The 57671-nt window shown below is 66.8% G+C and carries 55 protein-coding genes and 1 pseudogene (2 of these 56 cut by a window edge); 42 read left to right on the top strand and 14 right to left on the bottom strand.

The window, feature by feature from the left end; translation table 11 throughout:
- A protein-coding gene (locus CEX88_RS02325) for a serine hydrolase (protein ID WP_094292229.1) crosses the window boundary here: on the bottom strand, positions 1 to 375 show its 5' end (the start). Its footprint begins 549 nt before the window's first position; only the first 375 of its 924 coding nucleotides appear in the window; the start codon lies at positions 373 to 375; its stop codon lies beyond the left edge, outside the window.
- A 322-nt stretch (positions 376 to 697) separates the two neighbouring features.
- Here CEX88_RS02325 and rplS point away from each other — a divergent pair, with 322 nt between their 5' ends.
- The 11 genes from rplS (at position 698) to CEX88_RS02270 (ending at position 11703) form a co-directional block, all read left to right on the top strand.
- Positions 698 to 1039: a 50S ribosomal protein L19 gene (rplS, locus tag CEX88_RS02320; RefSeq protein WP_064428397.1), complete on the top strand. Its 342-nt coding sequence runs from the start codon at positions 698 to 700 to the stop codon at positions 1037 to 1039.
- 86 nt (positions 1040 to 1125) lie between these two features.
- Positions 1126 to 1941: a signal peptidase I gene (gene lepB / locus CEX88_RS02315; protein WP_094292228.1), complete on the top strand. Its 816-nt coding sequence runs from the start codon at positions 1126 to 1128 to the stop codon at positions 1939 to 1941.
- 27 nt (positions 1942 to 1968) lie between these two features.
- On the top strand, positions 1969 to 2700 hold the full coding sequence (locus tag CEX88_RS02310; protein WP_094292227.1) for a ribonuclease HII: 732 nt from the start codon (positions 1969 to 1971) through the stop codon (positions 2698 to 2700).
- A 54-nt stretch (positions 2701 to 2754) separates the two neighbouring features.
- Positions 2755 to 3060, top strand: coding sequence for a DUF2469 domain-containing protein (locus tag CEX88_RS02305; RefSeq protein WP_064398671.1), 306 nt, complete (start codon positions 2755 to 2757; stop codon positions 3058 to 3060).
- Between the two features lie 594 nt (positions 3061 to 3654).
- Positions 3655 to 4848 carry an MCE family protein gene (locus CEX88_RS02300; protein ID WP_318284585.1) on the top strand — a complete coding sequence of 398 codons (1194 nt, stop codon included), beginning with the start codon at positions 3655 to 3657 and terminating at the stop codon, positions 4846 to 4848.
- Positions 4845 to 5870: an MCE family protein gene (locus CEX88_RS02295; protein WP_066844806.1), complete on the top strand. Its 1026-nt coding sequence runs from the start codon at positions 4845 to 4847 to the stop codon at positions 5868 to 5870. The genes CEX88_RS02300 and CEX88_RS02295 overlap by 4 nt, the downstream gene beginning before the upstream one ends.
- A complete protein-coding gene (locus CEX88_RS02290; RefSeq protein ID WP_094292312.1) occupies positions 5870 to 6970 on the top strand; it encodes an MCE family protein in 1101 nt (366 codons plus the stop codon). The genes CEX88_RS02295 and CEX88_RS02290 overlap by 1 nt, the downstream gene beginning before the upstream one ends.
- Positions 6967 to 8379: an MCE family protein gene (locus CEX88_RS02285; RefSeq protein ID WP_094292311.1), complete on the top strand. Its 1413-nt coding sequence runs from the start codon at positions 6967 to 6969 to the stop codon at positions 8377 to 8379. Before CEX88_RS02290 ends, CEX88_RS02285 begins: the two co-directional genes overlap by 4 nt.
- Positions 8376 to 9536, top strand: a complete 1161-nt coding sequence (locus tag CEX88_RS02280) for an MCE family protein (protein WP_094292226.1) — start codon at positions 8376 to 8378, stop codon at positions 9534 to 9536. The genes CEX88_RS02285 and CEX88_RS02280 overlap by 4 nt, the downstream gene beginning before the upstream one ends.
- A complete protein-coding gene (locus tag CEX88_RS02275) occupies positions 9536 to 11227 on the top strand; it encodes an MCE family protein (RefSeq protein WP_094292309.1) in 1692 nt (563 codons plus the stop codon). Before CEX88_RS02280 ends, CEX88_RS02275 begins: the two co-directional genes overlap by 1 nt.
- Positions 11227 to 11703 (top strand): Rv2253/PknI dimerization domain-containing protein, encoded by a 477-nt coding sequence (locus CEX88_RS02270; RefSeq protein WP_476638863.1) that lies wholly within the window; start codon positions 11227 to 11229, stop codon positions 11701 to 11703. The genes CEX88_RS02275 and CEX88_RS02270 overlap by 1 nt, the downstream gene beginning before the upstream one ends.
- Here CEX88_RS02270 and CEX88_RS02265 read toward each other — a convergent pair.
- Positions 11681 to 12793, bottom strand: a complete 1113-nt coding sequence (locus CEX88_RS02265) for an NAD(P)H-dependent amine dehydrogenase family protein (protein WP_094292225.1) — start codon at positions 12791 to 12793, stop codon at positions 11681 to 11683. The two genes, CEX88_RS02270 and CEX88_RS02265, sit on opposite strands and share 23 nt — an antisense overlap.
- A 141-nt stretch (positions 12794 to 12934) precedes the next feature.
- Between CEX88_RS02265 and CEX88_RS02260 the strand changes: the two genes are divergently transcribed.
- Genes CEX88_RS02260 through CEX88_RS02245 form a run of 4 tightly spaced genes read left to right on the top strand, consistent with a single transcriptional unit; the run spans position 12935 to position 17191 of the window.
- Positions 12935 to 13903 carry an LLM class flavin-dependent oxidoreductase gene (locus CEX88_RS02260; protein WP_094292224.1) on the top strand — a complete coding sequence of 323 codons (969 nt, stop codon included), beginning with the start codon at positions 12935 to 12937 and terminating at the stop codon, positions 13901 to 13903.
- Positions 13904 to 13918: 15 nt separating this feature from the next.
- Positions 13919 to 14992 (top strand): NAD(P)H-dependent amine dehydrogenase family protein, encoded by a 1074-nt coding sequence (locus CEX88_RS02255; protein ID WP_094292223.1) that lies wholly within the window; start codon positions 13919 to 13921, stop codon positions 14990 to 14992.
- 16 nt (positions 14993 to 15008) lie between these two features.
- A complete protein-coding gene (locus CEX88_RS02250; protein WP_066844792.1) occupies positions 15009 to 15998 on the top strand; it encodes an LLM class flavin-dependent oxidoreductase in 990 nt (329 codons plus the stop codon).
- On the top strand, positions 15995 to 17191 hold the full coding sequence (locus CEX88_RS02245) for a cytochrome P450 (protein WP_094292222.1): 1197 nt from the start codon (positions 15995 to 15997) through the stop codon (positions 17189 to 17191). Before CEX88_RS02250 ends, CEX88_RS02245 begins: the two co-directional genes overlap by 4 nt.
- Here the strand turns inward: CEX88_RS02245 and CEX88_RS02240 are convergent.
- From CEX88_RS02240 to CEX88_RS02225, 4 genes are all read right to left on the bottom strand, one after another.
- Complete coding sequence (locus CEX88_RS02240) at positions 17178 to 18488, bottom strand: TetR/AcrR family transcriptional regulator (protein WP_238381921.1); 1311 nt, start codon at positions 18486 to 18488, stop codon at positions 17178 to 17180. The two genes, CEX88_RS02245 and CEX88_RS02240, sit on opposite strands and share 14 nt — an antisense overlap.
- Positions 18489 to 18626: 138 nt before the next feature.
- Complete coding sequence (locus CEX88_RS02235) at positions 18627 to 19160, bottom strand: nuclear transport factor 2 family protein (protein WP_238381920.1); 534 nt, start codon at positions 19158 to 19160, stop codon at positions 18627 to 18629.
- The gene (locus CEX88_RS02230) at positions 19157 to 19804 is read right to left on the bottom strand and encodes a nitroreductase family protein (RefSeq protein WP_094292220.1); all 648 of its coding nucleotides are present in this window, start codon (positions 19802 to 19804) and stop codon (positions 19157 to 19159) included. The genes CEX88_RS02235 and CEX88_RS02230 overlap by 4 nt, the downstream gene beginning before the upstream one ends.
- A 91-nt stretch (positions 19805 to 19895) precedes the next feature.
- A complete protein-coding gene (locus CEX88_RS02225; RefSeq protein ID WP_094292219.1) occupies positions 19896 to 20825 on the bottom strand; it encodes an SDR family NAD(P)-dependent oxidoreductase in 930 nt (309 codons plus the stop codon).
- A gap of 80 nt (positions 20826 to 20905) precedes the next feature.
- Here CEX88_RS02225 and CEX88_RS02220 point away from each other — a divergent pair, with 80 nt between their 5' ends.
- From CEX88_RS02220 to CEX88_RS02175, 10 genes are all read left to right on the top strand, one after another.
- Positions 20906 to 22609 carry a nitric oxide reductase activation protein NorD gene (locus tag CEX88_RS02220; RefSeq protein WP_094292218.1) on the top strand — a complete coding sequence of 568 codons (1704 nt, stop codon included), beginning with the start codon at positions 20906 to 20908 and terminating at the stop codon, positions 22607 to 22609.
- A gap of 55 nt (positions 22610 to 22664) precedes the next feature.
- Positions 22665 to 23471: a CbbQ/NirQ/NorQ/GpvN family protein gene (locus CEX88_RS02215; RefSeq protein WP_094292217.1), complete on the top strand. Its 807-nt coding sequence runs from the start codon at positions 22665 to 22667 to the stop codon at positions 23469 to 23471.
- 61 nt (positions 23472 to 23532) lie between these two features.
- Positions 23533 to 24645, top strand: coding sequence for an ABC transporter substrate-binding protein (locus tag CEX88_RS02210; protein WP_094292216.1), 1113 nt, complete (start codon positions 23533 to 23535; stop codon positions 24643 to 24645).
- 3 nt (positions 24646 to 24648) lie between these two features.
- Positions 24649 to 25794, top strand: coding sequence for a spirocyclase AveC family protein (locus CEX88_RS02205; protein WP_094292215.1), 1146 nt, complete (start codon positions 24649 to 24651; stop codon positions 25792 to 25794).
- Between the two features lie 58 nt (positions 25795 to 25852).
- On the top strand, positions 25853 to 26740 hold the full coding sequence (locus tag CEX88_RS02200) for an SDR family oxidoreductase (RefSeq protein ID WP_094292306.1): 888 nt from the start codon (positions 25853 to 25855) through the stop codon (positions 26738 to 26740).
- A gap of 19 nt (positions 26741 to 26759) precedes the next feature.
- Positions 26760 to 28211, top strand: a complete 1452-nt coding sequence (locus tag CEX88_RS02195) for an aldehyde dehydrogenase family protein (protein WP_094292307.1) — start codon at positions 26760 to 26762, stop codon at positions 28209 to 28211.
- Between the two features lie 10 nt (positions 28212 to 28221).
- Positions 28222 to 29445, top strand: a complete 1224-nt coding sequence (locus tag CEX88_RS02190) for a cytochrome P450 (protein WP_094292214.1) — start codon at positions 28222 to 28224, stop codon at positions 29443 to 29445.
- A complete protein-coding gene (locus CEX88_RS02185; protein WP_094292213.1) occupies positions 29442 to 30353 on the top strand; it encodes an SDR family NAD(P)-dependent oxidoreductase in 912 nt (303 codons plus the stop codon). Before CEX88_RS02190 ends, CEX88_RS02185 begins: the two co-directional genes overlap by 4 nt.
- Complete coding sequence (locus CEX88_RS02180; RefSeq protein ID WP_068197952.1) at positions 30350 to 31618, top strand: cytochrome P450; 1269 nt, start codon at positions 30350 to 30352, stop codon at positions 31616 to 31618. The genes CEX88_RS02185 and CEX88_RS02180 overlap by 4 nt, the downstream gene beginning before the upstream one ends.
- A 64-nt stretch (positions 31619 to 31682) precedes the next feature.
- A complete protein-coding gene (locus CEX88_RS02175) occupies positions 31683 to 32561 on the top strand; it encodes a mycofactocin-coupled SDR family oxidoreductase (protein ID WP_066844753.1) in 879 nt (292 codons plus the stop codon).
- On the opposite strand, the gene CEX88_RS02170 is transcribed toward CEX88_RS02175, so the two are convergent.
- Positions 32558 to 33214 carry a TetR/AcrR family transcriptional regulator gene (locus tag CEX88_RS02170; protein WP_068197949.1) on the bottom strand — a complete coding sequence of 219 codons (657 nt, stop codon included), beginning with the start codon at positions 33212 to 33214 and terminating at the stop codon, positions 32558 to 32560. The two genes, CEX88_RS02175 and CEX88_RS02170, sit on opposite strands and share 4 nt — an antisense overlap.
- 203 nt (positions 33215 to 33417) lie before the next feature.
- On the opposite strand from CEX88_RS02170, the gene CEX88_RS02165 reads away from it, so the two are divergent.
- The 6 genes from CEX88_RS02165 (at position 33418) to CEX88_RS02140 (ending at position 37854) form a co-directional block, all read left to right on the top strand.
- Positions 33418 to 34206, top strand: coding sequence for a spirocyclase AveC family protein (locus CEX88_RS02165; protein WP_066844746.1), 789 nt, complete (start codon positions 33418 to 33420; stop codon positions 34204 to 34206).
- 119 nt (positions 34207 to 34325) lie between these two features.
- On the top strand, positions 34326 to 34622 hold the full coding sequence (locus tag CEX88_RS02160; RefSeq protein ID WP_202931347.1) for a hypothetical protein: 297 nt from the start codon (positions 34326 to 34328) through the stop codon (positions 34620 to 34622).
- 28 nt (positions 34623 to 34650) lie between these two features.
- On the top strand, positions 34651 to 34995 hold the full coding sequence (locus CEX88_RS02155; protein ID WP_064416897.1) for a heme-binding protein: 345 nt from the start codon (positions 34651 to 34653) through the stop codon (positions 34993 to 34995).
- Between the two features lie 64 nt (positions 34996 to 35059).
- On the top strand, positions 35060 to 35800 hold the full coding sequence (locus CEX88_RS02150) for an HAD-IIA family hydrolase (RefSeq protein ID WP_420799173.1): 741 nt from the start codon (positions 35060 to 35062) through the stop codon (positions 35798 to 35800).
- Positions 35801 to 35833: 33 nt separating this feature from the next.
- Positions 35834 to 37054: a CoA transferase gene (locus CEX88_RS02145; RefSeq protein ID WP_094292212.1), complete on the top strand. Its 1221-nt coding sequence runs from the start codon at positions 35834 to 35836 to the stop codon at positions 37052 to 37054.
- On the top strand, positions 37051 to 37854 hold the full coding sequence (locus CEX88_RS02140) for an acyl-CoA thioesterase (protein WP_094292211.1): 804 nt from the start codon (positions 37051 to 37053) through the stop codon (positions 37852 to 37854). Before CEX88_RS02145 ends, CEX88_RS02140 begins: the two co-directional genes overlap by 4 nt.
- On the opposite strand, the gene CEX88_RS02135 is transcribed toward CEX88_RS02140, so the two are convergent.
- The 4 genes from CEX88_RS02135 to CEX88_RS02120 are packed head-to-tail and all read right to left on the bottom strand — an operon-like array spanning position 37835 to position 43973.
- A complete protein-coding gene (locus tag CEX88_RS02135) occupies positions 37835 to 40330 on the bottom strand; it encodes an AMP-binding protein (protein WP_094292303.1) in 2496 nt (831 codons plus the stop codon). The genes CEX88_RS02140 and CEX88_RS02135 overlap by 20 nt on opposite strands.
- Entirely contained in the window at positions 40330 to 41364 is a 1035-nt protein-coding gene (locus CEX88_RS02130; RefSeq protein WP_094292302.1) for an ABC transporter ATP-binding protein, read from the bottom strand. The genes CEX88_RS02135 and CEX88_RS02130 overlap by 1 nt, the downstream gene beginning before the upstream one ends.
- 11 nt (positions 41365 to 41375) lie before the next feature.
- A complete protein-coding gene (locus CEX88_RS02125) occupies positions 41376 to 42956 on the bottom strand; it encodes an ABC transporter permease (protein WP_094292210.1) in 1581 nt (526 codons plus the stop codon).
- Entirely contained in the window at positions 42957 to 43973 is a 1017-nt protein-coding gene (locus tag CEX88_RS02120) for an iron ABC transporter substrate-binding protein (RefSeq protein ID WP_094292209.1), read from the bottom strand. It lies immediately after the preceding gene.
- A gap of 177 nt (positions 43974 to 44150) precedes the next feature.
- Between CEX88_RS02120 and CEX88_RS02115 the strand changes: the two genes are divergently transcribed.
- Positions 44151 to 44522 carry a heme-binding protein gene (locus tag CEX88_RS02115; protein WP_094292208.1) on the top strand — a complete coding sequence of 124 codons (372 nt, stop codon included), beginning with the start codon at positions 44151 to 44153 and terminating at the stop codon, positions 44520 to 44522.
- Here the strand turns inward: CEX88_RS02115 and CEX88_RS02110 are convergent, their stop codons facing one another.
- Positions 44523 to 45341 (bottom strand): DUF1206 domain-containing protein, encoded by an 819-nt coding sequence (locus CEX88_RS02110; RefSeq protein WP_094292301.1) that lies wholly within the window; start codon positions 45339 to 45341, stop codon positions 44523 to 44525.
- Between the two features lie 137 nt (positions 45342 to 45478).
- Here CEX88_RS02110 and CEX88_RS02105 point away from each other — a divergent pair, with 137 nt between their 5' ends.
- The 7 genes from CEX88_RS02105 (at position 45479) to CEX88_RS02075 (ending at position 52541) form a co-directional block, all read left to right on the top strand.
- Entirely contained in the window at positions 45479 to 45847 is a 369-nt protein-coding gene (locus tag CEX88_RS02105) for a YraN family protein (protein WP_094292207.1), read from the top strand.
- Positions 45848 to 47359, top strand: coding sequence for a YifB family Mg chelatase-like AAA ATPase (locus CEX88_RS02100; RefSeq protein ID WP_094292206.1), 1512 nt, complete (start codon positions 45848 to 45850; stop codon positions 47357 to 47359).
- Entirely contained in the window at positions 47356 to 48483 is a 1128-nt protein-coding gene (gene dprA, locus CEX88_RS02095) for a DNA-processing protein DprA (protein WP_238381919.1), read from the top strand. The genes CEX88_RS02100 and dprA overlap by 4 nt, the downstream gene beginning before the upstream one ends.
- 131 nt (positions 48484 to 48614) lie before the next feature.
- Positions 48615 to 49463, top strand: a complete 849-nt coding sequence (locus CEX88_RS02090) for a siderophore-interacting protein (RefSeq protein ID WP_094292300.1) — start codon at positions 48615 to 48617, stop codon at positions 49461 to 49463.
- A 24-nt stretch (positions 49464 to 49487) separates the two neighbouring features.
- Entirely contained in the window at positions 49488 to 50648 is a 1161-nt protein-coding gene (locus CEX88_RS02085; protein ID WP_094292204.1) for a lactate 2-monooxygenase, read from the top strand.
- Between the two features lie 33 nt (positions 50649 to 50681).
- Entirely contained in the window at positions 50682 to 51584 is a 903-nt protein-coding gene (locus CEX88_RS02080; RefSeq protein ID WP_094292203.1) for a tyrosine recombinase XerC, read from the top strand.
- Between the two features lie 69 nt (positions 51585 to 51653).
- On the top strand, positions 51654 to 52541 hold the full coding sequence (locus CEX88_RS02075) for an alpha/beta fold hydrolase (protein WP_094292202.1): 888 nt from the start codon (positions 51654 to 51656) through the stop codon (positions 52539 to 52541).
- Positions 52542 to 52794: 253 nt separating this feature from the next.
- Here CEX88_RS02075 and CEX88_RS02070 read toward each other — a convergent pair.
- Positions 52795 to 53283, bottom strand: a pseudogene (locus CEX88_RS02070) (M23 family metallopeptidase); the annotation flags it as partial.
- A 285-nt stretch (positions 53284 to 53568) separates the two neighbouring features.
- Between CEX88_RS02070 and rpsB the strand changes: the two are divergent.
- The 3 genes from rpsB to CEX88_RS02055 all read left to right on the top strand — a co-directional run bounded on the left by rpsB (position 53569) and on the right by CEX88_RS02055 (position 56800).
- Positions 53569 to 54432 carry a 30S ribosomal protein S2 gene (gene rpsB / locus CEX88_RS02065; protein WP_094292201.1) on the top strand — a complete coding sequence of 288 codons (864 nt, stop codon included), beginning with the start codon at positions 53569 to 53571 and terminating at the stop codon, positions 54430 to 54432.
- Positions 54433 to 54444: 12 nt separating this feature from the next.
- A complete protein-coding gene (tsf, locus tag CEX88_RS02060; protein ID WP_094292200.1) occupies positions 54445 to 55260 on the top strand; it encodes a translation elongation factor Ts in 816 nt (271 codons plus the stop codon).
- Positions 55261 to 55390: 130 nt separating this feature from the next.
- On the top strand, positions 55391 to 56800 hold the full coding sequence (locus CEX88_RS02055; RefSeq protein ID WP_094292199.1) for an amidase: 1410 nt from the start codon (positions 55391 to 55393) through the stop codon (positions 56798 to 56800).
- Here CEX88_RS02055 and CEX88_RS02050 read toward each other — a convergent pair.
- Positions 56797 to 57671: the 3' portion of a glycerate kinase gene (locus tag CEX88_RS02050; protein WP_094292198.1), read on the bottom strand. Its footprint extends 247 nt past the window's final position; the window shows 875 of its 1122 coding nt (coding positions 248-1122); its start codon lies off the right edge, out of view — the gene reads right to left on this strand; the stop codon is at positions 56797 to 56799. The genes CEX88_RS02055 and CEX88_RS02050 overlap by 4 nt on opposite strands.

The following is a 57671-nucleotide window of genomic DNA, read 5'->3' as shown; positions in this document are numbered from 1 at the left end:
GATTTCGGTCTTCCCCTGCGATTCCTGCAGCAGCAGGTCGTCGGCGATGAACAGCTTGACCACCGACGCGATCGGCATCGCCTCGTTGTTGCCGTTGGACACGAAGGTTCCGGTATTGCGGTCGAGCACGGCGACGGAGAGGTCGGCACCGGTCTCGGCGGCCTGCTCGGTGGCCCGGCGCGTGCGGGCGACGAGCCCGCCGAAGGAGGCGGCGGGCTCATCGGGCCGGGCGTCGGGCAGCGGTCCGGAGCCGCCCTGCGGCGCGATGACGGTCGATGGCGCGTCGTGTGCTTGCGTCTCGTACCCAGCGACGACCACGATCGCGGCGGCGACGATTGCGATCGTCTTGACCAGCAAAGACGGCCGCCGGCTCATGACCCTCCTCAAATGGCCCGGATGAGAAAATTGGGGCCCGCCGCGTTGCTTCGGCCCTGGTGTCAACCCTAATCACCGGCTACCCGGGGCGCCTGTCTAGGTAACGTCGCGAGGCGCGGACCGACGGCCCCGGCGCGATTTCGCTGGATCAGGTCTCATCTGGCACAATTGAGCAGTTGTCTGTGCAGGACCCGGGAACGGCTCGTTCCGCCCGCTGCGAGATACACCCCGATTCGCCCGATCAGATCGGCTCGGCAGGCCATGTCACGGCGTCCACGTGACTGCAGCGCCCGCAGCCGCCAACCGCAAGGAAGTGTCACCGATGAACACGCTGGACTTCGTCGATCAGACATCACTGCGCGACGACATCCCGGACTTCGGTCCCGGCGACACCGTCAACGTGCACGTCAAGGTCATCGAGGGCTCCAAGGAGCGCATCCAGGTCTTCAAGGGTGTGGTCCTGCGTCGCCAGGGTGGCGGTGTCCGGGAGACCTTCACCGTGCGCAAGGAGAGCTACGGCGTCGGCGTCGAGCGGACCTTTCCGGTGCATTCGCCCAACGTCGACCACATCGACGTCGTGACCCGTGGTGACGTACGTCGCGCCAAGCTGTACTACCTGCGTGAGCTGCGCGGCAAGAAAGCCAAGATCAAGGAAAAGCGCTGACGTCCCGGTCGGCTGTCGGCGCCGGGGCTTGATCCTTGGAGCGCGAGCAGCGCGGGGCTGAGCACGGCGCTGGCTACCCTGATGCGGTGACCGGTTCCTCAGAGCCCGACGAATCATCAGCCGAGCACCGGCCCGAGACCGCCGAGCCGGACAGCGAGACGGAAAAGCCCAAGAAAAAGGGCGGTGCGCTCCGAGAATTCGCGATCCTCATCTCGATCGCGCTCGTCATCTATTACGTCATGCTCACGTTCGTCGCCCGGCCGTATCTGATTCCGTCGGAGTCGATGGAACCGACCCTGCACGGCTGCCCTGGCTGCACCGGCGACCGGATCATGGTCGACAAGTTGACCTACCGGTTCTCGTCACCCGAGCCCGGCGACGTCGTCGTGTTCAAGGGCCCGCCGAACTGGAACATCAACTACCGGTCGATCCGCTCGGACAACACCGCGATCCGATGGGTGCAGAACGTGCTCTCGGTCGTCGGATTCGTCCCGCCCGACGAGAACGACCTCGTCAAGCGGATCATCGCGGTGGGCGGCCAGACGGTGGAATGCCGAGCGGCGACCGGGTTGACCGTCGACGGCAAGCGGCTCGACGAGCCGTACCTGGACCCCGAGACCATGCAGGCGGACCCCGCGATCTATCCATGCCTGGGAAATGAGTTCGGGCCGGTCGAAGTGCCTGAAGGCCGGTTGTGGGTCATGGGGGACAACCGCACCCACTCGGCTGATTCCCGCGCGCACTGCACCAACACCCCGGCCGACGCCCAGAAGGGTCTGCTGTGCACGGGCGACCCGACGGCGGGCACCGTCCCGGTGGACAATGTCATCGGAAAGGCGCGGTTCATCGCATGGCCCCCCTCCCGTTGGGGTGGCGTGGGCAGCGAGAACCCGCAGACGTAAACGCCAGACGCACTAGGAGAGCTGTTCTTGCCGGCGACGTGGCCTCCGCGCACTGTGATCCGGAAATCCTCGGGGCTGCGCACCCTGGAATCTGCGCTGTATCGCAGCGGCCTCGGGCCGGTCGCCGGCGTCGACGAGGTCGGCCGCGGCGCGTGTGCGGGCCCCCTCGTCGTCGCCGCCTGTGTTCTCGGTCCGAATCGGTTGGAGAGCCTCTCGGCGCTCGACGATTCGAAGAAGCTCAACGAAAAGGAGCGCGAGCGCCTTTTCCCCCTGATTCGGCGTTACGCCCTGGCTTACCACGTGGTGTTCATCCCCTCCCATGAGGTCGATCGCCGCGGCGTGCATGTGGCCAACATCGAGGGCATGCGCCGCGCGGTCGCGGGCCTGTCCGTGCGACCGGGCTATGTGCTGTCCGACGGTTTCCGCGTCCCCGGGCTGTCGGCGCCGTCGCTTCCGGTGGTCGGCGGCGATGCGGCCGCGGCGTGCATCGCGGCGGCCAGCGTGCTGGCCAAGGTCAGCCGCGACCGTCTGATGGTGAAGATGGAAGCCGAACACCCTGGGTACGGCTTCGCGCTTCACAAGGGCTACAGCACGCCGGCGCACAGCGCGGCGCTGGCCGAGCTGGGGCCCTGTAGCCAACACCGGCACTCGTTCATCAATGTGCGCCGGGTGGCCACGGCGGCAGGAATCAGAGTGGTGACCGAACTGGTTGACTCCCGTCACGTGGGTCCACCGGAGCAATGTGACGAAGCCGGGTAGGGGACAATGGGAGCCAACAAGGGGGCAGCGACCAAGATGAAGGACAGCTGAGCGATGAGTGCCGAGGATCTCGAGAAATACGAAACCGAGATGGAGCTCTCGCTCTACCGCGAATACAAGGACATCGTCGGCCAGTTCAGTTACGTGGTGGAGACCGAGCGCAGGTTCTACCTCGCCAACAGCGTCGAACTGGTGCCGCGCAACTCCGACGGAGAGGTCTATTTCGAGCTGCGGTTGGCCGACGCCTGGGTGTGGGACATGTACCGGCCCGCCCGCTTCGTCAAACAGGTCCGCGTGATCACCTTCAAGGACGTCAATATCGAAGAGGTCGAAAAGCCCGAATTGCGGCTCCCGGAATAGGCGGGGCGCCTCGATCGCGCCGCGTCGATCAACTGACGCTTGCGACAGTAAGTAGTCGCCCGAAATACCAACACGTTTCGCGCCGAATCACAGGGGCCGGCCTTTCCAAGACTGCCCGTCTCTATTCTCGTAATAATTGCCATTTGGCTTCGCGCGGCGTCGGTCGCACGGCACGATTGAGTCGCATCGTCGACGACGCGTTGTATCCGTCGACTTGTCATTGCGCTGAATAATGCCCGCGGTGGGCCTAATCATTGTTCCATGCAAGCCCGACGGTCGGCCTACCTGACAATCTGGTCACGTACGTCACGAGCGCGAGACAGATAACACCGAAGTGTCCCATTTCTGCCTGTTGAAGTGCAGTGAACTGTGTGTCATTCTTGTGCAGCAAACAAATAGTGGCCTTGCCGCTACCGGGGAGAGGATCTGCGACTAAGAAAATCCGCTTGATAACGGGAGCGATTGACCCAAAGATATGTTCCGGCGTAAAGTCCTGCACCGTCCTCGATCGCACACTGGGGGGAAAGCGGGCTTGTCATACCGATCGGCGGGGTGCGGTGCGGAGCGCCTCGGGCATGAGCGCGGGAGCGATCGGTGAAGCGTTATCTGCTGCGCCCGCTCGTCGGATTGGCGTCGATCGCCGCACTCGTGGCGGTGTTCGCTTTGGCGGCGAGCCTATTTCGCGGCGACTTCGCCGATACCGTTCCGGTGACTGTGATCTCGCAGCGCGCCGGCCTGGTGATGAATCCCGATGCCAAGGTCGAAATCCGTGGCGTCCAGGTGGGACGGGTAGAGGCGATCGAAGAACTGCCCAGCGGTGAGGCGGCACTGCATCTGGCGATGGATCCTTCGCGGCTCGATGCGATTCCGGCCAACGCGCTCGTCGACATCGCGTCGCCAACGGTGTTCGGCGCCAAACAAGTCCAATTCGTCTTTCCCGAAGAGCCGTCACCCCAATCGCTGCGCGCCGGTCAGGTGATCGAGGCCCAGCATGTGATGGTCGAGGTGAACACCGTCTTCGAGCAGCTGACCTCGGTGCTGTCCACGATCGAACCGGCGAAACTGAATGCCACGCTCGGTGCGATCGCCCAAGCCGTATCCGGTCGTGGACAGAAGTTCGGCAAGATGCTTTCCGACCTCGACTCCTACCTCGCGACGCTCGAGCCCAGCCTGCCGGCGCTCAACCGCGATCTGGAACTGGCTCCCGGAGTGCTTCGCGCATACGCAGACGCGTCAGGGGATCTCGTGTCGATCGCCGACAACGCGGCGACCATCAGCGAGTCCATCGTCGACAAACAAGACGATCTCGATGCGGCGCTCGTCAGCGTGATCGGGCTCGCCGATGTCGGCAACGAGGTGATCGCGCAGAACCGTCAGGCGCTGACCGACGTCGTGCGGCTGTTGGTCCCGACCACATCATTGACCAACGAATACAACCAGGCGTTGTGGTGTGCGCTGGCCGGCATAGTCGAGTCAGCGCATTTCCCACCGTTGAAAGCGCCGGGCGTCGAGGTGCTGGCCGGCTTCCTGTGGGCGCAGGAGCGGTATCGCTATCCTCTGGATCTGCCCAAGGCAGGCGCCGAGGGCGGTCCGCAGTGCACCGGGCTGCCGAAGCTGCCGTTCGAGACCGCCGCACCGTATGTGGTGGCAGACACCGGTACCAATCCGTGGCGACGCACCTATCCGGGCATCGTCCTCAATGCCGACATCATCAAGCAGATCATGTTCCCCGACACAGAAACCGCTGGGCCGCCCCGTAATACAGCACAGATCGGAATGCCGGGATGAGGCGTTCGCTGCGGCCGACCGTGGTCAAGTTCGGGCTTTTCGCGCTCGTGATGACGTTGCTTACCGCATCGCTGTTCTTCATCTTCGGTCAATACCAAACCGGGAGCACCAAGGATTACACGGCGGTGTTCGCCGACGCCTCCCGGCTGAAAACCGGACAGTCCGTGCGGGTGGCCGGGATGCGGGTCGGCACGGTCAACAGCGTCAAGTTACGCCCCGACAAAACCGTGCTGGTCAGCTTCGACGCCGATCCGAATGTACGCATGACCACGGGCACGCGAGCCGCGGTCCGGTACCTGAACCTGGTCGGCGACCGATATCTGGAGCTGATCGAGGGGCCCGACGGAACACCGATGCCACCCGACTCACAGATTCCGGTGGAACGGACCCAGGGCGCCCTTGATCTCGACCTCCTTCTCGGCGGCCTCAAACCCGTTATCCGGGGACTCAATCCGGAGGATGTGAACGCCTTGTCGGCGTCGCTGATCCAGATCTTCCAGGGGCAGGGCGGCACCCTGCAGTCGCTGCTGAACAACACCTCCGGATTCACCACAGCCCTTGCCGAGCACAACCAGACGATCCAGGCGCTGATCGACAATCTGCGCACCCTGCTTACGACCCTGAATCGCGAGGGGGACAAGTTCTCGGGCACGATCGACCGCCTGGAGAAGCTCGTCACGGAGCTTGCGGCTGAACGCGACCCGATCGGCACAGCGATCGAGTCGCTGAACAACGGCTCGGCGTCCGTGGCCGACCTCCTCAGCGATGCGCGCGCGCCGCTGGCGGGCACCATCGATGAGCTTGCCCGATTGGCGCCCAACCTCGACTTCCAGAAGGACCGGATCGACACGAGCCTGCAGAAGGCGCCCGAGAACTACCGGAAACTGGTCCGTACCGGGTCGTACGGAAGCTTCTTCAACTACTACATCTGCGAACTCAAGTGGCGGGTGACCGACCTGCAGGGCCGCACCGCCGTCTTCCCCTGGCTTAAACAGGAAAACGGGAGGTGTGCCGAGCCCTGATGCTGAAATACCGTGGCAGACAACTCATCCGCGCCGGAATCCTCGGCGTGGTGCTGATCGTCCTCGTCATCGCCGTCGGGCTCGCTCCCGAACGACTGGTGTCATGGGCGACCGCGGTGCGGTATCAGGCGCAGTTCAGCGACGCCGGCGGGCTGGCGGCGGGCAACGACGTCACGATCTCGGGAATCAAGGTGGGGACCGTCTCCACCGTTGCGCTCCAGGGGCGCAACGCGCTGGTGACGATGGTGGTCGACGGCTCGGTGTCGTTGGGGTCGGACACCACCGCACACATCCGGACCGGAACCCTGCTGGGCGAGCGGGTCGTGACCCTGGAATCGAAGGGCGAGGGGTCACTGGACCCGATGGACGTGATCCCCGTGTCGCGCACCGCATCCCCGTATTCGTTGACCGAAGCGGTCAGCGAGCTGACGAGCAACACCGCGGGCACCGACACCGCGTCGTTGAACCAGTCCTTGGATACGTTGGCCGCGACCCTGGACCAGGTGGCGCCGCAGCTGGGCCCGGCGTTCGACGGGCTGACCCGGTTGTCAACGGCGATCAACGACCGTGACGAAACGCTGGGCGATTTGCTCGCAAACGGCGCCGATGTCACCGAGATCCTGTCGGACCGCAGCCAGCAGGTGAGCACGCTGATTCTGAACGCCAACGACCTGGTGTCGGTGTTGTCGGCGCGGCGCTACGCCATCGTCGAACTGCTCGCGCACACATCGGCGTTATCCAAGCAGCTGTCCGGCCTCATCGCCGACAACGAGAAACAGCTCGCCCCCACATTGGAGAAGCTCAACGCCGTCACCGAGATCCTGGAGCGCAACCGCGACAACATCGCCAAAGCGCTTCCCGGGCTGGCGAAGTTCCAGATCACGTTGGGCGAGACGATCGGTAACGGTCCCTACTACCAGGCCTACATACCCAACATCTTCTTCGGTCAGATTTTCCAGCCGTTCTTCGATTATGCGTTCGGGTTCCGGCGCGGGGTCAACGCCGGCCAGCCGCCCGACAATGCCGGGCCGCGCGCCGAGCTTCCGTTCCCGTACAACGGAATTCCGATGCCCCATGAGCAGTGGGGTCCGGGGCGATGAACAACATCTGGGTGAAGCGTTCGCTTGCTGTGGCGCTGGCGGTGGCGCTCGTCGGGGGAGCCGTGGTCCTGTTCCGGCAGACCGTGTTGCGGCCAACGACCATCACCGCCCACTTCACCACCGCGACCGCCATCTACCCCGGTGACGAGGTCCGTATCGCCGGCGTCAAGGTGGGCTCCATCGAATCGATCAAACCGGTCGGCACGCAGGCCGAGATGAGGTTGGTCGTCGACCACGGCATCAGGGTGCCCGCCGGCGCCAAGGCGGTTATCGTCGCGCAGAACCTGGTCTCGGCGCGGTACGTCCAACTGACACCCGCCTACGAGTCGGGGCCGGTGATGGCCGACGGTGCCGTTATCCCGTTGGACCGCACGGCAGTTCCGGTCGAGTGGAACGAGGTCAAAGAGCAGCTGATGCGCCTGGCAACGGACCTTGGCCCCGCCGAGGGTATGTCGACTGGTTCGGTCGGCAGGTTCATCGACAGCGCGGCCGGCGCGCTCGGCGGCAACGGCGACAAACTGCGTCAAACGCTTGCCCAGCTTTCGGGTGTCGGTCGCATACTCGCCGACGGCAGCGGCAACATCGTCGACACCATCAACCACTTGCAGACGTTCGTCACCGCGCTGCGCGACAGCAACGAGCAGATCGTGCAGTTCCAGGACAGGTTCGCGACGTTGACCAGCGTCGTCGACGACAGCCGATCCGATCTCGACGCCGCGCTGAAGAACTTGTCCGACGTCGTGGGCGAGACGACCCGGTTCATCAGGGGCAGCCGAGACCAGACCGCCGAACAGATTCAGCGACTGGCCAGCGTCACCCAGAACCTCGTCGACAATCGCATGGCACTGGAGAACGTACTGCACATCGCGCCGCACTCGATCGCCAACGCGGTCAACATGTTTGACCCGCGTACCGGCGCCGCCAGCGGTGTGTTCGTGCTCAACAACCTGTCGAATCCGGTGTGGGCCATCTGCGGCATGATCGGGGCGCTGCAAAACGTCACCTCGCCCACCACAGGCAAGCTGTGCGCGCAGTACCTCGGGCCCGGCCTGCGCACGGCGAGCATCAACAACGTGCCGTTCCCGTTCAGCCTGTTCCTGACAGCGAACCCGCCGCCGTACATGCTGCGGTATTCCGAACCGGAACTGATGCCCGGGGCGGGCGGGCCGCCCGACGATCAGCCCGAGCCCCCGCCCGCGGTGTCGGCCTACACCGGAATCGGCGACGTGCCGCCGCCTCCCGGATGGGGCGCGCCGCCCGCCCCGCCCGGTCTGCCGCCCGCGGCCGTCGCGCCGGCGTCACCCGGCCCGCCGACCGTGCAGGACATGCTGCTGCCCGCCGAGCGGCCGAGTGCGCAGGCGCCACCGGCGACGGTGGCCCCGGTCCCACACGGTGGAGCCCCCTCATGACGGCTCGTCGGATGGTGGCGGTCGGCCTGAGCATCCTGCTGACGGTCACCGGTTGCTCATTCCAAGGGGTCAACTCGCTACCCCTGCCGGGCGCGGTGGGCCGAGGGCCGGATAGCAACGTCTACCACGTCGAACTTGCGAATATCGGGACCCTCGAGTCGAATTCGCCGGTGATGATCGACGATGTCGTGGTCGGCAGCGTCGGGAAGATGACGCTGCACGGCTGGCACATCGACCTGGAGGTCTCGGTGAAGCCCGAGGTCGTGGTGCCCGGCAACGCTGTGGCCACGGTGGGGCAGACCAGCCTCCTGGGATCGATGCACGTCGCGCTCGACCCGCCGCCCGGCGACGAACCGCGCGGCAGGCTCAGTCCCGGCGCCACCATCGCTCTCGACAGGACGTCGACCTATCCGTCGACGGAACAGACGCTGTCGTCCCTGGCGGCGGTGGTCAACGGCGGGGGACTGGGCCAGATCGGCGACATCATCGCCAATTTCAATACCGCGCTGTCGGGTCGTCAGGGAACGGTGCGCGACTTGATCACCCGGCTGGACACCTTCGTCGGGACCCTGTACCAACAGCGCGACAACATCATCGCGACCATCGACGAGTTGAACAGGTTCTCGCAGCGGTTGGGTGATGAACAACGGCTGCTCACCCGCGCGCTCGACAAGATTCCACCCGCGCTCGACGTCCTGATCCGGGAACGACCCAACTTCACCACCGCACTGAAGCGGTTGGGGCAGTTCAGCGATACGGTTTCCGGCTTGATCAACGACACGCAGGCCGACCTCGTGACGAATCTGCAGAACTTGGAGCCGACCCTGCGCGCGCTCGCCGACGTGGGCGCAGAGATCGACACTGCGCTGGCTGCCTTGCCGACCTTCCCGTTGAGCCAGAACTTGATCGACCGCGGGGTGCGCGGTGATTACGTGAATCTCTTCGTCACGGTGGACTGGACGAACGCGCGGCTCAAGCGTGGATTGCTGCTCGGCACCGCGCTCGGGCAGAACCGTGCATCGTTGATTCCCGCGCCGGGTGACCCCGGATACGACGCGTACTACACCAAATTCCCATTGGGCGTAGGCACCTCGCCGCCCTTCGGCCCGATTCCCAATGCTGCGCCCGCACCGTGGGAACCGGGGGGTGGTGGCTGATGCTGCCGCGGATGGTGCGCATTCAGCTCGTGATCTTCTCGATCGCGTCGATCATCGGCGTGGTCGCAATGGTGTTCGCCTACATGCAGGTGCCCACCCTGCTGGGCATTGGGAAGATCACCGTCACAATGGAGTTGCCGTCCTCCGGTGGGCTCTACCGGTTCGCCAACGTCACCTATCGTGGGGTGCAGATCGGCAAGGTGACCGAGATGGACGTGTCCCGCACCCGGGCCACCGCGACGCTGCGGCTCGACACCTCGCCGAGAATCCCGGCCGATCTGCAGGCCGAAGTGCGCAGCGTGTCAGCCGTCGGCGAGCAGTACGTCGAGCTGCTTCCGCGCACCGAGTCGCCGCCATATCTGGAAGACGGATCGGTGATCGCCATGTCTGACACCACGATTCCGCAGCCGGTGAGCCCGATGCTCGAGCAGGTGAACACCCTGATCGCGAGCATCCCCAAGGGTCGCCTTAGCGAATTGATCGACGAATCGTACAAGGCGTTCAGCGGAGCCGGCTTCGACATGGGTTCGCTGGTGGACTCGTCAGCCACGGTCTCCGAAGCCCTGAACGAGGACCCGTCGCGCTCGGCGAGGTTGGCCGAAGACTCGGTGCCTCTGCTCGATTCGCAGGTCCGCTCGACCGACTCGTTGCGGGTGTGGGCGCGGCGCCTCGCCGGGATCACCGGTCAGGTCGTGGCCAATGACCCGCAGCTCCGCACTCTTCTGGACGAGGGCCCCACCGCCGCGGACGAGGTCGGTGCCCTGCTCGAACAGATCAAGCCGACACTGCCGGTGCTGCTGGCCAACATGACCACCATCGGTCAGGTTGCAGTCACCTACCGTCCCTCGCTGGAGCAGGTGCTCGTGCTGTTACCGCCGTTCGTGGCCAACGTGCAGTCGTCGGCTCCCCATAACAATCCCACGGGTATCGCCCTGGGTGATTTCCGCATTCAGATGGCCGACCCCAACCCGTGCACCGTCGGCTTCCTGCCGCCCTCGCAATGGCGGAGCCCCGACGATCAGACCACGGTCGACACGCCGGACGGGATTTATTGCAAGCTGCCGCAGGATTCGCCGATCATCGTGCGTGGTGCGCGCAATGCGCCGTGCATGGGGGTGCCCGGTAAGCGGGCGCCGACCGTCGAGCAGTGCTACAGCGACAAACCCTATGAACCGCTGGCGATGCGCCAGCACACTCTCGGTGCGTATCCGATCGATCCGAATCTCATCGCACAGGGCGTGCCGCCCGACGACCGGGTCAGGGCCGACGAGAACCTCTTCGCCCCGCTGGAGGGCACGCCGCTGCCGCAGGGCATGGTGCCGCCGATCCCGCCTCCGCCGCTCGCACCCGGAGCGAAGATGCCGTCGCTGCCTCCGAACGCGATCCCGCCCCTTGTTTCGCAACCGGTGGACCAGCAGGGCGCCGCCGATGCACCCGCACCTCAGGCGGGGACCCCACACGGGCCACCGCCGCAGTCAGACGGTTCGCCGCCTCCGGCCGGGGCGGTACCCGCAACGCCGAGTTCGGTCACCACCGGGCGCTCCGCGGAGGGACCATCCGTCGCCATCGCGCACTACGACCCGCAGACCGGCCAGTATGCAACGCCGGACGGAAACGTCGGCCGCCAAACCGATCTCGCGCAGAGCCCGAAGTCGTGGCAGCAGTTGATCTACGAGGGAGGCGAGCAGTGATACGGGCGTTGACGATCGCGGTGACGATCACCGCGGCGGTGCACTCCGCGCCGCTCGCACAGGCGCAGAACGAGGTCGCGATCAACGGCGTGTTCACCGCGTTTTCCGACGGCCGGTGGGCGACAACCAACGACTCGCGCCACGACGAGGCGAGCGTCACCCAGACCTGGACCATCACCTCGACATGCACGACGTATCAGGATTGCACTGGTCGGGTCGAGAGCGATCAGGGTTGGAGCGCGGATCTGGTGTATATGAGCGGCCGGTGGAAGGTGACCAGGACCGTGCCGGACTGGGAACCGTGCATCGACGGTACGGCCTACCCGGGCAAGCAGTCGTGGGTGTTCTGGCTGGGTTATCCGCAGGACCCCAACAAGTACCAGGGGTGGGACAAGACCGAGGGTCCCAGTGGCGCCTGCGGTTTCAACAAGGTGCTCGACATCGAGATGCCGTTCAGGCTGACCCGCGTGGGTTGAATGCGTGCCGCGGGATCGTCAAGGGTAGCTCGACCGAGCTGAGCAGACCGGGTTGTGCGGCAATGACATAGGGCACCGCATTGACGACACGCATGGCCGTGGCGACCATTGCGCCAGCGCCGGAGGTCATGCTTTCGATGGCCGCGTCCTTGCGGTCGCGGACGGTGGCTGCCATCGTGCACTCGATGTCGGGCTGACCGGTGATCACGATCCGATAGCCGAGGGCATTCGGCAGCGTCGGCCACTGCGGAGCCACATCCGCCGCCAATCGGGTGACGTGTTCGATCACGATCGCCTCGCGGCCGTCGACGATGCCGATGGCCTGCATCCGCAGGGCGCCGCACGTCCCCGCCTCGACGGTGCCCATCGCCACCTCGAGCGGCCGCTCGGTCACCGTGCGGTCGAACGTCTCGCGCACCTCCTGCACCTCGACGCCGAGGGCTTCGGCGACCATGCGGATCTGGCCCTGCCATTCGCCGGCGATCGCGCCGGGGAACGAGATCCACGGCTGGTAGTCGAGCGGGCGGCCGAATCCCAAAGCGTCGCTCATGATGTCGGGCACGCCGTAGTCGTCGTAGAGGCCGATCTCGTAGGCGTGGATCTTCTCGATCTGTGAGGACTGGGTGCAAAGCACAAGCGGTAGGTAGTCGGCGACGAAGCCCGGTTCGATGCCCGAGGCGTATAGCGAGACCTGGCCCCCCTTGGCCGCCGCGGCCAGTTGGTCACGCCACTCGGCTGGCTCGTAGGCGTGCGGATTGACCAGGTGGGTGGTGCTCGTCGTCACCACGTTGATGCCGGCGTTGAGCAGCTTGACATAGTCCGGGATGGCGAGCGCGTCACGTTCGGGCCCGCTTGCCGCATAGACGACGCAGTCGGGCCGCAGCCCGATCAACGCATCGGCGTCCGTGGTGGTGGCCACCCCGATCGGCTGTCCGTTGGCGAGTTCGCCCGCGTCCATGCCGTCCTTGTCGGGGGAGTGCACCCACACCCCGACGAGATCCAGGTCGGGTCGCTGCGAAATCGCGCGGATCGCAATCGACCCGATTCCGCCGGTCGACCAGACCACCACGCGGTGTTTGCCTCCGGTCATCGATCCTCCTCGGGGAGCGCGACGGGGCGAGATCCATGTCTCGGGCCAGGTCTGAGAATAGCATTCACTATTAAGCGCAGCCAGAACAAAAATTAGGTTAGAGTCGGTCGTCGTGGATCCTTCGGCCTTCTTGCGGCGCTGATGTTCACGCTTCGTTTCGACATGCGCGCGCCCGCTGCCGGCGCGCCTGCAACCGACCTCTATGCGTGCGCTGTGCAGATGTGCGAATGGGCCGAGACGCGCGGTGCGGTTGTCGCCGTGCTCTCCGAACATCACGGCACCGAGGACGGGCATCTGCCGTCACCGCACCTCCTGGCGTCGGCGATCGCCGCACGAACCACCCGGCTGGCGATCATGTTGGCCGCCGTGCCGATCACCTTCTGGGACACCGTCCGGCTGGCCGAGAACATCGCCGTGCTCGACATCATCAGTCGCGGCCGCGTCTCTTATGCGTTCGGCATCGGGCACCGCGCCGAGGAGTACGAGCACTTCGGTGTGGGCACGAGCCGACGGGGCGCGGTCGCCGACGAGTCGCTGGCGCAGCTGTTGCGACTGTTGACCGGGGAACCGATCGACATCGACGGCCGCCGCGTCCAGGTCACGCCGCCTCCGGCGACTCCCGGCGGGCCGTACCTGCTGATCGCCGGCGGCAGCAGGGCCGCCGCCCGGCGCGCCGCGCGGCACGGGCTCGGTTTCATCTCCCAGGTGGATTCTGAGGGGTTGAAACGGTTCTACGAGAACGAATGTCGTGACAAGGGATTCGAGCCAGGCCTCATGCAGTTCCCCGGCGAGGGGGCGGCGACGGCCGTCTTTGTCGCCGACGATGTGGACGCGGCATGGCAGGAGTTGGGACCGTACCTGCTGCATGACGCGGTGATGGCCGCCTCCTACCGGCACGGCGACGATTCGGTGGCGAGCATCTCAAGGGCACAGAGCGTGTCCGAACTGCGGGAACCGGGCGGCCCGTATCGCATCTTCACACCCGAGGAGGCCGCCGCGTACGTCCAAGACGGCAGGCCGCTTCCGCTGCTTCCACTGTGCGGCGGTTTACCGCCTGAGCTGGCTTGGCCGTATCTCGAACGCGCCGCGACGGCGGCCGCATCTACTTGACCGACAGGAGAATCCGTGACAACACCGCTGAGGACCGTCGTCTGGTCGACAGGAGGCGTCGGATCGATTGCCATCGACGCGATCCGGGGCAGGCCCGACCTCGAGCTGGTCGGGGTGTGGGTGCACTCCGAGGAGAAGATCGGCAAGGACGCTGGGGCCTTGGCCGGCGGTGATCCGATCGGGGTGGCAGCCACCAATGACGCAGACGAGTTGGTCGCGCTGCAACCGGACTGCGTGGTGTACGCCGCGAGCGGACCGGAACGCGATGCGGGAGCGGTGCCCGATTACCTGAAACTCCTCGACGCCGGGATCAATGTCGTGTCGACGTCGTCGACCACCCTGATCTATCCGCCTGCCTACTACTCACCGGAGTGGCGCGACCAGATGGAAGAGGCTGCGAAGAGAGGCGGCGCGTCCTTCTACGCCTCGGGGATCTTTCCCGGCTTCGGCTCCGATCAGCTCGCGCTGGTGCTGGCCACGCAGTCGAAGCGGATCCGCTGCGTGACCGTCACCGAGGTCGCGCTCAATGACCACTACCCGGTGGCCGATGTGATGATGAACGGCATGGGCTTCGGACGCCCGCTCGATTTCGAACCGCTGCTGAAGACTCCGGGATTCATCGAAATGGCCTGGCGGGCACCGATCCACCTGATCGCGGCGGGTCTCGGCGTCGAGGTCGAGGAGGTCCGCGGCAGCCTCGACCGCCGCGTGACCGACAGGGACATCGAGGTGGCGTTCGGCACGATCGAGGCCGGGACGTGTGGCGCGGTGAGCACCAGGGCCGCGGGTGTGGTCAACGGCCGGGAAGCCATCGTCGTCCAGCACATCATCCGGATGGCACGCGACGTGGCGCCGGACTGGCCGACCTCGGAGTTCGACGCCACGTATCGCGTCGACATCGACGGTGATCCCGACATCCACTGCGCGATGAACCTCGGCGCCGCCGAGGGCCACGGCGCGGGGCATGCGGCGATGGCCGCCACCGCGATGCGCGTGGTCAACGCGATTCCCTACGTGGTGGCGGCTCCCGCCGGTCTGCTGAGTTCGCTGGACCTGCCGAACACGTTGCCCCGGCACGCGTTCGGGTGAGCAGCGGGAGTCAGCGATGTTCTCGATCCGATTCGACATGCGGGCACCGCGTTTCGGTGCGGCGACGACCGACCTGTATGCGGCGGCAATCGACATGTCGGCGTGGGCCGAGCAGCACGGGTGCGTGGCGGCGGTGCTGTGCGAGCACCACGGATCAGAGGACGGCTATCTGCCGGCACCCCTGATGTTGGCATCGGCGATCGCGGCCCGTACCGAGCGATTGGCGCTCAGCGTGGTCGTGATACTGCCGTTCTACGATCCCGTTCGGCTGGCCGAAGACGTTGCGGTGCTCGACATTCTCAGCAACGGCCGGGCTTCGTATGTATTCGGGTTGGGCTACCGGCCCGAAGAGTTCGAGCACTTCGGTATCGACCGGTCGCGCCGGGGCGCGCTGGCCGACGAGAATCTCGACTTGTTGCGGACGCTGCTGACCGGCCGGCCCACCGTGCACGACAACCGCCGCATCATGGTGTCACCGCCACCGTGCACTCGCGGCGGGCCGACTTTGATGTGGGGCGGTGCCAGCCTTGCGGCGGCGCGCCGCGCCGGACGTTACGGTCTGGGTCTTCTCGCCAATGGCAGCGTGACCGGTATGCGGGACGCGTACGAAACCGCGTCGCGCGCGCACGGGCACGAGCCCGGCGGTGTGCTGTTACCCCCGCCCGACACGCCGACGGTCACGTTCGTCGCCGATGACGTCGACGAGGGGTGGGACGAGATCGGCGAACACCTGTTTCACGACGCCCGCATGTATGCGCAGTGGAATCCGGACAACCACGCTTCGGCCGGCATCTCGGCGGCTCGCGATGTGGAGGAACTGCGCCACCACTACACTTCGCACCGGATCATCAGCTCTGAACAGGCGCGCGAAATCATCCGCGGGGGAGGGTTTCTCAATCTGTCACCGCTGTGCGGCGGTATTCCACCCGAGATCGCGTGGCCATATCTGAGGCGCGCCGCTGACGCGGCAGCGACCCCGACGATGACAAGAGAGAGCAGCAGATGACCGATACCAACACCGTCGATCTGTACTACGACCCATTCGATTTCGACATCGACGATGACCCGTACCCCATCTGGAAGAGGATGCGCGACGAGGCGCCGCTCTATTACAACGACAAGTACAACTTCTACGCGTTGAGCCGCTACGACGACGTCGCCAAGGGGCTACACGACTGGGACACCTACCGTTCGGGCAAGGGCACCACGATGGACGTCATCATGAGCGGTGTGGACGTACCGCCGGGCGTGATCCTGTTCGAGGATCCTCCCCTTCACGACATTCACCGACGGGTGCTGTCGAAGGTCTTCACCCCGCGCCGGATGGAAGCCATCGAACCCCTTGTGCGCCAGTTCTGCGTGCGTGCGCTCGACTCCCTTACGGGTGCTTCCCGTTTCGACGTGATCGGCGACTTCGGGGCGCTGATCCCGATGCGGACCATCGGTTACCTGCTGGGTATTCCGGAGCAGGGACAGCAGCAGATTCGCGACAACACCGATGCGTCGATTGGGTTGAAGGAGGGGAGCTTTCAGTCAGTGTCGGCGGCGACGTTCGAGAACGCCTACCAGCTGTTCGCCGACTACATCGAGTGGCGGGCCGAACATCCGTCGGACGATCTGATGACCCAATTGCTCAACGCCGAGGTCGAAGACGACGGTCAGGTGCGGCCGCTGTCTCGGATCGAGGTGATGACCTACACGAGCATGATCGCCGGTGCCGGTAACGAGACGACCACCAGGCTGATCGGTTTCATCGCTCAGATGCTCGCCGAGCACCCCGATCAGCGACGCGAACTTCTCGACGACTTCTCGCTGATTCCCGGGGCGATCGAGGAGGTGTTGCGCTACCAGGCGCCGTCGCCGGTGCAGGCCCGATATGTCGCCCGCGACACCGAGGCTTACGGGCAGGCGATCGCCGAGGGCTCGGTGATGCTGCTGCTCAACGGTTCTGCCAACCGCGACGAACGGCGCTACCCCGACGGGGAGAGATTCGACATCCATCGCGGCGGATCGCATCTGTCGTTCGGGCAGGGGCTGCACTTCTGCCTCGGCTCGTCGCTGGCCCGGATGCAGGCCAGGGTCGCATTCGAGGAGATGCTGCGCCGATGGCCCGAGTGGGAGGTCGACTACGCGGACGCCGCGATGGCCCACACATCCAGCGTGCGAGGCTGGGGCAGGCTGCCGATCATCGTCGGCTAGCGTCCTCGGCCGTCGAGCGCGTGGTGACGCCGCGCAGCAGGGTGTCGCGGACGTGGATCTGCGACGCGCGGGGGCCGAGATCGTGGAGCAGGTTCTCCGGGATCCACGAGACCCCGATGACGACGCGGGCCAGAGTCTCGTTCGACGGTGCGTCGATCGCGATCTCGCCGGCGCGGATCCCGGCGGTGAGAAGGGATTTCATCTGGCGGACGCGTTTGGTGAACAGCCATGCGATGTTCGGGGTGTCCGGAGGAGACTGTCGCATCCATGCCAACTGGATCCGGAACTCGTCGCCGAAGTGGGCGAGCGCGTTGGTGTGGATCCAGCTCAACGCATCGAGTTTCTCGACCGCCGATGCCTCGGACCGCAGCACGCTCGTCCACCCCACCTCGGCGACCTTCTCGCCGAACGACTGCATGATCGAGGCCAGCAGTTCCTCTTTCGACCCGATCAAGCGGTACACTGTTCCGGTGCCGAGGCCGGCGGCCGATGCAATGTCGCGGATCGTGGTGACCTCGTAGCCTTTTCGCCCGAATTCGGCTCGGGCGACCGCGCGCACGTGTGAAGCCTTGTCGTTGGGCGCGTTCTCTTCCTCCTCGATCCACGACTTCACCGCGTCGTCGGCGGCGATGAACGCGGGGGAGCGATCGAGTTCGGCGTCACCGGGAGGGACGGTGGCCAGTCCTTCCAGCAGGATCCGGCACAGCGTGGCCGCGACTTTGTCGGCGCCTGCGCTGTGCCGGATGACATCGAGTCCGACTTGGCGCATCGACTGGACGATCCGGTCGGCAAGGACCGGCAGGTCGACGTCCGGTCGCAGATAACCACTCCACCGCGCGGCACGTAGCGTCTGCACCATCGCTTCGAGGATCTTCGCCGGGCGCTGTTGGGCCAGCGCGGCCAGTTCCGGATTCGAGGTCGGTGTCTCGTAGAACGTCATCTGCAGTGCGGCGCTGTGGGTCACCGCGCACTGGGCGATCGCGGCGCCCAACTCCACGATCCGATCGAACGCCGACAGCGGGGCGGGGTCGTCGAGCCGATCGAGGGCTTCATCGGCGATGCGATCGAGGTCCTCGTGGTATCGCCGAAGCAACTCGACGAGGATCGCTTCCTTGGACTCGAAATGGTGATACAGGCTGCCGGGCAAGATGCCTGCGGCGTCGGCGATCTCCTGAAGTGACGTACGCAGCCCGGACGTGGCGATCAACGACGCCGCGGTCTGCAAGATTTCGGTCCGCCGGGTGCCGTCGTCGTAGGAATGGCCCGCGTGCTTCGCGAGGTCGGCCTTCGGCGTCACACGACGCCCCACGACACCTCCAACGCAGGCTCCCGTCCACCTGTTTGGTCGAACCGACCCAAAGTTTGGTTAACGCTACCAGAACTGGGCCGCCGGGCAGGGTTCCTCGAGGTGGAAGCGCCGGTAGCGGGCCGGCGGTCACGAGCTGGATGGAAAGCGAGCGGGGTTCAGCGGGCGCTCGTAGGAGATGTCGCTTCGGTCATGCGCGACGGTGAGGATGTCGGCGAGAAAGCCCATGGTCTCGTCGGTGATCAGCGTCGTTCCCTCGGTGTGCCATTCCACGACGCAGACCCGCGCGGCGATGGCCCAACGGCCATCCCGGCGCTCGAGCCGGTCGATGTAGCGGCCGCCGTTGACGGTCAGGTGGTTTGCCGGGGCGCGGTCGGTGCCGACGAACAGATAGTACGTTTCGGTGTGCGCCTGGTCGCCCGTGATGTCCGCGGTGTGGTTCAGCAGGTAGTGCTGGTAGCGGGATTGCGTCTCGTGGTACGCAAATGCCCACTCGATGAAGTCGTCGACGGGGCCCACGAAACCGATGTGCTCGTCGACGGCGCCGTCGTGGTAGGCCGAACGCACCAGTTCGCGGTCACGTCGATCCATCCCGCGGGCGTACCGCTGCATGCAGTCGAAGATGTCTGCCCGGTCGCACAACGCCTGCAGCCTCTCGTTCACAGCGGTGTTCCCTCCCAGGTGTCCACGGCGACCACCTCGGCGATCGGTCGGCGTTCGGCCGGACGGAATCTGACGCCGGGCCGCAGCCGCCCGACCGGCAGAAGGCAGCCCTGGACGTAATTTTCCGGGATGCCGAGCAGATCGCGGACCGCTGCCTCGTGGGTCAGATGCAACGTCGTCACGCAGGTTCCGTAGCCGCGCGTGTGAAGCGCCAGCGCGAAATTCCAGACGGCGGGGAAGATCGAACCGTACAACGTCGCCTGGTAAAAGGACTCGTCGCCGTCGACGCGCGGCAGATACGGTTCATAGCAGGGGATTACGAGAAGCGGGACCTTCGCCATGTTCTCGACCAGCCACTCGGTCGAGGACATGATTTTCTTGCCCGGGGTATCGGGCGGCAGCAGGTCGGCGACCAGTTGCCCACCGACCCTCTGCAGATAGGCGTCGCGGTAGAGGTCGGCGAGGCGCGCGCGGAGTTTCTCGTCGAATACGGCCACCCAACGCCAGCTCTGTTGGTTCGAGCCGTTGGCGGCATGCATCCCGATCCGCAGGCAGTCCGCGATATCGCGACGATCGACGGGCGCGTCGAGGTCCAGTGATTTGCGCGCCGACCGGGTGGTCGTGAGGAGCTCGTCGATGTCCATGGGTGCTCCTTACGCTCGGTCTACGCGCCCGACGATAATCTGGAACAGATCTTTGGGTCAACGATGTCGAGGCCCAGTCGAGCCGTGACATTCAGCCCGACATGCCGAGGCGCCCGGTCACCGCGAACACCTCGTCGTAGATCGATCCCGGAACGGTGAACGGCTCGGTGGCCGCGACCGCCTCGAGGTGGCCGGCGATGTCCTCAGCCGTCGGATCACCGTCCCGTGGTGCCAGCCAGCCCTCGCTCAGCCCGATGAAGACCCTGGCGAACCGGCCCGCACATGCCGAGAAGTTCTGATGGTTGACATCGCAGGCCCGGCTGGCCAGGTACACCACGAGTGGAGCGACGAGCTCGGGACGGATGGCGGCGAAGAAGCCGTTGTCCTCCAGGGCTTTCGGGTCGCCCAGCGTTTCGGTGACCATCCGGGAGATCCCGAAGGGCAGCACGGTATTGGCGCGAATCCCGTGCGGTTCACCCTCGAGCGCGATGACATTGTTAAGGCCGACAATGCCGGCCTTGGCCGCGGCATAATGCGCCTCCAGGTGCTGACCGAACACGCCCGCCGACGACGCGATGAAAACGAACCGCCCGTAGCCCTGCCCCTTCATCACCCGGTAGGCGGGCTGCGACAGGTAGAACGCACCGTCGAGATGAACCGAAAGCATGCGTCGCCAGTCGACGGGAGTCAGTTCGTCGAACGCGATGGAGTTGAAGATGCCCGCATTGCTGATCACCGCGTCGAGCCGGCCGAACGCGTCGACGGCGGTTCGGACGATCGCCTCACCGCCAGCCGGGCTGTCCACCGAGTCATAGGACGCTACGGCCGTGCCGCCGGACGCGGTGATCTCCTCGACCACCTGATCGGCGACCGCCGTGTTCCGGCCGTCGCCATGCATGGTTGCGCCGAGGTCGTTGACGACGATCGATGCTCCGCGCCTTGCCAACTCGAGCGCATACACACGGCCGAGCCCGCGGCCAGCCCCGGTGACCACGGCGACCTGCTCGGCGAAATCGATCATCGTTCCTCCGGCGATTGACGGCGGTCCGGTCGGACTCTACGTTGGAACAGATATTTGGTCAACGAGAAAGGGCGCGCTCGATGACGAGCGAGGACGCCGACAACCCCAGGCGTTTGGCGCTGCTGGCCTCGGCCCTGGCCGGCCGCACGGTAGCGGTCGCGCCTGCCGCACCGGGTGAACCGGCATGGACGGACGGCGTCACGGTGTTCGTCGATCCATCCGCCGGCGCGGACCGCCAACTCGAGGCGGTAACAGTGCAGGCCTCGCTGCTGGCCAGTGGAGGCCTGGAAACGGAGGTGGTGCGCAAACTCGTCAGACGGCCGGCCCTGGCGCGCCGGTACCTCGCGGTCGAGGGTCAGCGAGCGTTGTCGGTCAACGACGACCTGCTGCCGTCGGGTGTGCGCCGCCTTGTCGACTGTGACCTCGCCGCCCGCGCGGATTCGGCGGTCGGTTCGTTGAAGGTGGCGGGGCAAAGTCGTGACATCGCCGATCCACCCGCGGGGTTCGGCGTCATCAGGGCGCAGAAGCTGTTGGCCAACCGCGCCTCCGCCGCCCAGGTGGAATCGGCCGGCGGGCACGTCCCTCGGCGCGAGGCGAACAAGGAACTGGCCGACCTCGACGACGGCGATGACGACTTCGACGACGGCGAAGACATGATGGATCCCTTCACGAGTCCTGTTGGTGGGGGCGGTGCGCTCGGCAGGCTCCTGAAAAGGATGACAAAGAGTGTCCGCAAACTCTCCGGTGCGGGCACGCCGGGCGCGGATACGCCAACCCATCGCTCCCGCAGGGGATTTCGTGGCGCAGGTGCGGTGACCTCGAGTGCGGCCGGTGCGGTGGACTCCGACGGCTGGGAAGCCTCCACAACCGGGGGGCGCACGTATGACGAGTGGGACTTCCAGCGACGCGGCTACCGGCCGGACTGGTGCACCGTGGTGGAGATCGACGCACCGATTGAGAAGCGGGAAGCGCTGGTTCGCCCGGATGTCCACGCCTTGCGCCGCCCCCTCACCCGCCTGGGTATCGGGCTGGACCGGTGTCACCGGCAGGTCCAGGGCGACGATATCGACGTCGATGCCGCGGTCGAGGCGCGCGTCGAAACCCTGGCGGGTTCGACGCCCGACGAGGCGGTCTACCTCGACAATCTGCGAAGGCGTCGCGATTTGGCCGTGCTCGTCCTGCTCGACGTCTCCGGTTCGGCAGGTGAATCGGGCACTTTCGGCCAGACCGTGCACGAGCAGCAGCGTACGGCCGCAGCGGCGCTGACCGTTGCCCTCCATGACCTCGGAGACCGTGTCGCGTTGTACGCCTTTCAGTCACAGGGCCGCTCGGCCGTTCATCTCGTGCCGGTCAAGCGTTTCGACGATCACCTCGACGCGATGGTCATGCGCCGCCTGGGCAGCCTCACCCCGGGCGCCTATTCACGGCTGGGGGCGGCCGTTCGGCACGGTACGGCGGTGATGACGGAGAAGGCGGGCACGTCACGACGTCTGCTGGTCGTGCTGTCCGACGGCTTGGCCTACGACCACGGCTACGAACGGCGCTACGGTGCGGCCGACGTACGCCGGGCGCTGGGGGAGGCCCGGCGGAAGGGTATCGGCTGCTTGTGCTTGACGATCGGCGCGGCCACCGACTCCGGGGAGCTGGCCATGGTGTTCGGCAGCGCTGCACACGCGTCGATACCCAAGCCCACGCAGCTGGCCGACGTGATCGGTCCGCTGTTCCGCGCGGCGCTGCGCACCGCAGACCTGCGCCGGCGCGTGTCGACTGCGTCTGCATCTTGAACCAAACATCTGTTCCGCGCTAGGGTCCTAAGCGAGTTCGAACCGAAGGGAAGCCATGCAGGTGAAGCCACCGCGGCCCTACTACGTGCCCGTCGCGAACGAGGAGCAGGTCTTCAAGGCCGCATACAAGCAGGGGCTTTCCATCGCACTCAAGGGCCCGACGGGCTGTGGCAAGACGCGGTTCGTCGAGGCGATGGCCCACGACCTGGATCGTCCGCTGATCACCGTCGCCTGCCATGACGACCTGACCACCGCCGATCTCGTCGGCCGGTTTCTGCTACGCGGCGGTGAGACCGAGTGGGTCGACGGGCCCCTGACCCGTGCGGTCCGCGACGGTGCGATCTGCTATCTCGACGAGGTCGTCGAAGCCCGGCAGGACACCACCGTCGTGCTGCACCCGCTGGCCGACCACCGCAGACAACTGCCGATCGAACGGCTGGGGGTCACGCTGGAAGCGGCGCCGGGGTTCTGTCTGGTCGTCTCCTATAACCCGGGCTACCAGAGCGTGCTGAAGGATCTCAAGGACTCCACAAGGCAGCGGATGGTTGCGATCGAATTCGGTTTTCCCACAACAGACGTCGAAGAGAAGATCGTCGCCAGCGAAGCGGGCATCGCGCACGACCGTGCCGCGGAACTGGTCCGGCTGGGTCATGCGATCCGGCGGTTGGAGACGGGGGGACTCCGCGAAGTCGCTTCCACGCGGGTATTGATCGCCGCGGGTCGGCTGATCGCCGAAGGTTTGGCCCCACGGGACGCCGCGCGCGCCGCGATCGCCGGCCCGCTCACCGATGACGCCACCGTGACCCGCGGTTTGGTCGAGATGATCGACGCGTACTTGGTCGACCAGGCTCCGGGTGATTGACCCTGATCATGACCCTCGCTACTGTCTGAACAAATATTAGGTTTCCAACGACGGAGGTGGCATGTCCTACGAGAGCACCGCGGAACCGATCAAGTTCGGGTACCTCATGGACTTCAAGCTGCCCGACCTCTACCCGCAGGAGATGAAGGAAGATCTGTCCAATCCCTTCGAGCTGATATTCGCCGAGGCGGTTGAGAACGGCGTGATCGATCGGCCCATCGAGATCATCTACAAGGAGGTCGAGGGGCTGCCGAAAGGTTCGGTCAAAGCGGTGATCGACGCCTACGGCGAACTCGTCGACGAGGGGTGCCTCGCGGTGTTCGGCCCGCACATCACCGACAACTGCGTGCCGACCCGCGAGGCCATCGAGGAGCGGTTCCGGGTGCCCGCGCTCAGCGTCACCGGCAGCGACGCGTGGTTGGGGGAGTGGACGTTCGCGTTTCCGCAGGGTTCTTTGACCGACGAGCCGATCTTCTGGGCGGACCTTCTGGCCAAGGGCGGACACCACGAGGTAGGCGTCCTCATGGAGCAGTCACTGGTCGGCGAGACATACGTGAAGAACTTCCGGAACGCGTGCCGTCGCAAGGGGATCCGGATCGTCGCCGAAGTCGCGATCGCGCAGACGGCCCAGGATGTCTCGGAAGCGGTGCGGACTCTGTACGAAGCCAAGGCGCAGGCCGTGGTGCACGCCGGTTTCGGGTTCGGCATCGTGTTCGTCAACCCTGCTCTGGAAGAACTCGGCTGGGATCCACCGCGCTTCACCAGCACGGCTTTCCAGAACGCGTGGATCAACCCGATCATGTGGAACGCGTTCATGGGGTGGACGGGCGTCGACCAGTACGACGAGGGCAACCCTGTCGGCCAGCGGTTCCTCGACAAGTACCAGGAGAAGTTCGGCCGCAGGCCCGAATACTGTGTGCCCGTGGTGAACTGCGACGTCGCCACAGCGTTGCTTCGCGCGTGCAGCGATGCGCATCCGCTGAGTCCGCGCGGTGTCAAGGAGGCCTTGGAACGCGTCAAGATGATGCCCGCGGCCGCGGGGGCGCCGGGGACCCGCGTCTCGTTCGGCAACTGGACGCGCCGGGCGTGGATGGGCGCCGGGTATCTGGTCGCCCGAAGGCTGGACGCCGACGGCGTCAACTCTCATCTCGTCGACCGCTTTGGTGAGGAGTGAACCGTGACCACTGAAACGCCGAAGGCCGAAGCCACCTCGCCGGCCTCTCCGGGGCCGACGAAACGGTCCTGGCTCGGGCCGTCGATCTCGGTGGCGGCACTCCTTGCCGTTGCCGTGTTCTTCGCCGTCAACACCCGTAAGGGTCCGGGGTCCCCACGCATCGCCAATCCCGATGTCGAGGGGACACCGCGGCCCGTCGAGGTGCTGTTCGGGTGGAGCACGTCCACCTGGGTGGTGATCCTCGAGACCTTCACCGTCATCACGATGGCCGTCATCATCACCTTGTGGGTGGTGCACTGGCGACGAAACCCGCACAACCCGACGTTGCTGATGGCACTCGTCACGTCGTTGATCGTGTGGCAAGACCCGATCATGAACTGGTCGCCGTTCGCGGTCTACAACCCCGAGCTGGCGCACCTGCCCGAGGACTGGCCGTTGGTGTCGCTGTCACCGACGGTGGAACCGTTCGTGGTCCTCGGCTACGTGATGTTCTATCTCGGGCCCTATTTCCCGGCGATCTGGATCTTGCGGAAACTGCAGGCGCGCAGGCCTGTCGAGTCATTCGTGTGGCGCCATCCGCTGATCAGCCTGGCGGCCATCATCTTCCCTATCGGGGTGGTGGTGGACGCGGCGCTCGAGATCACCCTGGTGCGCACCGGCATGTACATCTATTCGCAGGTGCCGCCGTGGGCGTCGGTGTTCACCGGAGACACCTATCAGTTCCCGTTGATCTGGGAAGTGGTGGCGGTGACGTTCGTGATGATCCCCGCCGGTGTGCTGCTCTACCGCGACGACACCGGTAAGTCCGTCGCGGAGAAGCTTGCTCAGCGGGCGCGGATCTTCGCCTCGAGGCCTAGGCTGGGCACCTTCGTGGTGATGTTCGTGATCATCAACGTCGCCTATTTCTGTTACGGCGGGCTTTTCGCGATCGTGAAGGCGACCAAGATCTCGACGTCGGTGGCCTGCCCGTGGCCGTATCCGGAAGTGAAGGTCTATGACCCGCAGGGCTTCTACGAAGCGAACGGCCAACCGGGTCCGTACTCCGTCGGGATCATGTCGACCTGGATGAGCGGGCAGCCCGACGGGCGCCCGGACGTGGAACTGGGTGAGAAGAGCAATCGGTGCGCACCGGACGCCCAGGATGGGTGATGAGCGCTTGCGCGAAGAACAGACAATGGGTGATGAGCGCTTGCGCGAAGAACAGACAATGAGGGCTGAGCGCAGCGTCGTCATCACCGGCGCCTCGCGGGGGCTGGGGTTGGCATCGGCGTCTCATCTGTACCGGTGCGGCTGGCGGGTCGTCGCGGCCATGCGGTCCGTCGATGCCGGCATGCAACGGCTGCGTGAGGCGACCGGCGCGGTGCCGGACGATCCGAACCTGGTCGGTGTCACGCTCGACCTCACCGACACCGCCTCGATCGAGGCGGCGGCCAAGTCGATCGAGGAGGCGGTCGGCGCCCCGTATGCGCTGGTGCACAACGCCGGCATTTCGGCGGCGGGAATGGTCGAGGAGACACCGGTGAATCTGTGGGAGCAGATGTTCGCGACCAACATCTTCGGTCCCGTCGGATTGACCAGGGCGTTATTGCCGTCCATGCGCGATGCCGGGCGCGGTCGCATCGTGCTGGTGTCGAGCCAGGGTGGTGTGCGCGGAATGCCTGCCACCGCACCGTATTCGGCCGTCAAGGGCGCGTTGGAACGCTGGGGCGAGTCGATGGCCGCCGAGATCGCGCCGTTCGGCATCGGCGTCACGATCCTGGTGACCGGTACCTACGACACCGAGATCATCACCGATGCGGGAACCACCGACTGTCGCGATCTGACCGGTCCCTATGCGCCGCATCACCGCACCATGGACAAGCGTGGGCGGGCCGCTATGCGCATGGCCGCACGGTCGCCCGACAAGTTCGCGGAGGGTTTGGCCGAAGCACTGGACAGTTCGAAACCGTTCGTCAAGCGGCCGGTCGGCCCCGACGCGCGAATGTTGTTGATCGCCAACCGGGTGTTCCCGTCGGCCGGGCTGCACCAGATGATCCGGCTGATGATGGGCATCCCGCGGTTCGGCGCGCTACGAGGGAGCAGAGACCATGGCTGACGTTCGCTTCGAATCGAAGATGATGATCGACGGCAAGCTCGTCGACGGTGAGGCAGGCACCTTCACCAACATCAACCCGGCCACCGAGGAGGTGCTCGGCGAGGTCGCCGATGCCTCGAAGGCCGATATGCACCGCGCGATCGACGCGGCGCGGCGAGCGTTCGACGAGACGAATTGGTCCACGGATCATGCGTTTCGGCAACGGTGCCTGCTGCAGCTTCAGGAGGCACTCGAGTCCGAGCAGGAAGAGCTGCGCGAGGAACTCATCCTCGAGGTGGGCTGTCCGCGTGCCATCACCCACGGCCCCCAACTCGATGCGCCGTTATCCGACGCCCTGAAGTACCCGGCCCGGCTGATCGACGAATATCCCTGGGAGACATCACTGGGCGATGCGCTCGTGTCGGTCACCGGGGTCAACACCACCCGCAAGGTCTGGCGCGAGCCCGTCGGCGTGGTCGGGGCGATCGTGCCGTGGAACTTCCCCTTCGAGGTCACCATCCAGAAGATCGGGCAAGCCCTCGGTACGGGTAACACCGTCGTACTCAAGCCGGCGCCCAACACCCCGTACAACGCCACCCGGTTGGGGCGGCTGATTGCCGAGAACACCGACATCCCACCGGGTGTCGTCAACGTCGTCACCGCCTCGGATCACTTCGTCGGTGAAGAACTCACCCTGTCACCGAAGGTGGACCTGATCTCGTTCACCGGATCCACCGTCGTCGGCAGGCGGATCATGGAGAAGGGCGCGGCGACGATGAAGCGGTTGTTCCTCGAACTGGGCGGCAAGTCGGCGACCATCGTGCTCGAGGACGCGGACTTCGCGCTGGGCTGCATGATGGGCATCGCGCCGTGTATGCACGCGGGTCAGGGCTGCGCCAACCCGACCCGGCTGCTTCTGCCGCGTTCGCGCTACGACGAAGGCGTCGAAATCCTCAAGGGCATCTACGAAGGTGTCGCGCCCGGGGATCCGCAGGATCTGGGCACGCTGTGCGGACCGATCATCTCCGACAAGCAGCGCGGGCGCATCCGCGGATACATCGACAAGGGCGTCGAGGAGGGTGCGACCCTGCTCGTCGGAGGTGCCGAGGCTCCCGACGGCATGGACAGGGGATTCTTCGTCAAGCCAACACTTTTCGTCAACGTCGACAACGCGATGACCATCGCTCAGGAGGAGATCTTCGGCCCGGTGCTCTCGGTGATCCCGTTCGACGACGAGGACGACGCGGTGCGCATCGCCAACGACAGTCCGTACGGCCTGGCGGGCAACGTAATGGCCGGGACGCTGGACAGGGCCCTGTCAGTGGCCAGGCGACTACGCGCCGGATTCATCGGACTCAACGGCACCGCCGGGTACGGCGCTGACACGCCGTTCGGTGGCTATAAGGCCAGCGGTATCGGACGCCAGAACGGTGTCGCCGGGTTCGACCAGTACACCGAGATCAAGTCCGTCGCCTATCCGGCCGGTTCGTAGGAGGGACGCCATGCAACTGTTGTTCGAGGACCTCGAGGACTTCGGCGAGTTCGACGACTTCGTGTCGGGCGATGTGCGCGACCCCTACACGGAACTGGCGAGGCTGCGTCGCGAAGAACCGGTCCAGAAGATCGAGATCCCGGGTATCCCTGGGCAAGAAGGTAAGCCGATCGTCATGGTCTACCGCTATGAAGAAGCCCAGCAGATGCTGCGGGACAACGAGACGTTCTCGTCGGCGATCATCATCCAGGCGTTCGGGGATGTGTTCGGTAAGCATGTGATGCTCGGAATGGACGAACCCGAGCACGGCAGGCACCGGGCCCTGGTGGCGAAGGCGTTCTCGCAAAAGGCCCTGGCCCGTTGGGAAGATACGCTGGTGACCCCGATCGGCAATGCGCTGATCGACCGCTTCGCCGGCCGGGGACGTGTCGACCTCGTCAAGGAGTTCAACTTCCCGTATCCCACGTTGATCATTGCCGGGTTGCTGGGCCTGCCGCAGGACGACTACGCGCAGTTCCAGAAGTGGTCGATCTCGCTGCTGTCGTTCACCATCAACCCCGAGCGCGGGCGGGAGGCGTCTTTGGCGCTGGCCGACTACTTCCGGCCCATCCTGGCGGCGCGACGCGAGGAACCGCGCGACGACCTGATCAGCCGGCTCGGCGCGGCCGAGATCGACGGGGAAAAGCTCTCCGACGAAGAGATCTTCTCGTTCCTGCGATTGCTGCTGCCCGCGGGTGTGGAGACGACGTACCGGTCGCTGGGGAACCTGTTGTTCGGGTTGTTGTCCAACCCCGAACAGCTCGACGCGATCCTGGCCGACCGGTCGCTGATACCGCAGGCGATCGAGGAAGCGGTGCGTTGGGAGCCGCCGCTGAGCATGATCACCCGGATCGCGAGCCGCGACACCGAACTCGGCGGGGTCCACATCCCCGAGGGTTCGTCGGTGATGCCGGTGCTGGGCGCGGCCAACCGGCAGGACGAGCGCTTCCCACAGCCCGATCAGTTCGACATCTTCCGCGAAGCCAAGGCGAACATCGGCTGGGGCCACGGCGTGCACGTCTGCCTGGGCATGCATCTGGCGCGCCTCGAGATGCGCGTCGCGCTCAACCTCCTGCTGGATCGGCTGCCCAACCTGCGGCTGGACCCCGAAGCCGACGAAGCCTACATCCGCGGGCAGGTGTTCCGGTCTCCGACCGCGCTGCCGATCGTGTTCGACCCCGCGGTCAGCCCGTGACCGATCTGCGCTTTGACGACAGGGTGGTGGTCGTCACCGGCGGCGGCCGTGGGATCGGCCGCGGTCACGCGCTGCTGCTCGCGGCCAAGGGTGCCTGCGTCGTCGTCGCCGACAACGGGGCGCAGATCGACGGTCGCGCATGCGGCTCGCGGCCGGCCGACTCTGTGGTCGATGAGATCGCGAAAGCCGGTGGCCGGGCGGTGGCGTGCAGTGTCTCCGTCGCCGAGGAGTCGGGGGCGCAGGCGGTGGTCGACACCGCAGCCGAAACGTTCGGGCGCATCGACGCGGTGATCAACAACGCCGGCGTCCACGACCCGGGACTTTTCGAGACGCTGTCACAGGACCGGGTCCGCAAGATGCTCGACGTGCACTATTTCGGAACACTTTTCGTCACGCGGGCGGCATGGCCCCATCTAGCCAAGGCGGGCCGCGGGCGGATCGTCAACACCGTATCCGAGGCCATGCTCGGCGGCATCCCCGAACTCACGAGCTACGGCGCTGCCAAAGGGGCGGTCTGGGGGCTGACCCGTACCCTCGCCACCGAGGGCGTGGGCCACGGCATCGGAGTCAATGCGATCGCGCCGCGGGCCTACACCCGCATGTCGGCCTCCCAGGGCCGCCAACTGGCCGAGCTGTACGGCATGTCAGAGGACATGATGGCCGAGATCAACGCGAGCATGCCTCCCGAACTGTGCGCTCCCGCAGCGGCTTTCCTTGCGCACGAGTCGTGCCCGCTCACCGGTGAGGTCCTGCTGACGGGAATGGGTGGTGTCTCACGCCTTGCGGTCGTGCGCACCCAGGGCGTCTGGAAGCAGCCGCTGACCGCCGAAGACATCGCCGAGAACCTCGACCAGATCATGAGTGTCGACGACGCCTACGTGACCGAAGCAACCAGGAGTGTCTTGTGACCGATTTCGAAACCGTCGACTTCTTCACCGATGCGGCTCTTGTTCCCGACCCGTATCCGTATTTCGATCATCTACGGTCCAAATGCCCGGTGGCACAGGCGACCCCGTTCAATGTGCTCGCCGTGACCGGTTACGACGAGGCGCTCGCCGTCTACAAGGACCCCGCGTTCTCCTCCTGCGTATCGGTCGCCGGCCCGTTCTCGGGTATGCCCTTCGGGCCGGGGGAATCCGACGACGTCAGCGAGCTGATCGAACAGCACCGCGCCGCTGTGCCGATGGCCGAACACATCACGTCGCAGGACCCGCCTCTGCACACCCGCACCCGTGGCCTGCTGAACAAGCTCATCACGCCCAAACGCCTCAAGGAGAACGAGGACTTCATGTGGCGGTTGGCAGACCGGCAACTCGACACCTTCCTCGACAGGGGAAGCTGTGAATTCCTGTCCGCCTACGCCAAACCGTTCTCGCTGCTGGTGATCGCGGACCTTCTCGGTGTGCCGGTCGAGGACCATGAGGAATTCAAAGCGGTCTTCGCCATGGAGACAGTCGGCGAACTCGGCAAGGACGCGCCGACGTCGCACAACCCCCTGGAGTGGCTCAACGAGAAGTTCTACTCCTACATCGAGGATCGCCGACGCTCTCCCCGGGAGGACGTGCTGACCGAGCTGGCGCAGGCCAAGCACGAAGACGGCTCGACTCCCGATATCGAGGACGTCATGAATCTGTCGACCTTCCTGTTCGCGGCCGGCACCGAAACGACCACGAAACTAGTCAGCTCCGCGGTCCGGTTCATCGCCGACAACGCCGACTTCGAGAAGAAGCTCCGCGACGACCGCAGCATGATCCCCGCCTTCCTCGAGGAGACGTTGCGGATGGAAAGCCCCGTCAAATCCCACTTCCGGATGGCGCGCACCACCACCAAGATCGGCGACGTCGAGGTGCCCGCGGGGACGACGGTGATGCTGCTGCCCGGCGCCTGCAACCGTGATGAACGGAAGTTCGCCGATCCCAACATTTTCCGGCCTGACCGCCCGAACGTTCGCGAGCAGATCGCGTTCATCCGCGGCGCCCATTCCTGCCCCGGCGCGCCGTTGGCCCGGGCGGAAGGACGGATCTCGTTGAACCGGATTCTCGACCGGATGACCGACATCGCGATCTCCACCGAACACCACGGTCCCGCCGACGACCGTCGCTTCACCTATGAGCCGACCTTCATCATGCGTGGGCTCAGCGAACTGCACATCACGTTCACCTCGCTCGGATGAGGAAGACGCCCGGCGAGCACCTCACCGCGTGTCACGACCCGGCAAGAATCGAAGGAGCATTGACATGACCGGAAAGCTCGACGGCAAGGTCGCTTTCATCACGGGGGCCGCCCGGGGCCAGGGTCGCGCGCACGCGATCGCGATGGCCAAAGAAGGCGCGGACATCATCGCCGTCGACATCTGCCGTGACATCCCGTCCAATCCCTATCCCCTCGCCAGCCCCGAGGATCTCGCCGAAACCGAGCGTGCGGTCAAGGAGATCGGACGGCGCGTCGTCGCTCGGGTCGCCGATGTCCGTGAGCGACACGAACTTCGGGAAGCGGCGGAGGCGGGGGTCGCCGACCTCGGAAGGATCGACATCGTGGTCGCCAATGCCGGCATTTTACCGATGGCGATGGGCAATCCCGACCCGATGGGGTTCGTCGACGCGTCAGACGTCGACCTGGTCGGCGTGATGAACACCGTCGCGGTGGCGCTTCCGCACCTGCCCGACGGTGCGTCGGTCATCGTGACCGGCTCCACTGCAGGCATGATCCGCGGTACCACCACGAGCCCGGACATGGGTCCCGGCGGCGCGGGTTACGGCTGGAGCAAGCGCATCGTGATGGAGTACGTCGACGAGATGTGCCTGCACCTCGCGCCGAGGATGATCCGCATCAACGCCATCCACCCCACCAACTGCAACACCCACTTGTTGCAGAACGAGGGGATGTACGGCGTCTTCCGGCCCGACCTGAAGGCCGAAGGCAAGACACCGACCCGCGAAGACGCCGAACCGCTCTTCACGCTCTTCCAGGCCATGCCGATTCCGTATATCGAGCCCGAAGACATGGCCAACCTCGGAGTGTTTCTGGCCAGTGACGACAGCCGCTACATCACCGGCCAGCACATCCGCGTGGACGCCGGATCGCTGCTCAAGTGGCCCAACGGGCCTGGCGGCTAAGGCCGGTGCAGGAATCCGTGCAGGATCGCCTGCACGAGTTCGTCAACGATCGCCTCGCGCGACGGCGGTCTGTTGCCGAAGAAGGTCGAACGCAGCGCCACCATCCCGACGATCATCGCGACCGTCGAGTGCGCGGGAAGATCGGGCTGATCCGAACGCAGCCCGCGCAGGCGGATACCTTCGGCGCTGATCTGGCCGAGCAGCGTGAGCGCCCGACGGATATCGGCGATACCGGCGCTGTCGATTTCGTCGTCGGTGAGGCCGGCCGAGGAGACAAGGGTCAACAGAAGGCCGCGATGCTCGATGAGCACGTCATAGAGGCGGCCGACGAACTGCCGGGTCAGTTCCTCCTCGGTGACCTTGTCGGGTATGACGGCCTGCCAGGTCTTCCCGAAGTCGTCGACGAAGTCAGTGAACGGGAGAACGAGGGCTTCCCGAAACAGCCCCGCTTTGGAGCCGAAATGCCGGAACAGCAGATATTCGGTGACGCCTGCCGCCTCGGCGATCTCCCGCGTGGTGGTGCTGCGATAGTCCCGGCGCGCGAACAGTTCACGGGCGGCGTCGAGCAGGAGCCGCCGGGCCTCGCCGGGGGCCCTGCGCCCGGCAGGCGCCTCCGGGGCGGATCCCTTCTTCGACGAACGTCGCTGGGGCACGGGACATGACGATAGTCGTCCCTTGACCGGAGCACCGGTAATAGTGTGCACTATTACTGCTGACGCGGGCGCGGAAGGGAAGTGGTCATGGGCCAACTCATCATGCTCGGCACCTTGTTCGGGTTGCTCGTGTTGATCGTCGGCTTGGTGCTGTACTTCGATCCCGAAGCACGCGGCGAGAGGGCGGTCGCGGAGGACGACCGATGAGCACCGAGCTGACGCCGGCGCTCATCGTCGGCTTGTCCTTCGCCTACGTCGGCGGAGTGTTGTTCCTGGCCTACGGCGTGTATCTGAGCATCCGGCGCGGCCGCCTCCATCCGCTGCTGCTGCTGTCGATTTCGGCGATCTCGTTCTCGTGGATCGAGGCACCGTACGACTGGGCGGTGTACGCCCAGTTCCCGCCGGCACTTCCGCGCATGCCCTCGTGGTGGCCGATGAACATGACGTGGGGCGGCGGACTTCCGTCATCGGTGCCGATCGGCTACATCCCCTACTTCGTGTTGCCGGCGGTGATCGGCGCGGGGCTGGGACGGCGGCTGATTAGGCGATTCGGTTGGCGCAGACCACAAACCCTGCTGATCGTGGGTCTGGTCGTCGGGTTCTGCTGGGCGCTGCTGTTCAACGGCTTCTTCGGTCCCCGCCTCGGGGTCTTCTACTACGGGTACGTGATCCCGGGTCTGGCGATCTTCGAGGGCAGCAGGTTTCAGTACCCGCTCTACGACGCGTTCGCGATGGGCCTGCAGATGATGGTGTTCACCTATCTCCTCGGACGAGTCGACTCCCGGGGGCGCAACGTGATCGAGGTGTGGGCGGACAAGCGATCGACGAGCCGTGTCGGATCGTCGCTGCTCTCGATCGCCGCCGTCGTCGTGGTCGGTCATCTCATGTACGGCGCGGTGTTCGCACCACACCTGGCGACGAAACTCGGTGGCTACGTGACATCGGGTCCGACCGAGCAACTGTTCCCGGGCGTGCCGAACCAGCCGCGCTGAGCTCTTCGGCGAATTCGAAAAACCCGACACCGTTTGCGAAGTAGGCTGCGATGATTCGCGGTAGCCGACGCACCCGGGCGCGACGGCCCTGCACCCGCCTACGAGAGAGGGAGGCGGCCATGAGATCTGTCCATCGCTGCCTACTGGTTGCAGTGTCGATCTCGATGGCGCCGGTCGCTGTCGCTCCCGTCGCGTCGGCGGACTGCACGAACGCGGGCGCGGCCACCGTGTGCGCCCAGGGGACCGTACGCGGCGGGGGACCCGATGCCCCGCAGGCCGGTCCGGCTTATCCCGGCTATTGCGTCGACCCCTGGTATTGCAGCGACGACTGGGGCGTCGACATCATCCTCGATCCGGGTCCCCCCGGGATAGACATCGGTCGACCGGGCCGCCCCGGCGGCGGGGGTCCGCGCTAGTAAGCCCATCCGAGTAAGGGAGTTGTCAATGTTGTTGCGACGCAGTGCTGTCGGCGCCGGAGTGCTCGTCGGCGCGATCCTCTTCGGTGCCGCACCCGCCGCCGCCGATCCGCCGAACTGCACGGCCGCCGACCTGGCCGGCGTCATGTCCGGAGTCTCGGCGGGCACATCGTCATACCTGTTCACGCATCCGGAGGTGAACGCGTTCTTCACCGGCCTGAAAGGCAAGCCCAGGGACCAGATGACGCAGGAGATCAAGGCGTACCTCGACGCGAATCCGCGGGTCCGCGACGAGCTGCGGGCGGTCCGGCAGGCCGCGTTCGACTTCCGGGCGCGCTGCGACGTTGCGATGCCCGACTTGCCGATGGGCTAACGAGCGCGAGCGGAGCTGACACACTGGGACAGTGCGCGACACACCGAAGTGCTGGCTGTCCGACATGGACGGGGTCTTAGTCCGCGAGGAACACGCGCTGCCCGGCGCCGCCGAGTTCCTGCAGCGGCTCGTCGACCTGCAGCGGCCCTTTCTGGTCCTGACCAACAACTCCATCTTCACGCCGCGCGACCTGTCCGCCCGGCTGAAGCGGTCCGGCCTGGTCGTACCCGAGGAGTCCATCTGGACTTCCGCACTGGCGACCGCATCGTTTCTCACCGACCAGCTGCCGGGCGGATCGGCGTACGTCATCGGTGAGGCGGGGCTGACCACGGCGCTGCACGAGGCGGGCTACACGTTGACCGACGTCGAACCGGATTTCGTGGTCCTCGGCGAGACGCGGACCTACTCGTTCGAGGCCATCACGAAGGCGATCCGGTTGATCCTCGGCGGGGCTCGGTTCATCGCGACCAACCCCGACGTCACCGGGCCGTCCGCGGAGGGTCCGCTACCGGCCACCGGGTCGGTCGCCGCGATGATCACCAAGGCCACCGGCCGCGAACCGTACTTCGTCGGCAAGCCCAACCCGATGATGTTCCGCAGCGCGCTCAACCGGATCGAGGCCCATTCGGAGAGCACAGTCATGGTGGGCGACCGGATGGACACCGACGTCGTCGCGGGCATCGAAGCGGGCCTGGAGACGATCCTGGTGCTGACCGGGTCGACGACGGTCGACGAGGTCGAGCGGTACCCGTTCCGGCCCAGCCGCGTGCTGCCGTCCATCGCCGAAGCGATCGAACTGGTGTGAGCCGCGGCGGGGTCGCTGCCTACACTGACCCCGATGACCAGCACATCCGAGGCGACGCGACCACTGGCCGGCGTGCGCATTGTCGAGATCTCCAGCTTCGTCGCCGTCCCGCTGGCCGGGATGACGCTGGCCCAGCTCGGGGCGGAAGTGACGCGGGTCGATCCGATCGGCGGCGCCGCCGACTACCGCCGATGGCCCGTCACCGGCGAGGGCGAGAGCATTTACTGGGCGGGCCTGAACAAGGGCAAGCGATCGGTCGCCGCTGACGTGCGCTCCGACGAAGGCCGCGACGTCATCAAGCGGCTCATCGCGAGTAGCGGGATCCTGATCACCAATGTGGCTGGGCGCGAATGGCATTCATACGAAACGCTCAAAGCGCATCGCCCCGACCTGATCCATGTCGAGGTCTCCGGTCGCGCCGACGGCGGCACCGGGGTCGACTACACGGTCAACGCGGGCATCGGTTTCCCTCTGGTCACCGGGCCAGCCGAACTCGCCACACCGGTGAATCACGTGCTGCCGGCGTGGGACGTCGCATGCGGCCTCTACACGGCGCTGGCCGTCGTGACGGCGCTGCGGCACCGCGACGCGACAGGAGAAGGCCAGCGAATCGGCATCCCGCTGGAGAACGTCGCCCTGGCGACGGCGGGCAACCTCGGCTTCTTCACCGAGGTCATGGTCAACGGCAGGGCACGCGAACGCATCGGCAACTCGGTGTACGGCCAGTACGGCCAGGACTTCGTCAGCAGCGACGGGGTGTCGTTCATGGTCGTCGCGTTGACCGGTAGGCACTTCCGCGACCTCACCGAGCTCACCGGTACGACGAAAGCGGTTGCCGCGCTGGCAGAAACGCTGGGTGCCGACTTCTCCGACGAAGGGCAGAGGTTCGTGCATCGCGACGCGTTGAGCGGATTGTTCGCCGAATGGTTCACCGCACACACCGGCGACGAGATCAGCGCCGCGCTGTGGGCGACCTCGGTGCTGTGGGAGCGCTACCGCACCTTCGCCGAGGCGACCACGGAGGACAAGGTCACCGACAACCCGCTGTTCACGTCGCTCGACCAGCCGAGGATCGGCAGCTATCTGGCGCCGGGGCTCCCGATTTCGATCGACGGACAGTATTCGCCCGCGGTCGCGTCGCCGGCGCTGGGGGACGACACCGTCGCCGTGTTGGGCGAGTGGCTGGGGCTGACCGCCGATCAGGTCGACGGCCTGGTCGCGTCGGGCGCGGTGGCGACGGGACGCGCCGGATGAGCAGGCTGCTCGACCTGCTCGAGCTGCGCTCCGGGACGGAAGCAGACGGCTGGGTCGGGCCGGCGAGCGGCCCTGCGGGCAAACGCGCCTACGGCGGTCAGTTCGTCGCGCAGAGCCTGGCCGCCGCCGGCCGCACCGTCGACGGAGACCGGTTGCCGACGAACCTGCACCTGCAGTTCCTGCGCGGCGGAGAGGCAGGCGACGACGTCGACTACACCGTCGCACGCGTCTTCGACGGCCGCACGTCCTCGGCCCGCCGTGTCGAATCCCGGCAACAGTCACGGCTTTTGACGACGGCCACGGTGTCCTTCGCCGTGCCCACCCGCGGCCCGGAGCACGGGCGCCGACTCCCCGCGCTGTACGATCCGGAGTCCTTACCGCGCACCGGTCCCGCCGGGCCCGCGCCGTCGATGCCGCTCGAGGAACTCGATATCAGGATCGTCGACGACAGCTCCTCTGGAGAGTTCGTCCGCCGTCTCTGGTGGCGCGCCACAGTGCCGCTTCCGGACGATCCGATCGTGCACACCCTGATCGCGGTCTATGTGTGCGACGTGTACATGATCGATCCCGCGCTACAGGTTCACGGCCACTCGATGCGGGCGCGCACGCACCGCAGCGGCACCACGGATTCGTCGATCTGGTTCCACCAACCGGTGTTCGCCGACCAGTGGAACATGCTGGAGTCGACGTCGCCCGCCGCCGCACGGGGTAGGGGCGTCGTCACCGGGAACCTGATCCGCACCGACGGGGTCATCGTCGCCACGCTGGCGCAGGAAGGCCTTATCGCGGAGCGGGATTGAGCTTTGCCGAGGCGCTCTGGCTGCGGCGTACCCGCAGCCCTCGACGCGCCATCGTCACCAGATAGGTGAGCAGGATGCCGACGGCAAGCGAAGCGATCACGCCGACGGCGGGGTGGCCGGGGAACATCGCATACACCTGGTAGTGGACGAGGTAGGTGTACAGCGAGGCCTCGGCGAGAACACCGACCGCCACGGTCAGTGCCGCTGGACAGCGGATGCTGGGCAGCCAGATCACCAGGGCCAGACCGCCGAACACGAGGAGCTCTCGCAGCGTGCTGTCGAAGTAGCCGTACAGCGCCACCGCCAGAACCGCCGTCAGCAGCGCCCGCTGCAAGGTCGTGCCGGCCTTAGATGCCGCCCAGCCGATGGCGAAGAACCAGAACGCGAGCATGCTGAACCAGGCGTCTCGGCCCATGTCGAGCCCGAGCACGTCGTAGCGCAACGCCAACCCGGCGACCAGGAACACCACGGCAACCGCGAACGAACGCCGACGCTCGACCCGGTCCATCGCCGGTATGCAGAACAGCAGCGCCAGAGCGACAAGCGTCCACACCAGAATTTCGACGAACCACAGGCGGCCGGCCGTCATGCTGTCATGCGGACCGAGAAACTTATTGGCCAGCAACAGGTTCGTCCAGGTGTAATCCGACGTCCACAGCGAAACGATGCCGACCCACAGCACCGAAGGCACCGCGATCCAGCCGATGGTGTTCCGCAGGTGGCGCACCCGCTTGGTGCGCGACACCGGGGTCAGGCAGAACCGGCCGAAGTTGTACCCGGCGATGCCGAGCAGCAGATGCGCGCCGCCCCACAGCTCGAACAACTCGGCATGCGAACCGACGATCAAGATGATCGCCACAGCCCGCAACGCCACGCTGGTTTCCAGCGTCGCGTCCCACAGCCGCCACCGCGTCCGCGGCCGCTTGACCAGCCTCTCGAGTTCACGAAGCGGCCGCTGCTGCCATCCGGCGGGCAGCTGGCCCAGCGCTCGCTCGAGTCGCACCGACATCGCCACATATGACAGCGAGTTCCCTCCGAGATCGACGAAGCTCGCGTCCGGGTCGACCGCCGCCGGGTCGAGCTGCAGCACGTCGGCGAACACCTCGCGCAGGTCGGTGGTCGACATCGTGTCTGGGCCCCGCGCGAGGTCGCGGACGGTTTGGTAGTCGGGTTTGCCGGACTCCAGCAGCGGCAGTTCGTCCACTGCGACTGCGCGTACGGCCGATGCCGGTATGCCGGCGGCCTCGGCCGCGATGCGCTGGAGATCGCGTTCACTGTGCGCGCCGGCCGCCGCGACGACGAGGCGGTCGTCGTCGTTGGTGCAGAATGCGGTGATACCGCGGGCGCTCAATAAGGACTCGATGCGTTGCAGATCCACGCGCAAGCCGTACATTTTGACGAACCGGCTGGTGCGACCGATGATTTCGTAGAGCCCGTCGGGAGCGCGACGGGCGAGATCGCCGGTGTGCAGCGATTCGACGGTCTTGTTGAGGGCCAGGTCGTCGGGCCCGCGGGCGTAGCCCATCATCACGTTGGGTCCGCGGTAGACGAGTTCGCCCACGGCGTCGTCCGCCCCTTCGGCGGTCGATTCGATCGTGAACGAACCGCCCGGTATCGGCCGGCCGATGGCCTCGGGTCGCGACAGCGCCAATTCAGGTGGCAGATAAGCCATCCGGGCGGTCGCCTCGGTCGCTCCGTACATGACGAACAGCTGCCAGCCGTCGTTTCGGGCCTGTTCTGCGAACCGCCGGACGCGCTCACGCGGCATGCGCCCACCGGCCTGCGTCACGTACCTCAGGTCCGGCAGCTCCATCGCGTCGAACTTGATCCGCTCGAGCAGTTCGAACGTGTAGGGGACACCCGCGAACGAGGTGCCGCGATGGCGGCGGAACAAGTCCCAGAACCGCTCGTCGGTTACCGAGAGATCCGTGAGAATGAGACCGGCGCCGCGGAGCAGGTGACTGTTGACGACCGAGAGCCCATAGCAGTACGACATCGGCAGGGTGGTCGCCGCACGGTCGGTTTCATCGATATCGAGGTAGCTGACAATCGCGCAGGCGTTGGACAGCAGGTTGCCGCGGGAGAGCCGGACGAGCTTCGGTGACCCGGTGGTGCCCGACGTGGACATCAGCATCGCCAGGTTCTCGTGCAGGCGGCGCCCGCCGGTCCTGCGGCGATGGTGGATCACGCCGTCGCCGACCACGGTGTCGGGTTCGTAGGTACGCAGGATCGTCGAGTGCTCCCGCCCGGCTGGGACGGGGAGCACCACATGGTCAGCCGCGAGCGCGGCGAGATAGTGCACGAGCGTGTCGATGTCGTTGCGCGTTTCGAGCAGCACGAGGGATCTGCTATCGCCGAGGTCGGTCATGGCGGCAGTAACCCGATCGGCCAGCGCGGCATAGGTCATGTGCTGCGTATCGGTGTGCACCGCGACGTTGTCGCCGTAGCCGCGGAGGTGCTCGATCAGGGGGTTGATCACAGCGCGACTCCGCTTCCCACCACCTGGATGTGGACCTTCGCGTCGACCTGCGGGGGATCGAGGCTGTGCTGGCGCACGATGATCGGGTCCGCGTCGCCGGCGGGGTCGACGGTCAACAACACGTCGTGGCCGAGGAACTCGACGGCCAGTACAGTCCCGACGCCCTCGAGCCGCTCGGTGTCCGAAACCGCCGTCGCGACCAGCTGTTCGGGCCGGAGGAGCAGCGTCGCAGGGCCCGTCGGACGTGATCTCGTACCGTGCAGGGGGATTCGTCCCAGCACGCAATCGGCGATACCGTCGGTGACCGTGCAGGGAAGTGATATGCAGTCGCCGAGGAATGCGGCGGTGAAATGGTCGGCCGGATGCCGGTACACCTGTTGTGGCGGTCCCACCTGGGTGAACCGCCCGTCGCGCATGACAGCGACCTGATCGGCCACCGACAGCGCCTCCTCCTGGTCGTGAGTGACCAGCAGCGTGGTGACACCGGCATCGATCAGCAGGCGGGCCACGGCTTTTCGCGTTGACGCGCGCAAGCCGGTGTCCAGGGCGCTGAACGGTTCGTCGAGCAGCATCACGACCGGTTTGCGGGCGAGCGCCCGTGCGAGGGCCACCCGCTGCTGCTGGCCGCCCGACAGTTCATGTGGCCGGCGCGGTGCGAAGTCGGCATCCAGCGAGACCGTCTCGAGCAATTCGCCGACCCGGCGGCGAATATCTGCTCGCCGGAGCGGTCCGTTCAGGCCGTATGCGATGTTCTGCCCCACGGTCAGATGTGGGAACAGTGCGCCGTCCTGGGCGACGTAACCGACCGTGCGTCGGTGTGGCGCGACGGCACCGTCCGGGCCGGCGACCTGGCGTCCGCTGATGACGATGATCCCGTCGTCGGGGGTCTCGAATCCCGCGATCAAACGGAGCAGCGTGGTCTTGCCGCAGCCTGACGCCCCGACGACCGCGGTGATGGTGCCCGCCTGCATTTCCAGGTCGATGTGATCGAGCACCGTGTGACCGTTGAACGCCTTGGCCAGCCCGTGCATTTCGGCAACGCTCACAGTGCCGCCGCCTTCGTCGACTGCCGGTACAGCAGCAAGGTCACCGGTATGGCGAGGACCACGAGCACCAGTGCATAGGGTGCCGCCGCCGCGTAGTCGAGTTCGCTGGAGAACGACCAGAACATCATCGCCAGCGTGCGGGTCCCGGTGGGCGCGAGCAGCAGGGTAGCGGTCAGTTCGGTGGCCACCGCCACGAACACCAGCGAGGCCCCTGCCGCCGCGGCGGGAGCGGTGAGCCGCAGCGTCACCCGGAGAAACGTCGCCGTCGGCGAACTGCCCAGCGACCGGGCCGCCTCCTCCAGGCTCGGCGGAACCTGAGCGAGGCCGGCCCGCACGTTGACCAGCGCGCGGGGCATGAACAACAGGACGTAGGCGAACACGATCAATATCACGCTCTGATAGAGGGGGCGCACAAAGTGAATCGTGAAGGTCACCAGCGCCAGTGCCGTGACGATGCCGGGCAGCGAACTGGTCACATAATTGGCGCCTTCGACGACGCGAGCAAGAAAGCCGGTCGAGCGCACCGCAACCCAAGCGACCGGGAACGCGAGCACAGTCGTCACGACCGCTGCGGCCGAAGCCAATCCGACGGTCTGACCCAGCGCCGACAGGATCTCATCGACGATCCAAACCTCGCCGCCTCCCAACCACAGCCATCGCAGGATCGTGCCGACCGGCACTCCGATGGCCAGCACAGCCAGTGCCGTCAGCGCAATCGTCGCCGGAATCACGGTGTGGCGCAGGTGGATCGATGTGACCGTGCGCGGGGCGCCCGAGCCAATCCTGGCGAACCGGGCGTTACCGCGCGCGGCGGCCTCGACGACCAGCAACGCCAGACACAGGAGCACGAGCACACCCGCCAGCATGCTGCCTGCCGCTCCGTCGAAGGTGGCCTGGAACTGCTGGAAGATCGCGACGGTGAAGGTGTCGAACCGCAACATCGCGAACGCGCCGAACTCCGCGAGAAGATGCAACCCGACCAACAACGAACCGCCCAGGATGGCGAGTCGCAGCTGGGGAAGCGTGACGCGCAAAAACACTCCCGCCGAGCCGGATCCCAGCGCCCGCGCCGATTCCTCGACGGCGGGATCGAGCCGCCGCAGCGTCGCGGCGACCGGCAGGTACATGAACGGGAAGTAGGACAGGGTGGTGACCAGCACGCCCGCCGTCAGGCCGTGCAGCGACGGGATCACCCCGATCCAGGCGTAACTGTTGACGAACGCCGGAACGGCCAGCGGCGCAACGAAAAGCGGCCGCCACAGTGTCCGGCCCGGAAGATCCGTCCGCTCCACCAGCCACGCCGTGCCGACACCGATCACCACACACAGCGGGACCGTGACGAGAACCAGGGCGACCGTGTTGACGAGCAGTTCACCGACACGTGGGCGCACCACGAGTTCGTAGGCCCGCGTCCACCCCACCGAGACCGTCGCCCACGCCACATATCCCAGCGGGATGCAGGTGGCCGCCACCAGGATTGCGACGGTGACCGAGATGAGCGGACCGGGCCGGGCCGCCTTGTCCGACCGCGACACCGGTGCCGCGGGCGGGGGGACAGGGGGAGCGGCGGCGACCACTTACAGCAAGCCGGCTTTCGTCATCAGATCGGTGACCTTCTGCGCGTCGAGGTTCGACGGGTCGACGTTCGGCGCCTGCAGAGTGTTCAGCGGGGGCAGGGCGGGGTTCGCGGGCACGCCACTGGCGACCGGGTATTCGAACGACGTGCCCTTCTCGAGCACCTCCTGGCCGACCTTGCCGGTGACGAACCGGATGAACTGCTGGGCCTGGTCCATTCGGTCGGCCGAGGCGAGCACCCCACCACCGGACAGGCTGACGAAGGCGCCGGGATCCTCGTTCTTGAAGTAATGCAGCGCGGTATTGCCGCTCAACTCTTTGGTTTTCGCTTGATCGCGGAACCAGTAGTAGTGATAGATCACCCCGCCGTCGACCTCGCCGGCGTTGACGGCCTTGAGCGTGGCGATGTTGTCGCTGTAGAGCTTGGCGTTGGCTTTCATGGCCGCCAACCACTGCGCGGTGGCCGGCTCACCCTCCAGTTGCAGCAGAGCCGAGACGATAGCCTGGAAGTCGGCCTTGGTGGGAGGCGCGCCCCAGCGGCCCTTCCAATCCGGCTGCTGCAAGTCGAGCAGCGACTTCGGCAGCTGGTCGGGCTGCAGTCGTGAGGTGTTGTAGACGAACACGGTGCTGCGCGCGGCCACCCCGGTCCACTTACCGGTCGGCGGCCGGTACTGCGGCGGCACCTGGTCGAGAGTCTCGGGTGCAAGGTCGGCGAACAGTCCGGCGCGCTCGACCGCGGCCATCGCCGGCGAGTTCTCCGTCAAGAAGACATCGGCAGGCGATGCTTTCCCTTCGGCCACAAGCTGATTGCCGAGTTCGGTGTCACCGCCCTGGCGGTAGGTCACCTTGATCCCGGTTTCCTCGGTGAAGGCGTCAATCCATTCCTTGGTCAGCGACTCGTGCTGGGCGTTGTAGATCAGCAGTTCGTCGCTCTCACCCCCATCCGAGCAGGCCGTGGCGCCGGATGTCAGCGCGAGGGTTGCCAGGACGGCGGCGATCCGCCTCCACCGTGATCGCATACAGGGGGTCCTTTCGCGGTACGTGCAGGTCAGGCCGCAATCTTTAGCTGAGGTTTACCTAACGAACATACCCTGTCGGCCTGGCCGCCCGCAGTTTGCAGAGCAATTCGGCGGGGTAGTTTGCTTGCAACCCGGGGGGGCGGTCGGCCTCGGGACACAGACACCGGAGGACGGGCGATGAAGAGGTCAAAGCGATCAGCAATGGTATGCGGAGCGGCGCTGGCGGCGGCCGGCGTCTTCGGCGCCGTCCCCGTGGCGAGTGCCGCGCCGTGCACGGCGAGCGGGCTGGCGACGACGGCGAGCGGCGTGCTCAGCCAAGCGGGCGGCTACCTGGAGTCGCACCCGGGTGCCAACGAGGTGCTGACCGCCGCGGCGACGCAGCCGCCCGATGCTGCTCGCGCCAATGTGCGGGCGTACTTCACCGCCCATCCCAACGAGTACCTCGACCTGCGTGGGATCGCCGCACCGCTGACCAATATGCGCGCGCAGTGCGGCATCGCCGTCAGTCCCGGTCAGTTGGCGATGCTGTTCGAGGCGATGGGCGAATAGTCACATCCGCCCGGACCGGGCGCGGACGAAGTTGTAGATCCCGAACGCGGCGATGCCGACCGCGGCGAGGATGAGAAGAAACTTGCCGAACGGCGCCTGCCCGAGTGTCTTGACCGCCGCGTCGAGCCCGGTCGCCTTCGCAGGATCGGCCTGCAGCGTGGCCACGATCACGAGCACACCCGCGCCCGCGAGAACCAGCCCCTTGGCGGTGTAGCCCGCGATACCCACGGCGGTGACGCCGGTGCCGCCTGAAGCCCGCAGATCCTTGAAGAACTTTTTCGCCACGCCCTTGTAGACGTGGTACCCGCCGACCACGATCAGGCCAAGCGCGATCGCGACCAACACGGCCTTGCCCCAACCGGATTGCATCATCTGCGCGGACAAGCCGGCGTTCTGTTGTGAACTCTGCTGTCCGCTGCCCATGGCGAAGCGGGCCGCCGAGAAGGCGATCGCGAAGTTGACGACGGCCAGGCCGAGCGATTTCACGCGCTTCCACGCCGGTGTGTCGTCGCGGAAGCGGCCCGAGCCCTCACCCGGTCTCGGGCCGACAATCGCCTCGGCGACGCGCCACAGCCCGAGCGCCAGCAGTCCGGCGGCGACGACCCACAGGAGCACTGCGCCGCCCGTCTGTTGCGCCAAGGTCGCCAGCGCCCCCGACTGGTCGGCGTTGCCGCCGGATCCCAGCGCGATGCGCAGGATCAGATAGCCGACGAGCAGATGCAGCACGCCGCTAATCGCGAAACCGGCGCGCGCGGTGTATTCGAACGCATCGCTGTCGGTCGCGCGGTCGGCGACTCCGTGTAACGAGTTGTCGGTCATGCCGGCGTGTACCCCCTTTTTGACGTCGGCGAAACGGTGCCGGCTCGATCTGTGGATGAAGCCGGCGTTGGGGATGACGGGGACCATCGGCACCGCGGCGCCGTCGATGTGTCGGTGGCCTGCTCGACGGTGAAGCCATGACTTCATGGACCCGTGCCGAGATCGGCGCGCTGGGCGAGCAACTCGCGGTTGATCACCTGCGGTCGTCGGGGCTGCGAGTGCTCGAGCGCAACTGGCGGTGCCGGTACGGCGAGTTGGACGTGATCGCGGTCGACGACTCGGTCCGCACCGCGGTCTTCGTGGAAGTGAAAACCCGCACGAGCGATCGGTTCGGCGGGGTCGAGGAGGCCGTGACCCCGCAGAAGGTGCGTCGGCTGCGGCGGCTCGCCGGCTTGTGGCTGGCCGCCCAGGAGACCGGGTGGCCGCAGGTGCGCATCGACGTCGTCCGGGTGCGGCTCGGCCGAAGCCGCACACCGGAGATCACGCATCTTAAGGGGGTGGGGTAGATGGCGATGGGGCGGGCGTTCTCGGTGGCGGTGACCGCGCTCGAGGGCCAGATCGTCGAGGTCGAGGCCTTCATCGGTTCCGGTCTACCGAGCGTTGACCTGGTCGGCCTGCCGGATGCTGCGCTGCAGGAGTCGCGCGCCCGGGTCCGGGCTGCGATCACAAACTCCAAGTGCGACTGGCCGATGACCAGGTTGACGATGGCACTGTCACCGGCGACTCTGCCCAAGGTCGGGTCGGTTTATGACCTCGCGTTGGCGTTGTCGGTGCTATCGGCCGGCGCGAATGAACGGTGGCCGCGGCTCCAAAAGACCGTGCTACTCGGCGAATTGGCACTCGACGGACGGGTTCGTTCGGTCAGGGGCATCCTCCCGGCTGTGCTGGCCGCCAAGCGGGAGGGCTGGCCGGCGGCCGTCGTTCCCGCCGGAAACCTCGCCGAAGCGAGCCTGGTCGAGGGTATCGAGGTGTGGGGTGTGCGCACGCTGAGTCAGTTGAGGTCGTGGTTGCAGGGCAAGGAACGACTCGAAGGGCGCATCGCGTCGCCGTCGTCGAGACCCGAACCGATGGCCGACCTCGCCGACGTGGTCGGTCAAACCGAGGCGCGATATGCCGTCGAGGTGGCCGCGGCGGGTGGTCACCACCTGATGGTGACCGGCCCGCCAGGTGTCGGGAAAACAATGCTGGCCCAACGCCTTCCGGGTTTGCTGCCGGCGCTCTCGGAGAGCGAAGCGCTGGAGGTCACCGCGATCTACTCGGTGGCGGGTCTCCTCTCGGAGGAGGCCCCGCTGATCACCCGCCCGCCATTCGTCGCGCCGCATCACACGTCGAGCGTGGCGGCGATGGTCGGCGGCGGGTCGGGGATCGCGCGGCCTGGCGCGGTCAGCCGCGCGCACCGCGGCGTGCTCTTCCTCGACGAGTGTGCCGAGATCGGCGGCAGCGTGCTCGAATCGTTACGTACTCCGTTGGAGGACGGTGAAATTCGCCTCGCCCGCCGTGACGGCATCGCCCGGTATCCGGCACGGTTCCAGTTGGTTCTGGCAGCGAACCCGTGTCCGTGCGCCCGCCCCGACCCACGGGACTGTGTGTGCACCGGCCACGAGAAGCGACGCTATCTCGGCAAGCTTTCCGGTCCGCTGCTCGACCGAGTCGATCTTCACGTGCGAATGCACTCGCTGCGGGCCGGCGCGATCGTCGCCAAGGACGGCGAGTCCACCGAGGTCGTGCGTGAACGCGTGGCCGCGGCACGTGCCGCTGCTGCCGAGCGGTGGCGGCCACACGGGATCTGCACCAACGTCGAGGTCAGTGGTTCGTTGCTCCGCCGCAGGTTCCGGTTGCCCCCGGCGGTGATGAAACCGTTCGAGGCGGCGCTCAATCGCGGCACACTCAGCGTCCGTGGTATGGATCGCACGTTGCGGGTCGCATGGACGTTGAGCGACCTGGCGGGCCGGACATCGCCGACCCTCGAGGACGTCACCACCGCGTTGAGTTTCCGGCCGACCGGAGGTGCGCCGTGACCGACGAAACCACCGAAGCCTGGGCGTATCTGTCGCGGGTCGTCGAACCTCCCTGTCCCGCACTTGCAGCGCTGGTGGCGCGGGTGGGTGCGGTGGAAGCCGCGGAGCGGGTGCGGCGCGGCTCGGCAGGCGAAGAAGTCAACCGGCACGCCGAGGCGCGTCGTGACATCGACTGTGCTGCTGATGATTTGGCGGTGTTGGCGGGCCGCGGCGGTCGGCTGATCACCAGCGACGACGACGAGTGGCCGCTACTGTCGTTCGCAGGGTTCGGAGGCGCTCCGGACCGGTTGCGGCCGCAGGCGCATGCGCCGATGGTGCTGTGGGCGATCGGGCCCGCGGCACTCGACGAGGTCGCCTTCCGATCCGCCGCAGTCGTCGGGACCAGGGCCGCGACGACGTACGGCGAATTCGTCGCTGGCGACATCGCGACCGGGCTGGCGGAGCGCGACGTCGCGGTGGTGTCCGGTGGTGCGTTCGGTATCGACGGTGCAGCCCACCGCGCGACGCTCGCTGTGGAAGGGGTGACCGTCGCGGTGCTCGCCGGTGGCGTCGACGTCCCGTATCCGGCCGGGCATTCCGCGCTGCTGCAGCGCATCGCCGAACACGGGTTGCTTCTCAGCGAATATCCGCCCGGCGTGCGACCCGCGCGCCACCGGTTCTTGACCCGTAATCGGTTGGTGGCGGCGCTGTCCGGGGCGACCGTCGTGGTCGAGGCGGGCGCGCGAAGCGGTGCGGCCAACACCGCGGCTTGGGCACGGATGCTCGGTCGCTCCGTGTGTGCGGTGCCGGGGCCCGTGACGTCGTCGGCGTCGGTCGGGTGCCATGCGCTGCTACGGAGCGGAGGAGCGCAGATCGTCACGCGCGCGGCGGACGTCGTCGAACTGGTTGGCAGGATGGGTGAACTGGCTCCCGAGGAGCAACGTCCGGCCTCACCGCTCGACGAGCTCGGCGACATCGAGAAGCGCGTTTACGACGCGCTTCCGCGCCGGGGTGGCCGCACCGCCGAGGAGGTCGCGGTGGCCTCCGGTCTGCCGGCGCGTCAGGTGCTGGGTCCACTGGTCAACCTGGAGTTGTCCGGCCTGGTGGTCGGCCGGGACGGGAGGTGGAAGCTGGCGGCGGGGTGACCCGGTTGTCGGCAAGGCCGCTGGTCGTACGAGGTAGAACCCTGACCGACAGCCTCCGCTCGTATAGTCGGTGAGGCCGGCTCGGAACCAGTGTGGTCGACCAGGTCGGCCGAGTTTTGGAGGGATTCTTCGTGGCAGCGCGACCGATACACACCTTCGAAGTGGTGCGTACCGAGCAATTGACACCGCACATGATCCGGCTGGTCCTCGGCGGATCGGGATTCGACACGTTCACCCCGAACGAGTTCACCGATGCCTACGTCAAGATCGTGATCGTCGATCCCGGCATCGATGTCGCCCAGTTGCCGCAGCCGCTGACACTCGACTCGTTCTCGTCGCTGCCGCCGGAGCGGCGGCCCGCCGTGCGCACCTACACCGTGCGCAGCGTCGATCCCGAGCGCCGCGAGATCTGCATCGACTTCGTGGTGCACGGTGACCACGGCGTCGCCGGGCCCTGGGCGGCCGCCGCGACCCCCGGCCAGCCGGCCTACCTGATGGGTCCCAGCGGCGCCTATGCGCCCGATCCCGCGGCGGACTGGCATTTGTTGGCGGGTGACGAAGCGGCGGTGCCCGCGATCAGCGCCGCGCTGGAAGCTATGCCGGACAACGCGATCGGGCGAGTCTTCATCGAGGTCGCCGGGCCCGATGACGAGGTTCCGTTGAAGAAGCCCGACGGTGTGGACGTGCGGTGGATCTATCGGGGCGGGCGTGCCGACCTGGTGCCCGAGGATCAGGCCGGTGACCACGCTCCGCTGATCGCCGCGGTCAAGGAGACCTCGTGGCTGCCGGGACAGGTGCAGGTGTTCATCCACGGCGAGGCCCAGGCCGTCATGCACAACCTGCGGCCCTACATCCGCAAGGAGCGCGGCGTGGAGGCCAAATGGGCGTCGTCGATCTCCGGATACTGGCGTCGCGGCCGCACCGAGGAGACCTTCCGTCAATGGAAGGCCGAGCTCGCCAAGGCCGAATCCGCTACCTGACCGGCGGCCTGGCACGCTTGCCGCATGACGTTCGGTAACTACCAGTTCGAGATCTACCTGCAAGGCCTCTCCGGCATCGTGCCGAAGCTGCCGATGACGTTCGCGCAGTGGGAGGCCAAGGCGGAAGCGGCCATGCCGCCGTCGGTGTACTCCTACGTCGCCGGCGGCGCGGGGGATGAGCGGACCCAGCGGCTCAACCGCACCGCGTTCGACAACTGGGGTCTGATGCCGCGGATGTTCCGCGCCACGCGCGAACGCGACCTCTCGGTCGACCTGTTCGGCATGACATTGCCCTCGCCGGTGTTCATGGCGCCGATCGGCGTAATCGGCATCTGCGCGCAGGACGGGCACGGTGACCTCGTCACGGCCCGCGCCGCAGCGCGCACCGGTGTGCCGATGGTCGTGTCGACCCTCACCGAAGACCCGCTCGAGGACATCGCCGCTGAATTCGGCGAAACGCCAGGCTTTTTCCAGCTGTACACGCCGACCGACCGGGAGTTGGCCGCCAGCCTCGTCCACCGCGCCGAGGCCGCCGGATACAAGGGGATCATCGTCACCCTGGACACCTGGGTGCCGGGATGGCGGCCACGGGACCTGTCGACGTCGAACTTCCCGCAGCTGCGCGGCAGCTGCCTGGCCAACTACACCAGCGACCCGGTGTTCCGCGCCGCACTGCCGCAGCCGCCCGAGGAAAACCCGCAGGCCACCGTCATGCACTGGGTGGGTCTCTTCGGCAACCCGCTGACGTGGGACGACCTGCCGTGGCTGCGTTCGCTGACCGACCTACCGCTCATCGTCAAGGGCATCTGTCATCCCGACGACGCGCGGCGCGCCAGGGACGGCGGCGTCGACGCGATCTACTGCTCCAACCACGGCGGACGCCAGGCCAACGGCGGGCTGGCGGCCATCGACTGCCTACCCGGGGTCGTGGAGGCGGCCGACGGGCTGCCGGTGCTGTTCGACTCGGGCATCCGCAGCGGCGCCGACATCGTCAAAGCGCTCGCGCTGGGCGCCACTGCGGTCGGGATCGGACGGCCCTATGCGTACGGACTGGCGCTCGGCGGCGAGGACGGCGTCGTGCACGTGCTGCGATCGCTGCTTGCCGAGGCCGATCTGACGATGGCCGTCGACGGTTATCCCACCCTCGCCGATCTCACTCCGGACACGCTGCGGCGCGTCACCTGAGCGTTGCCGGGGGACTCTGCGACGGTTGGTGTCGTGGAAGGCGTCCTCGAGGAGTTCGACGAGTACCTCGCGCTGGAGCGAGGCCGGTCCGAGCACACCCGTCGCGCGTATCTCGGTGACCTTCGGTCGCTGTTCGGGTTCATGGCCGAGCGCGGACACACCGTCGGCCTGAACGCGCTGAGTCTGCCGGTGTTGCGATCGTGGCTGGCCGCGCAAGCCGCCGCCGGCGCCGCCCGCACGACGCTGGCCCGGCGCACGTCGGCCGTCAAGATGTTCGCCGCGTGGGCGGTGCGGCGCGGCCTGATCGACACCGATCCCGCGGCCCGGCTGCAGGTACCGAAGGCCCGGCGTGAACTGCCCGCGGTGTTACGTGAGGACCAGGCGCTCGACGCCATGGCGGCCGCGAAATCGGGTGCCGAACAGGGCGATCCGATGGCGCTGCGCGACCGATTGATCGTGGAGTTGTTGTACGCCACCGGAATCCGCGTCAGCGAGCTGTGCGGGCTCGACATCGACGACGTCGACATGCCGCGGCGGTTGCTGCGGGTCCTCGGCAAGGGCAACAAACAACGGACGGTGCCGTTTGGTGCGCCCGCGCAGGAGGCGTTGACGGCGTGGCTCGATGGCGGCAGGCCGGCGTTGGCGACCGCGGACTCCGGCCCGGCGCTGCTGCTGGGGGCGCGTGGTCGTCGGCTCGATCCGCGCCAGGCGCGCACCGTCGTGCACCAGACCGTCGCGGCGGTAGACGGCGCACCCGACATCGGACCGCACGGGTTACGGCACAGCGCCGCAACGCATCTGCTGGAAGGCGGCGCCGACTTGCGCATCGTGCAGGAGCTGCTCGGCCATACCAGCCTGGCCACCACGCAGCTCTACACCCATGTCACGGTCGCACGGCTGCGCGCTGTCCACGACCAGGCCCACCCCCGCGCTTGACTACGGTGATTTCGGTGTAGCCGGTTGCGCTGTGCGCACCCGCGAGCACCGAAATCGCAAAGGAGGAACGTGGTCAGGTCGACGTTCGAGCTGTCGTGGGGGCCGGTCAGCTACCTCGAGTGGGCACCCGAGCGCGTCGACGCGGCGCCGACGGTGGTGCTGTTGCACGGCGGCGGAGTGGACAGCGCGTCGCTGTCCTGGAGTGGTGTCGCGCCGAGGCTCGCGGCCGGCGGTTACCGCGTGCTCGCGCCCGATCATCCGGGCTACGGCGACAGTCCGCCGGCGCCGTGGCCCTCGACCCAGGATCGGTTGGTCGGCTACGTCGGCGAGTTCGTCGACGCGCTTGCCCTGGACGGCTATGCGGTCGGCGGTTTGTCGCTCGGTGGTGGGATGACGATCGGGCACGTGTTGGAGCGCCCCGAAAAGGTCACGGGGGCAATGCTGTTGGCCAGCTACGGGTTCATGCCCCGGCTGTCTGGAGGGCCGCTGTCCGGTCTCCGGCAGGCGCTGACCTGGGCCATGGTGCGCACCGGCCTGCTGAAAACGGTGAGCCGGTGGTCGGGGCGAAGCAGGCGTGCCATGGCGTGGGTCCTGCCGGCGTTGATCGGCGACCCCGCGGCGCGAACTCCGGAACTGGTCGACGAGATTCTGTCGGCGGCCCGAGCGGATCACGCATTCGAGGCGTTCGGTCAGTGGCAACGCGATCAGGTCCGGTGGAATTGTCTCGCCACCGACTACCGCGACCGGCTCACGACGTTCCCCCGCCCCGCGCTGATCGTTCACGGAGACAAGGACAGCAGTGTGCCGGTCGCGGCGGCGCGGGCAGCGGCCGAACTGATCCCGGCGGCGCGCCTCGAAGTGGTTGCGGGCGCGACACATTGGGTGCAGCGGGACCGGCCCGACGCCGTGGTATCCGCGATGCTGGAGTTCCTCGACATGCTCGGCGCAGCAGCTTGATCACCTCGGCGATATCCGGCATCGCCGACGGCCGCCCGGGCAGGTCGTCGAAGACGAACCCTCGACCGCGCAGGCGAACGCCCACATCTGCTCGCCGGTGCGCGTCAGGCCGGCGGTCAACCCGAAACGCATAGACCGGTTGCGATGAGCATCGGTGCTCACGGTTCGACGTGAGGCGCACGCTCGTGCGGGGCCGAGCGTGCGCAGACCGACGAAAAGTGGCGGCGTGTCGTGTGCCGACACGCACGCTCGCGGGTTTGAGGCGGATCGGGGTGGTGACCACGAGGGCGAGCGGGTCGACGTAGTCGGCGCGCGACGCCGGACCCCACATCGCGCCCCAGTGCAGGCAGGCCGAGCGTGTGCAGCCGGGATGTCCGGCTTCCAGCACGCCGATCACCGCCTGCGCGTCGATGCGTTGTCCCCGCACGACCGTCGCCCGGACCGGTTCATAGCTGGTCCGCAGACCGCCGGGGTGGGTGATCGAGACGACCGGCCGCCCCGCCAGCTCACCCGCGAAGACCACGGTGCCGTCGGCCGCCGCGAGCACACGTTGGCCGGGTGCGCCCGCCAGGTCGACACCGCGATGCCCGGGCGCCCAGTTCGGCTCGGCCGCGTCGAAAGCCCTGGTCACCTCTGGGCGCGGCCGCAGCGGCCAGGCCAACCGGGCGCCTTCGGCCGCGACGGGTCCCGCCCAGACCAGCCCGGACACCAGCGCGATGCAAGCCAGCGTGATCAATCGCATCACCCCAGCTCAGCGGGGGCTGCCCGACTGGCGCCAGAGGGGGACCCGCATCTGTGGACAGCGGGCTCGGCGTGGAAAAAGCACCCCTGTGCAGGGTGTAAACTGCTAACCGCAGCTCGCTTGCGCGGGCTGACTTCGCGTGTCTGCACCCGCGACCCGTTCCACTAGGTCGTTCCCCCGGATGCCGTCGGTCCCGTCTTTAGACGGGTTCTGGCATTCCGAGCAGTCACCAGGGCTCGGCGTCACCCGGCGCCGGCATCAACCGACGAAAAGGACCATGGACTCATGGCTGTTGTAACCATGAAGCAGCTGCTCGACAGCGGCACCCACTTCGGGCATCAGACCCGCCGCTGGAACCCCAAGATGAAGCGGTTCATCTTCACCGACCGCAACGGCATCTACATCATCGACCTGCAGCAGACGCTGACCTACATCGACAAGGCGTACGAGTTCGTCAAGGAGACGGTCGCGCACGGCGGGACGATCATGTTCGTCGGCACCAAGAAGCAGGCGCAGGAGTCGATCGCCGAAGAGGCCACCCGCGTCGGCATGCCGTATGTGAATCAGCGCTGGCTGGGCGGCATGCTCACCAACTTCCAGACCGTGCACAAGCGGCTGCAGCGTCTCAAGGAACTCGAGACGATGGAGCAGACCGGCGGGTTCGAGGGTCGCACCAAGAAGGAAATCCTGATGCTGACCCGCGAGAAGAACAAGCTCGAACGGTCGCTCGGTGGTATCCGGGACATGTCCAAGCTGCCCTCGGCCGTGTGGGTCGTCGACACCAACAAGGAGCACATCGCCGTCGGTGAGGCGCGCAAGCTGAACATTCCGGTCATCGCGATCCTGGACACCAACTGCGACCCGGATCTCGTCGACTACCCGATTCCGGGCAACGACGACGCGATCCGTTCGGCCGCGCTGCTGACCAAGGTGATCGCCGCCGCGGTCGCCGAGGGCCTGCAGGCCCGCGCGGGCGTGGGTCGCGACGGTGACAAGCCGGACGCCGACGCTGCCGAGCCGCTCGCCGAGTGGGAGCAGGAGCTGCTTGCGAGCGCGACCGCCACCGCAAGCCCCACCGCCGCGGGTGCCGCGCCCGGCACCCCCGAGGCGGACGTCCAGACCGAACCGAAACCCTCCCAGAATCCGTAAGAGAAGGCTGATATGGCTAACTACACCGCTGCCGACGTCAAGCGACTGCGGGAGCTGACCGGCGCCGGCATGCTCGACAGCAAGAACGCGCTCGTCGAGGCCGGCGGCGACTTCGACAAGGCCGTCGAGCTGCTGCGCATCAAGGGCGCCAAGGACGTCGGCAAGCGCGCGGAGCGCGCCACCGCCGAAGGCCTGGTGGCCGCCAAGGACGGCGCACTGATCGAGCTGAACTCCGAAACCGACTTCGTCGCCAAGAACTCGGAGTTCCAGTCCGTCGCCGAGCAAATCGTCGCCGCCGCGGCGGCCGCCAAGGCGACCGACATCGACGCACTCAAGGCTGCGAAGGTGGGTGACACCACCGTCGAGCAGGTCATCGCGGACCTGTCGGCCAAGATCGGCGAGAAGCTCGAGCTGCGTCGCGTCGCCTACTTCGACGGCACCGTGGAGACCTACCTGCACAAGCGTGCCGCGGACCTGCCGCCGGCCGTGGGTGTGCTGGTCGAGTACCAAGGCGATAACAAGCAGGCCGCCCACGCGGTCGCCCTGCAGATCGCCGCGCTCAAGGCCAAGTACCTCACCCGGGAGGACGTGCCCGAGGACGTCGCCGCCAACGAGCGGCGCATCGCCGAGGAGACCGCCCGCAACGAGGGCAAGCCCGAGCAGGCCCTGCCCAAGATCGTCGAGGGCCGCGTGACCGGCTTCTACAAGGACGTCGTGCTGCTCGACCAGCCGTCGGTGTCCGACAGCAAGAAGACCGTGAAGGCCCTGCTCGACGAGGCCGGTGTGACCGTGACCCGCTTCGTTCGCTTCGAAGTCGGCCAGGCCTGACCACTCTTTAGCGAACCGCTCTCTGGCGCGAGCGCTCATCGTCGTACGGCCCGGACGCCGGGAACCGTACAAGGGTGAGCGCTCGCGCATTTCTGGGGCCGCGGCGGTACGACTTGGTACCGTCGTCGGCATGACTCGGATAAGCGCCTTCGGCGACGACGCCCTCGGCGATCTCGATGCGGTCGGTCTGGTGGAGGCGCTGCAGGCGGGTGCGGTGTCGCGAGCCGAACTCGTCGACGCCGCGATCGCCCGCACCGAGGCCGTCAATCCGGCGCTCAACGGACTGGCGTACGGGGCGTTCGAGCGGGCCCGCGCCGGTGCTGCCGCACGCCCTTACGGCGGCTACTTCAACGGCGTCCCGTCGTTTCTCAAGGACAACGTCGCGGTCGCCACGATGCCGACGATGAACGGCACCGACGCCTGGGATCCGCACCCGGAGCGCACGCACGGCGACTTCGCGCGTTCGTTTCTGGCCACGGGACTGGCTCCCCTCGGCAAGACGCAGATGTCCGAATTCGGATTCAGCGCGTCGGCCGAGCATCCGCGGCTGGGCCCGGTGCGCAATCCGTGGAATCCCGAGCACACCGCGGGCGCGTCGTCGTCGGGCTCCGCGGCGTTCGTGGCCGCCGGGGTGGTGCCGATCGCCCACGCCAACGACGGCGGCGGGTCGATCCGAATTCCGGCCGCCTGCAACGGCTTAGTGGGTCTCAAGCCATCGCGGGGTCGGCTGCCCCTGGACAAGAAGCTGCGGCAGATGCCGCTTCGCATCGTCGCCAACGGTGTTGTCACGCGCTCGGTGCGCGACTCTGCGGCGTTCTACCGCGAGATCGAGCGGGTGTATCGCAACCCGGCGTTGCCCGCAGTCGGCGACATCACCGGGCCCGGGGCGCAGCGCCTGCGAATCGCGGTGTGCACGCAGTCGATAGCGCGCGAGGCGAGCCCGGAGGTGCGCGAACTCACGCTGAAGAACGCCGCGCTGCTCGAGGAACTCGGACACCGGGTCACCGTGATCGACAATCCCGTGCCGTCGCACTTCATGACCGACTTCCTGCTCTACTGGTCGTTTCTGGCGTTCGCGCTCGTCCGCGGCGGGCGATCGACGTTCGGGCGCAGTTTCGACCGTGGGCGCCTCGACAACCTGACCCTCGGACTCGACCGCCACGCGTCGCGCAACCTACACCGGATGCCGGGGGCGCTCGCGCGACTGTCGCGGATGCGCCGGGTCACCGAGCGTGTCACGCGGAACCATGACGTCGTGCTCACCCCGACGCTTGCCGACGTCACGCCGCGCATCGGTCATCTCGACCCGATGCTGGACTACCAGACGATCATCGACCGGCTCGTCGAGTGGGTGGCGTTCACGCCTCTGCAGAACGCCACAGGGGAGCCGGCGATCTCGCTGCCCCTCGCCGAGTCCGCATCGGGCCTGCCGGTCGGCATGATGTTCGCCGCGCCGGTGGGCCACGAGGGCCGGTTGCTCCAGTTGGCGTACGAACTCGAGCAAGCGCGCCCGTTCAAGCGGATTCACGACGCGGGCTAGAGGGAGCGGCACACCTCGGCGGTGGCGCGGGTGAGCGACTGGGCGCCCTCGCGGAGCGCCCGCTCGATCGGTGTGCCCTCGGCGGTGATCGCGACGAGTCGTTCGACGCCGTGATCCAGCAGCACGGCGGCGTCGGGGGCGACCCGGCCTGCGAAGATGACCACCCGCGCCCCGGCGCGTACGGCCGCTTGGGCCACGCCGAACGGCGTCTTACCCATGACCGTCTGCGCATCAACGCTGCCCTCGCCGGTGAACACCCAGTCCGCGCCCCGCAGCGCCCGCTCGAGACCGACCGTTTCGGCCACCTCGTCAACGCCGGGTCTGCTTGTCGCACCGAGGAATTCGACTAGCGCGAAACCCATACCGCCGGCCGCGCCCGCGCCCGGCCGCTGGGGTTGGGTGGCGCCGAACGTCGCCGAGGCGACCGCGGCCAGTCGGGACAGCCCCGCCTCGAGTCGCGGCATGTCGTCTGCACCGGCGCCCTTCTGCGGACCGAACACCGCAGTGGCGCCGCCCGGACCCAGCAGCGGCGCGGTGACGTCGGAGGCCACCCGGATCCGGGCGTCGCGCAGGCGTGGATCCATCCCCATAACGTCGATGCGTTCGAGGCGTTCGAGGTCGGCCCCGCCGGGACGCAGCGGCAGGCCGTCGGCGTCGAGGAACGCCGCGCCCAGTGCGGTGAGCATGCCTGTTCCTCCGTCGTTGGTGGCCGAGCCGCCCAGGCCGATCAGGACATCCTCGGCGCCGCGGTCGAGGGCCGACGTGATCAGCTCACCCACGCCGAACGTGCTGGCGCGCAGGATGTCTCGTTCGTGAGGTGTGACGAGTTCCAGACCCGCCGCTGCAGCCATCTCGATGACCGCCAACTGGC

The sequence above is a fragment of the Mycobacterium neumannii genome (assembly GCF_002245615.1).
Classification (GTDB): domain Bacteria; phylum Actinomycetota; class Actinomycetes; order Mycobacteriales; family Mycobacteriaceae; genus Mycobacterium; species Mycobacterium neumannii_A.
This window is presented reverse-complemented; position numbering and strand designations above follow the sequence as displayed.

Excerpts from the sequence above, each read along its gene's own strand:
- CEX88_RS02110 (WP_094292301.1), bottom strand. The coding sequence starts at position 45,341 with ATGACCGACAACTCGTTACACGGAGTCGCCGACCGCGCGACCGACAGC.
- CEX88_RS02195 (WP_094292307.1), top strand. The coding sequence starts at position 26,760 with ATGATGATCGACGGCAAGCTCGTCGACGGTGAGGCAGGCACCTTCACC.
- CEX88_RS02155 (WP_064416897.1), top strand. The coding sequence starts at position 34,651 with ATGTTGTTGCGACGCAGTGCTGTCGGCGCCGGAGTGCTCGTCGGCGCG.
- CEX88_RS02230 (WP_094292220.1), bottom strand. The coding sequence starts at position 19,804 with ATGGACATCGACGAGCTCCTCACGACCACCCGGTCGGCGCGCAAATCA.
- CEX88_RS02165 (WP_066844746.1), top strand. The coding sequence starts at position 33,418 with ATGAGCACCGAGCTGACGCCGGCGCTCATCGTCGGCTTGTCCTTCGCC.
- CEX88_RS02130 (WP_094292302.1), bottom strand. The coding sequence starts at position 41,364 with ATGCACGGGCTGGCCAAGGCGTTCAACGGTCACACGGTGCTCGATCAC.
- CEX88_RS02295 (WP_066844806.1), top strand. The coding sequence starts at position 4,845 with ATGAGGCGTTCGCTGCGGCCGACCGTGGTCAAGTTCGGGCTTTTCGCG.
- CEX88_RS02160 (WP_202931347.1), top strand. The coding sequence starts at position 34,326 with ATGAGATCTGTCCATCGCTGCCTACTGGTTGCAGTGTCGATCTCGATG.
- CEX88_RS02305 (WP_064398671.1), top strand. The coding sequence starts at position 2,755 with ATGAGTGCCGAGGATCTCGAGAAATACGAAACCGAGATGGAGCTCTCG.
- CEX88_RS02215 (WP_094292217.1), top strand. The coding sequence starts at position 22,665 with ATGCAGGTGAAGCCACCGCGGCCCTACTACGTGCCCGTCGCGAACGAG.
- CEX88_RS02150 (WP_420799173.1), top strand. The coding sequence starts at position 35,060 with ATGGACGGGGTCTTAGTCCGCGAGGAACACGCGCTGCCCGGCGCCGCC.
- CEX88_RS02245 (WP_094292222.1), top strand. The coding sequence starts at position 15,995 with ATGACCGATACCAACACCGTCGATCTGTACTACGACCCATTCGATTTC.
- CEX88_RS02290 (WP_094292312.1), top strand. The coding sequence starts at position 5,870 with ATGCTGAAATACCGTGGCAGACAACTCATCCGCGCCGGAATCCTCGGC.
- CEX88_RS02200 (WP_094292306.1), top strand. The coding sequence starts at position 25,853 with ATGAGGGCTGAGCGCAGCGTCGTCATCACCGGCGCCTCGCGGGGGCTG.
- rpsB (WP_094292201.1), top strand. The coding sequence starts at position 53,569 with ATGGCTGTTGTAACCATGAAGCAGCTGCTCGACAGCGGCACCCACTTC.
- CEX88_RS02140 (WP_094292211.1), top strand. The coding sequence starts at position 37,051 with ATGAGCAGGCTGCTCGACCTGCTCGAGCTGCGCTCCGGGACGGAAGCA.
- CEX88_RS02120 (WP_094292209.1), bottom strand. The coding sequence starts at position 43,973 with ATGCGATCACGGTGGAGGCGGATCGCCGCCGTCCTGGCAACCCTCGCG.
- CEX88_RS02220 (WP_094292218.1), top strand. The coding sequence starts at position 20,906 with ATGACGAGCGAGGACGCCGACAACCCCAGGCGTTTGGCGCTGCTGGCC.
- tsf (WP_094292200.1), top strand. The coding sequence starts at position 54,445 with ATGGCTAACTACACCGCTGCCGACGTCAAGCGACTGCGGGAGCTGACC.
- CEX88_RS02175 (WP_066844753.1), top strand. The coding sequence starts at position 31,683 with ATGACCGGAAAGCTCGACGGCAAGGTCGCTTTCATCACGGGGGCCGCC.
- CEX88_RS02275 (WP_094292309.1), top strand. The coding sequence starts at position 9,536 with ATGCTGCCGCGGATGGTGCGCATTCAGCTCGTGATCTTCTCGATCGCG.
- CEX88_RS02285 (WP_094292311.1), top strand. The coding sequence starts at position 6,967 with ATGAACAACATCTGGGTGAAGCGTTCGCTTGCTGTGGCGCTGGCGGTG.
- CEX88_RS02280 (WP_094292226.1), top strand. The coding sequence starts at position 8,376 with ATGACGGCTCGTCGGATGGTGGCGGTCGGCCTGAGCATCCTGCTGACG.
- CEX88_RS02105 (WP_094292207.1), top strand. The coding sequence starts at position 45,479 with ATGACTTCATGGACCCGTGCCGAGATCGGCGCGCTGGGCGAGCAACTC.
- CEX88_RS02145 (WP_094292212.1), top strand. The coding sequence starts at position 35,834 with ATGACCAGCACATCCGAGGCGACGCGACCACTGGCCGGCGTGCGCATT.
- CEX88_RS02225 (WP_094292219.1), bottom strand. The coding sequence starts at position 20,825 with ATGATCGATTTCGCCGAGCAGGTCGCCGTGGTCACCGGGGCTGGCCGC.
- CEX88_RS02055 (WP_094292199.1), top strand. The coding sequence starts at position 55,391 with ATGACTCGGATAAGCGCCTTCGGCGACGACGCCCTCGGCGATCTCGAT.
- CEX88_RS02260 (WP_094292224.1), top strand. The coding sequence starts at position 12,935 with ATGTTCACGCTTCGTTTCGACATGCGCGCGCCCGCTGCCGGCGCGCCT.
- CEX88_RS02115 (WP_094292208.1), top strand. The coding sequence starts at position 44,151 with ATGAAGAGGTCAAAGCGATCAGCAATGGTATGCGGAGCGGCGCTGGCG.
- rplS (WP_064428397.1), top strand. The coding sequence starts at position 698 with ATGAACACGCTGGACTTCGTCGATCAGACATCACTGCGCGACGACATC.
- CEX88_RS02210 (WP_094292216.1), top strand. The coding sequence starts at position 23,533 with ATGTCCTACGAGAGCACCGCGGAACCGATCAAGTTCGGGTACCTCATG.
- CEX88_RS02250 (WP_066844792.1), top strand. The coding sequence starts at position 15,009 with ATGTTCTCGATCCGATTCGACATGCGGGCACCGCGTTTCGGTGCGGCG.
- CEX88_RS02265 (WP_094292225.1), bottom strand. The coding sequence starts at position 12,793 with ATGACCGGAGGCAAACACCGCGTGGTGGTCTGGTCGACCGGCGGAATC.
- CEX88_RS02190 (WP_094292214.1), top strand. The coding sequence starts at position 28,222 with ATGCAACTGTTGTTCGAGGACCTCGAGGACTTCGGCGAGTTCGACGAC.
- CEX88_RS02085 (WP_094292204.1), top strand. The coding sequence starts at position 49,488 with ATGACGTTCGGTAACTACCAGTTCGAGATCTACCTGCAAGGCCTCTCC.
- CEX88_RS02100 (WP_094292206.1), top strand. The coding sequence starts at position 45,848 with ATGGCGATGGGGCGGGCGTTCTCGGTGGCGGTGACCGCGCTCGAGGGC.